The sequence below is a fragment of the Coleofasciculus sp. H7-1 genome, assembly GCF_057473865.1.
In genome coordinates this window covers 227342-285012 of sequence record NZ_JBYCCT010000072.1, presented here as the reverse complement: position 1 = coordinate 285012, position 57671 = coordinate 227342, and the positions used below count along the sequence as shown (strand labels likewise).

39 protein-coding genes (1 of these 39 cut by a window edge) are annotated in these 57671 nt (G+C 46.0%); 14 read left to right on the top strand and 25 right to left on the bottom strand.

Annotated elements, in window-relative coordinates:
- The 3 genes from AC2VDX_RS21435 to pgsA all read left to right on the top strand — a co-directional run.
- A protein-coding gene (locus AC2VDX_RS21435) for a hypothetical protein (protein ID WP_378184621.1) crosses the window boundary here: on the top strand, positions 1-1604 show its 3' portion. 313 nt of this gene lie to the left of the window's left edge; the window shows 1604 of its 1917 coding nt (coding positions 314-1917); its start codon lies beyond the left edge, outside the window; the stop codon is at positions 1602-1604.
- A gap of 229 nt (positions 1605-1833) precedes the next feature.
- Entirely contained in the window at positions 1834-2535 is a 702-nt protein-coding gene (locus tag AC2VDX_RS21430) for a sugar transferase (protein ID WP_378184620.1), read from the top strand.
- 114 nt (positions 2536-2649) lie between these two features.
- Positions 2650-3177, top strand: coding sequence for a CDP-diacylglycerol--glycerol-3-phosphate 3-phosphatidyltransferase (gene pgsA / locus AC2VDX_RS21425; RefSeq protein ID WP_378184619.1), 528 nt, complete (start codon positions 2650-2652; stop codon positions 3175-3177).
- Between the two features lie 70 nt (positions 3178-3247).
- Here pgsA and AC2VDX_RS21420 read toward each other — a convergent pair whose 3' ends face one another.
- The 3 genes from AC2VDX_RS21420 to surE all read right to left on the bottom strand — a co-directional run bounded on the left by AC2VDX_RS21420 (position 3248) and on the right by surE (position 5398).
- A complete protein-coding gene (locus AC2VDX_RS21420; RefSeq protein ID WP_378184618.1) occupies positions 3248-4183 on the bottom strand; it encodes an NAD-dependent epimerase/dehydratase family protein in 936 nt (311 codons plus the stop codon).
- A gap of 34 nt (positions 4184-4217) precedes the next feature.
- Positions 4218-4505, bottom strand: a complete 288-nt coding sequence (locus tag AC2VDX_RS21415; protein WP_378184617.1) for a hypothetical protein — start codon at positions 4503-4505, stop codon at positions 4218-4220.
- 215 nt (positions 4506-4720) lie between these two features.
- Positions 4721-5398: a 5'/3'-nucleotidase SurE gene (surE, locus tag AC2VDX_RS21410; protein WP_378184616.1), complete on the bottom strand. Its 678-nt coding sequence runs from the start codon at positions 5396-5398 to the stop codon at positions 4721-4723.
- 77 nt (positions 5399-5475) lie between these two features.
- Between surE and AC2VDX_RS21405 the strand changes: the two genes are divergently transcribed.
- Entirely contained in the window at positions 5476-7629 is a 2154-nt protein-coding gene (locus tag AC2VDX_RS21405; RefSeq protein ID WP_378184615.1) for a HEAT repeat domain-containing protein, read from the top strand.
- Positions 7630-7679: 50 nt separating this feature from the next.
- Here the strand turns inward: AC2VDX_RS21405 and AC2VDX_RS21400 are convergent, their stop codons facing one another.
- A complete protein-coding gene (locus AC2VDX_RS21400; protein WP_378184614.1) occupies positions 7680-8084 on the bottom strand; it encodes an NIL domain-containing protein in 405 nt (134 codons plus the stop codon).
- A 150-nt stretch (positions 8085-8234) separates the two neighbouring features.
- Here AC2VDX_RS21400 and AC2VDX_RS21395 point away from each other — a divergent pair, with 150 nt between their 5' ends.
- From AC2VDX_RS21395 to AC2VDX_RS21385, 3 genes are all read left to right on the top strand, one after another.
- The gene (locus AC2VDX_RS21395; RefSeq protein WP_378184613.1) at positions 8235-8381 is read left to right on the top strand and encodes a hypothetical protein; all 147 of its coding nucleotides are present in this window, start codon (positions 8235-8237) and stop codon (positions 8379-8381) included.
- A gap of 238 nt (positions 8382-8619) precedes the next feature.
- Positions 8620-9225, top strand: a complete 606-nt coding sequence (locus AC2VDX_RS21390; protein WP_378184612.1) for a thioredoxin family protein — start codon at positions 8620-8622, stop codon at positions 9223-9225.
- Positions 9226-9265: 40 nt separating this feature from the next.
- The gene (locus tag AC2VDX_RS21385; RefSeq protein WP_378184611.1) at positions 9266-9493 is read left to right on the top strand and encodes a LysR substrate-binding domain-containing protein; all 228 of its coding nucleotides are present in this window, start codon (positions 9266-9268) and stop codon (positions 9491-9493) included.
- A 123-nt stretch (positions 9494-9616) separates the two neighbouring features.
- On the opposite strand, the gene AC2VDX_RS21380 is transcribed toward AC2VDX_RS21385, so the two are convergent.
- The 5 genes from AC2VDX_RS21380 to topA all read right to left on the bottom strand — a co-directional run bounded on the left by AC2VDX_RS21380 (position 9617) and on the right by topA (position 28876).
- On the bottom strand, positions 9617-11272 hold the full coding sequence (locus AC2VDX_RS21380) for a PfaD family polyunsaturated fatty acid/polyketide biosynthesis protein (protein WP_378184610.1): 1656 nt from the start codon (positions 11270-11272) through the stop codon (positions 9617-9619).
- A gap of 265 nt (positions 11273-11537) precedes the next feature.
- The gene (locus AC2VDX_RS21375) at positions 11538-18434 is read right to left on the bottom strand and encodes a PfaB family protein (RefSeq protein ID WP_378184609.1); all 6897 of its coding nucleotides are present in this window, start codon (positions 18432-18434) and stop codon (positions 11538-11540) included.
- A 535-nt stretch (positions 18435-18969) separates the two neighbouring features.
- Positions 18970-21384, bottom strand: a complete 2415-nt coding sequence (locus AC2VDX_RS21370; protein ID WP_378184608.1) for an SDR family NAD(P)-dependent oxidoreductase — start codon at positions 21382-21384, stop codon at positions 18970-18972.
- 80 nt (positions 21385-21464) lie between these two features.
- Entirely contained in the window at positions 21465-25679 is a 4215-nt protein-coding gene (locus AC2VDX_RS21365) for a beta-ketoacyl synthase N-terminal-like domain-containing protein (protein ID WP_378184607.1), read from the bottom strand.
- Between the two features lie 1010 nt (positions 25680-26689).
- Positions 26690-28876, bottom strand: a complete 2187-nt coding sequence (gene topA, locus AC2VDX_RS21360; RefSeq protein ID WP_378184606.1) for a type I DNA topoisomerase — start codon at positions 28874-28876, stop codon at positions 26690-26692.
- Positions 28877-28972: 96 nt separating this feature from the next.
- Between topA and AC2VDX_RS21355 the strand changes: the two genes are divergently transcribed.
- Positions 28973-29968: an S-layer homology domain-containing protein gene (locus AC2VDX_RS21355; RefSeq protein WP_378184605.1), complete on the top strand. Its 996-nt coding sequence runs from the start codon at positions 28973-28975 to the stop codon at positions 29966-29968.
- A gap of 160 nt (positions 29969-30128) precedes the next feature.
- On the opposite strand, the gene AC2VDX_RS21350 is transcribed toward AC2VDX_RS21355, so the two are convergent.
- Both AC2VDX_RS21350 and AC2VDX_RS21345 read right to left on the bottom strand, forming a co-directional pair.
- Positions 30129-30575: a thioredoxin domain-containing protein gene (locus AC2VDX_RS21350; protein WP_378184604.1), complete on the bottom strand. Its 447-nt coding sequence runs from the start codon at positions 30573-30575 to the stop codon at positions 30129-30131.
- Positions 30576-30978: 403 nt separating this feature from the next.
- Entirely contained in the window at positions 30979-32052 is a 1074-nt protein-coding gene (locus AC2VDX_RS21345; protein ID WP_378184603.1) for a peptidoglycan-binding domain-containing protein, read from the bottom strand.
- Positions 32053-32626: 574 nt separating this feature from the next.
- Here AC2VDX_RS21345 and AC2VDX_RS21340 point away from each other — a divergent pair.
- Complete coding sequence (locus AC2VDX_RS21340) at positions 32627-34264, top strand: hypothetical protein (RefSeq protein WP_378184602.1); 1638 nt, start codon at positions 32627-32629, stop codon at positions 34262-34264.
- 90 nt (positions 34265-34354) lie between these two features.
- Entirely contained in the window at positions 34355-38146 is a 3792-nt protein-coding gene (bchH, locus tag AC2VDX_RS21335) for a magnesium chelatase subunit H (RefSeq protein ID WP_378184601.1), read from the top strand.
- A 44-nt stretch (positions 38147-38190) separates the two neighbouring features.
- Here bchH and AC2VDX_RS21330 read toward each other — a convergent pair whose 3' ends face one another.
- Both AC2VDX_RS21330 and AC2VDX_RS21325 read right to left on the bottom strand, forming a co-directional pair.
- Positions 38191-38760, bottom strand: a complete 570-nt coding sequence (locus tag AC2VDX_RS21330; protein WP_378184600.1) for a PIN domain-containing protein — start codon at positions 38758-38760, stop codon at positions 38191-38193.
- A gap of 3 nt (positions 38761-38763) precedes the next feature.
- Positions 38764-39231 (bottom strand): excisionase family DNA-binding protein, encoded by a 468-nt coding sequence (locus tag AC2VDX_RS21325; protein WP_378184599.1) that lies wholly within the window; start codon positions 39229-39231, stop codon positions 38764-38766.
- 397 nt (positions 39232-39628) lie between these two features.
- Here AC2VDX_RS21325 and AC2VDX_RS21320 point away from each other — a divergent pair, with 397 nt between their 5' ends.
- From AC2VDX_RS21320 to AC2VDX_RS21305, 4 genes are all read left to right on the top strand, one after another.
- Positions 39629-39961, top strand: coding sequence for a DUF433 domain-containing protein (locus tag AC2VDX_RS21320; RefSeq protein WP_378184598.1), 333 nt, complete (start codon positions 39629-39631; stop codon positions 39959-39961).
- Positions 39961-40089: a hypothetical protein gene (locus AC2VDX_RS21315; RefSeq protein ID WP_378184597.1), complete on the top strand. Its 129-nt coding sequence runs from the start codon at positions 39961-39963 to the stop codon at positions 40087-40089. Before AC2VDX_RS21320 ends, AC2VDX_RS21315 begins: the two co-directional genes overlap by 1 nt.
- A 28-nt stretch (positions 40090-40117) precedes the next feature.
- Positions 40118-41181 (top strand): ISKra4 family transposase gene (locus AC2VDX_RS21310; RefSeq protein ID WP_378184596.1). Its coding sequence is split into 2 segments (ribosomal slippage): positions 40118-40274 and positions 40274-41181, totalling 1065 coding nucleotides; the frame shifts between segments, so codons are not numbered across the junction.
- Positions 41148-41483, top strand: coding sequence for a DUF5615 family PIN-like protein (locus AC2VDX_RS21305; RefSeq protein WP_378184595.1), 336 nt, complete (start codon positions 41148-41150; stop codon positions 41481-41483). Before AC2VDX_RS21310 ends, AC2VDX_RS21305 begins: the two co-directional genes overlap by 34 nt.
- Before the next feature lie 12 nt (positions 41484-41495).
- Here the strand turns inward: AC2VDX_RS21305 and AC2VDX_RS21300 are convergent, their stop codons facing one another.
- The 12 genes from AC2VDX_RS21300 to AC2VDX_RS21245 form a co-directional block, all read right to left on the bottom strand.
- Complete coding sequence (locus tag AC2VDX_RS21300) at positions 41496-41975, bottom strand: hypothetical protein (protein WP_378184594.1); 480 nt, start codon at positions 41973-41975, stop codon at positions 41496-41498.
- A gap of 250 nt (positions 41976-42225) precedes the next feature.
- On the bottom strand, positions 42226-42819 hold the full coding sequence (locus AC2VDX_RS21295; RefSeq protein WP_378184593.1) for a hypothetical protein: 594 nt from the start codon (positions 42817-42819) through the stop codon (positions 42226-42228).
- Positions 42820-42882: 63 nt separating this feature from the next.
- Positions 42883-43917 (bottom strand): zinc-dependent alcohol dehydrogenase, encoded by a 1035-nt coding sequence (locus tag AC2VDX_RS21290; protein WP_378184592.1) that lies wholly within the window; start codon positions 43915-43917, stop codon positions 42883-42885.
- 162 nt (positions 43918-44079) lie between these two features.
- The gene (locus tag AC2VDX_RS21285) at positions 44080-44259 is read right to left on the bottom strand and encodes a hypothetical protein (RefSeq protein ID WP_378184591.1); all 180 of its coding nucleotides are present in this window, start codon (positions 44257-44259) and stop codon (positions 44080-44082) included.
- Between the two features lie 979 nt (positions 44260-45238).
- Positions 45239-47221, bottom strand: coding sequence for a sulfite reductase, ferredoxin dependent (sir, locus tag AC2VDX_RS21280; protein ID WP_378184590.1), 1983 nt, complete (start codon positions 47219-47221; stop codon positions 45239-45241).
- 451 nt (positions 47222-47672) lie between these two features.
- On the bottom strand, positions 47673-48203 hold the full coding sequence (locus AC2VDX_RS21275; RefSeq protein WP_378184589.1) for a hypothetical protein: 531 nt from the start codon (positions 48201-48203) through the stop codon (positions 47673-47675).
- Between the two features lie 544 nt (positions 48204-48747).
- Positions 48748-50961, bottom strand: coding sequence for a diguanylate cyclase domain-containing protein (locus AC2VDX_RS21270; RefSeq protein WP_378184587.1), 2214 nt, complete (start codon positions 50959-50961; stop codon positions 48748-48750).
- A gap of 20 nt (positions 50962-50981) precedes the next feature.
- Entirely contained in the window at positions 50982-53642 is a 2661-nt protein-coding gene (locus AC2VDX_RS21265) for a PAS domain S-box protein (RefSeq protein WP_486928238.1), read from the bottom strand.
- Between the two features lie 595 nt (positions 53643-54237).
- Positions 54238-56073 (bottom strand): diguanylate cyclase domain-containing protein, encoded by a 1836-nt coding sequence (locus AC2VDX_RS21260; protein WP_378184586.1) that lies wholly within the window; start codon positions 56071-56073, stop codon positions 54238-54240.
- Complete coding sequence (locus tag AC2VDX_RS21255; RefSeq protein ID WP_378184585.1) at positions 56070-56582, bottom strand: hypothetical protein; 513 nt, start codon at positions 56580-56582, stop codon at positions 56070-56072. Before AC2VDX_RS21255 ends, AC2VDX_RS21260 begins: the two co-directional genes overlap by 4 nt.
- Positions 56583-56797: 215 nt before the next feature.
- On the bottom strand, positions 56798-57079 hold the full coding sequence (locus AC2VDX_RS21250) for a FecR family protein (RefSeq protein ID WP_378184584.1): 282 nt from the start codon (positions 57077-57079) through the stop codon (positions 56798-56800).
- Positions 57080-57154: 75 nt separating this feature from the next.
- On the bottom strand, positions 57155-57610 hold the full coding sequence (locus AC2VDX_RS21245) for a FecR domain-containing protein (protein ID WP_378184583.1): 456 nt from the start codon (positions 57608-57610) through the stop codon (positions 57155-57157).
- Positions 57611-57671: the final 61 nt, after the last annotated feature.

Below are 57671 nucleotides of genomic sequence, written 5' to 3'. Positions count from 1 at the left end.
ACGCGCATACACCAGCAGCGATCGCTGTGGGTGTCCTGGCGTCTTCTCTTGCCAATCGGAAAGAAGGAATCTTTATCCAAGACTTTAAACCGTACTTAAAGGTAGGAATTCCTTACTATTCATCTGCCAAAAAATGGGAGCCGGTATTGCAGTGGTCTCTCGACCAGCCAATTTCGCTTTACTGGCTGGGGCGATCCTTGCAAGCATTATTTGCCACTCTCAGACCCCTAGGAGGTCAGGGAAACCCGCGATCGCCAGCAGAACATGGAAGAAGTGATTTGGTGGGTGCTGCTGGTTTAAAGCCCTCTACGCTGAATGCAGCGATGGGTTGCTTGAGTGGTGTGATTGTGGGTTGTCCTGCCCAATGGGGAGATACCTACCGCTTTAACATCCGCGAAGCCGTACTCGGTGCCCATCTAGTGGAAAATCCGGAGGAAATATTCTTTCTTGAGGATGCGATCGCTACTTTGTTAGCAGGGATTGAAGGTGCAACCCTACCGGGAGTAACCTGGCAAGGCGGGACTCTGGCGATCAACGCGGGTGCCACTACCATCGAACTGGCTTTGGTGAATTTGCCCGAAAATCTTAAAGACTTAACTTATTCTCAGTTTGCTTGTCGGAGTCTTGCCTATGCAGGCAACGCGATCGATCAAGATATCATCGGTCAATTACTGTTGAACGATGAAGAAGGCAAGATGAAAAATGAATTCGAGTCATCCTTCATCCTGCATTCTTCATCCTTGATCCTTCCCAAAGCCGGGGAACCCGATTTACCCACGCGCGATCGCTTGGCATCGTTATTGCAAAGTTCTCCCCTAGGACAAGCGCTTCTAGAAGCTGCCAATTCTCTCAAACGAATTTTGCAACAGCAAGACAGCTATACCGTGGAATTGGGCGGAAAGTCCTGTTTGGTGACACGCCGAGACTTAGAAAACCGCGTGTTCAAACCGTTTATTGAAAAACTGAATCAAGAATTGAATGCACTGCTAACCCAAGCCGGGATACCCGCATCGGGAATTAATCAAATTATCTGTACTGGCGGAACCGCAGCCATCGGGGAAATAACTCAATGGCTGCGACAAAAACTCCCAAAAGCAGTCCTGATTCGGGACACTGGCTCAAACGACTCAACCCTAAACTGTAGTCCAGTTGCTTACGGTTTGGCTACGTTACCGTTGTATCCTCAATTGTTGGAGCAACAAACACAGCAGTACAGCGATTATTTTCTGCTTTTGGAACTTTTACGGGCTTTACCGGAAGCACCGCTGCCGCTTCATGAAATTATGCAGTTATTAGAGTATCGCGGCATTAATACGCGAGTTTGTTATTCTCGCGTCATGGCGCTTTTGGAAGGAAAACTGCCTGCTGGTATCGTGCCGTCGGAAGTCGAGTTTGGACTGCTGAGTTCCGCCTCCGAGCAAAATCCTGACTATCAAGCGATCGCAGAGGCTCCACTTTTCGACAAAGAAGCGACGCAGATGTATCGACTGAATGCTCAGCAGGGCGATCGCTATCTTCGCTATTTAAACACCATCCTGACGAGTACTTACCAAAAACTAGAGGAACCATTAGTTTTTAACTTGTTAGTACCGGCAACGGTTTAGCGATTAGATACCAGACTGCTGGGATTAAGTCACATTCTCAATCACCCCACAGGCAGAGGATTAAATCCTTAAAATCTGTTGTTTGTCAACCGTACTTCTAACAAAACTTAAAAAACTACCGATTCCCTTAAAGATTCGGTAAAGTAAGGGCTTTCAACGATTCATCTGTACGGAGTGTTGCCTATATTGACAGAAGAGCAGCCTGATTATAGTAGCTAACTTAAAAACTGTGATTACTACTTCCCACCTCCCCGAATCCCGCGACGTTGCTTCGTCGGCGTTTGATAAACTCTATCGGGTTGATGTTGCAAAACACCCAGCCTGTCATCCATCTGTCACCAGCAAACAGAAGCGCCTAATTGATATTTTGGGAGCCGTCGTGGGGTTAGCGATCGCAGCAACAATTACAATTCCAGTAGCGATCGCTATGCAACTGGATAACCCAGGACCTGTCTTTTACCGCCAGATTCGCTGCGGTTTGAATGGACGCAAGTTCCGCATCTGGAAATTCCGCTCAATGGTGGTTGGTGCAGACAAGCTCAAGCATCTGGTCAACAACCAAGCGAAAGGGCATATTTTTAAAAACGAAAATGACCCCCGGATCACCCGCGTCGGTAAGTTCTTACGTCGCACCAGCTTGGATGAATTCCCGCAGTTCTGGAACGTTCTGATGGGGGATATGAGCTTAGTGGGAACCCGTCCCCCCACCGTTGATGAAGTCATGCGCTACGACGATCGTCACTGGGAACGATTGAATGTTAAGCCTGGAATTACTGGCGAGTGGCAAGCCAATGGTCGTTCCAGCGTCCAAGACTTTGAAGATATCGTCCGCATGGATATCAACTACCAGCACAAGTGGTCTGTTACTTACGACCTCAGCTTGATTCTCAAGACTGTGATGGCAGTTGTGAATAAGAAAGGCGCTTGTTAAAAAGCGAATGGCGAATCGCTAATCGTAAACTTAGAATTTCTGACTGTAGACTCTGGACGCGAAACCGTTCGGAGTCTACAGTCTTTTTAACTCATAAGATCGAGATTGCTTGCTATGACGCTGCCCAATTGGATTACTTTATCTCGTTTACTGGCGTTGCCAGTTCTGCTTTATTGTCTGGACAACCCAACGACTGAAACTCGCACTGTGGGTTTGGTAATTTTTCTGGTTGCAGCTGCTACGGATTGGTTGGATGGCTACTTGGCTCGTAAATTGAATCAAGTTACAGATTTGGGTAAATTTCTTGACCCGCTAGTTGATAAATTACTGGTGTTGGCTCCGCTACTGCCGCTCATTCAACTCGGTCAAGTACCAGCATGGGGCGTATTTCTAATTTTGGCAAGAGAGTTAGCGATCGCTGGTTGGCGCGTTAACAAAACTACAATTACTGGTGCTAATATTTGGGGCAAGTTAAAGACAGTCAGTCAAATCATCGCTCTAGCGCTTTTAATCGCACCCCTGCCTGTCTCATGGCAAATTCCCGCCATTGTTGCTTTCTGGATTTCCGTTGCCTTCACCTTGATTTCTGGGGTTATTTACCTTCTACCCCAAAAAAGCGAGCAACCCTCAGCGGTTAGCTAGTAGAGACACGATTCATCGTATCTCTACATTACTGATAGCTCTTTTGTGTCTTCGTGTCTTTGTGGCTGATTTAGCCTGCTTCTAGAATTTCGTTATCAACTGAGAAATCTATCTCGGCTTTGTTACGACCAGAGGCAAGATAATCTTTCTGGAACGAGTTTTTTAGTCCAGAAATTAAGTCATATTCTGGATGCCATCCTAGTTCAGTCTTAGCTTTATTCACTGAAGCGAAGAAGTGCTGAGTTCTCATCGGAAAAGCCTTGCGTTTGCCAAAGTCAAACTTTTTGGGGTCGTAGTGGAGAATTTGCAGATTCTCAGCGGACTTCCCGACAGCAACAGCACAAGCACGCGCTAGACCATCAAAAGTAACATAGCGATCGCCCGATACATTATAAATCTGTCCCACTGCCTGAGAATTGCTCAAAACTGCTGCCATTGCCACCGCTAAGTCTTTTACATGACCGAGTTGGGTGATATGCAAGCCATGTCCGGGCATGAGAATTGGGCGATCGCGCACAATCCGGTCGAAAAACCAAGCTTCCAGATCGTTATAATTTTGAGGGCCGTAAATATACGTAGGACGAATCGCTGTAAAAGGCACTTTTTGCTGTGCCAGGTAAGCTTCCGTTTCATGCTTGCCCTTATGACGACTTTTGGGATCGACGGCATCCCCTTCTACATGAGGCATCTGATCTGACTTTTGATACACACCAGCAGAACTCATGTAAATAAAATGCTGCACCCGATCTTTAAAAATTTCTACTAAAGGTTGGGTGTCGCTCAATTCCCGACCATTATTATCGAAAATGGCATCAAATTTTTCTGGAGATAACTTTTCTTTTAGTTGCGAAGCATCCGTGCGATCGCCCTGAATTTGTTTGATACCTTCAACGGGCGCTGGTTTATTTCCCCGATTGAATAGCACCACTTCATGTCCTTGTTCCGCCAAAATTTTTGTTAGATAAACCCCGATAAAACGGGTTCCGCCCATGATTAAAATTCGCATTTTTATCTTCTATTCACAACAGTTAATTTGACAATTAGACTTCAGATTTAGCTTGATTCTTAAGGAAAGGTGAGGTTTCCGGTAATTTCCACGAGCGACCTTGACAGTGGACATAATCATCAATGATTTTAACGCCACTAAGTTCTGCCCCTAAATCGCATAATTCTCTCCGTTCCTCATCTGTCAAGTAGTCATTACCGTGAAAACTACCTGATGAATGCCGAGAATCACCCCCTGAATCTAAGTATCGCTGTCTCGATAAAGCAAAAAGTTCTTTAAATCTTTGATACTTTTGTTTCCTCAGTTCAGTAGGCTCTGTCATAATTCTGACTCCGGTTCAATAGGGACAATATCGCCACTTTGCAAAAGGCGAGAAATCGGCAAGATAGGGCTAGGTGTCTCAATGTACCAAATTATTCTGTATTCATCATCGAGATTCTCCTCAGCAGGTCTAACGTTTCCAGAGCGTTGAGAATTAGGTATTGTTCTTCAGATGGTTCCACAAATTGTTAGTCTGCATAATCGCCAAAGCTGATCTTACAGCCTCAGTTGAGTTACGGCGATTTTGCCGGAAAAGCAGACATCAACATCGCTACCAGGAGTGCGATCGCGTTTGGCATATTCTCCAACATAATAAAAATTATCGCCTTCAACGCGATAGTTAACTGGCAAGGGTTGCCGACAAGGTTCGCAAAACACCACTTCAGGATCGGGATCTCCTGGTAACAAATGCGGCAAATTCACGTTCCAAAACGTTCCCGGTTCGATGGTACGGTTGAGTAGATCGGCTAAGATTCCAGCCGTCCACCCCGCCGCCACATCCCAATCAACATTTTGTTTGCCTTTACGATAGTGAGAAACGGCAATCCCCGGAACCCCATGAAAGGCTGCTTCGCGCACGGCGGCGACAGTGCCTGAAATGTAAACATCGGCTCCCAAGTTGCCACCGGCGTTGATGCCAGAAAGGACGAATTTGACAGTAGAGCAAATATGTGTTAGTGCAATGCGAACGCAATCAGCGGGAGTGCCAGCGATCGCATATTCAAAATCCGAGCGACGCCGGACATGAATCGCTTGAGTCGTCGTCACCTGATGACCGCATCCCGATAAATGGTCTTTAGGAGCCACAATCACCCCCTTGCCATTCATCGCCTTTTGCAGCGCTCGGATTCCAGGAGCGTCTATTCCGTCGTCGTTCGTTAAAATCAAAGTCATATATTTTTTGCTGAGTCGGACGTAGCCTAGACGATTTGCTCAAGCACCCATTGATTCAAATGTGAGAAGGCAACTAGATGGAATTGCATCACCAACCGATTCAGGAATCTTACACCGCCGAAAACCTCCTCCAACAGCTACTCCCGCTGAGTGATGACCAGCTCAAACAGGAGTATTTAAATTATCTGAAATGGACAGACTCCATAGTGCAGATGTTACAGCGCTTGGAGGAAAAAGCTCAGGTAGTGCGAGTAGTGAAATTAGCCTTAGAAGTGGATTTGAGGTTAGGCGCACAGCTAGCAGGAGCCGTTAAACCGGAGTTTCAAGCCGCAACCGTCGATTTAGTTGCTTCTTTAGAAGTTCCTCAAGAGTTGAAGTTTCAACTTTTAGGTATCACTGGCTCTAATAGTGCAATTCCCAGCCTACTCCCAGCGCTTCACCACTCAGACGCTAAGGTGCGTGAAAGTGCAGCTTATGGGTTAGGTTCCATCGGCACCGATGCAGTAGTGACAGCGCTGCTGGAAGTATTGAACGATGAGGACTCTGGTGTTCGCTTGAGTGCAGCCTATGGATTAGGTTCTATCGGCACCAATGCGGCAGTGCTGGGACTGCGACAAGCCTTGAACGATGAAGACTTTCAGGTGCGCGAGAGTGCAGCTTATGCCCTTGGTACTATTGGCACCCAGGCAGCCGTAGGGGTGCTGCGGCAAGCCTTGAACGATGAGGACTTTGATGTGCGTGGGAGAGCTGCCTATGCTTTAGGTCAAATCCCCACCGAGCAAGCAGTGTCGGCGCTGCTGGAAGCTTTGAACGATGCAGATTTTCGGGTGCGTTACAATGCTGCCGATGCCTTAGGTCAAATTCCCACCGAGCAAGCAGTATCGGCGCTACTGCAAGCGTTAAATGATGAAAGCTATCGGGTGCGTCAAAAAGCAGCCGAAGCGTTAGGTTCTATTGGCACCCAAGAGACGGTGATGGCGCTACGGCAAGCGTTGAACGATGACGACTTTGATGTTCGCCGAAGAGCTGCTTATGCTTTAGGGAAAATTGGCAGCGAGGAGGCGGTGGCGACACTGCTGGAAGTTTTGCAGGATCGAGACTATCGGGTGCGCGAGAGGGCTGCATTCGGCTTAGGCGTTACCGGCAGCCCGTTGGCAGTGTCGGGGCTGCTGGAGGCTTTGAAAGATGAAGATTATGAGGTTCGCAGTTGTGCTGCCTTTGGGTTAGGTTTAATCGGCAGCGCATCGGGAATGTCGGGGCTGCTGGAAGCTTTGAAGGATCAAGACTTTTATGTTCGTAGGGGTGCTGCCTATGCTTTAAGGAAAATCGGCAGAAGAGGCATCGCTCCTGCACCTGCCCAAGCGGCGGTAGCTGGGCTGTTGGAAGCTTTGGAAGATGACGATTCGTGGGTTGGTTGGATGGCTGCCTATGCCCTGGGTTGTATGGGCAAAGAGGAAGGTGTAGCGGCGCTGCTGCAAGCTTTAAACCATCCAAACTTTGATGTTCGAGAGAAAGCTGCTGAGGCTTTAGGGAAAATCGGCAGTGAAGTGAGCGTCGTGGGGCTGCGACAAGCGTTAAATGATGAAGACTTTGGGGTTCGTCAAAGTGCTGCCGCTGCGTTAGAAAAAATTGGCTCCCCGGCTGCTGTGGCGGGACTTCTGGAGGCTTTGCACGATCGAGACTATCGGGTGCGCGAAAATGCTGCCTCTGCTTTAGGCAGAATTAGCTGCCCGATTGCCGTGACAGGGCTGCTGGAGGCTTTGGACGATGCAGACTATCGAGTGCGCGAGAAGGCTGCGGAGGCTTTAGGCGAAATCGGCTCTCCGGCTGCGGTGGTGGGGCTGTTGGAGGCGTTGAACGATGAAGACGCGACTGTGGGTGGAAGCGCTGCTTGGGCGTTAGGTCAAATCGGCACTCCAGCGGCGGTAGCGGCATTGCGACAAGCTCTCAACCACCCAGACGCTAGCGTTCGGGGGAGTGTTGCCTGGGCATTAGGTCAAATCAGTAGCCCGTCGGCAGTAGGGGCGCTCAGGCAAGCTGTCAACCACGAAGACGTTAGCGTTCGTGAGAAGGCTGCCTACAGTCTGGGGAAAATCGGCAGCGCTGGAGCATTGCCTCATCTGCGCCAGATGCTATTCAAACCGGAGAATAGCGTTGCTCTTAGCACGATACTTGATGCGATCGCTGCCATTCAAGAGCGCTGCGGTTACTACAACTACGCGATCGCCTAGTCTGTACTAAATTAGCGATCGCGCTATGTAAAAAAACAGGCATTTTCAATTCAAAAATTGGTGGAAATTGCCTCCACGGGACAGGTGGGAATGCACTGTTCGCAGACAATACAGCGCGATCGCGTAAAATTTAGGCGAAATGTCTGCGGTTCTAGAGTCAAAGCTTCTGTGGGGCAAACGCCAGTGCATAACCCGCAGTGAACGCAACTGTCTTCATCAATCACTATCTCTCGGCTGGCAAAAGAAACGCTGATGTCTTGCGATCGCATCCACTCTATTGCCGCATCCAGCGCATCAATATCGCCCAAAAGTTCCACCACTAGCTTCCCAATTTGATTGGGTGCCACTTGGGCGCGGATAATATTTGCCGCCACATTAAAATCCTTCGCCAGCCGGTAAGTCACCGGCATTTGAATGGCTCGTTTGGGAAAAGTCAGCGTTACTCGTTTTTTCACAGCTTTAAGTTTTAATCCCCTGATATCTGTTTTAACTTAAAAATTCCCTCAAAAATTTCTTGAGTCGGGCTTGACTCTCCATTTAAATGGAGAGTTTATAATGAGTTAGTTCAAGAACAAACTAACCACTAGAACAGTGAAGGATTAAAAATGAACAAAACTAAGCCCAATAAAGCGGTAATCGGGGGAGTTGTGGCTGCCCTAGCTCTGCTAGCGCTGACAGTCGCTCCAGCCCTCGCCGGTAGTTGTGGCGACTGCGGGATGCCTGATTGCACAACCCCCTGTTCAAACTGTTGAAAATTGGCTTTGGTTATTTAATTGGGCGCTAGTGTACTTAGTGCCATTTTCTTCCCGGCGTCAGCGTTCTGACGCCGGGTTTTTTGTTTCTAAAACTGTTTGCTAGCCGTTCTCCTCGATCCAGAGCTTGATAAGCATAAATACTTAGAATTAACTGACTGCTGTAGGCGATAAGGATTTAAAAAATTAACTAGAGTTAAACTCAAAGTAGGAATTGATAACTTGTAATAAATCGGTTATGGCTGCGAATTTACCTAACTCGCCAGTGGCATCCCCAGAGAAATCTGAATCGACAATGGGGAGACGCATCAGAAATTTCTTGATTGCCCTAGTAGCGATCATCCTCAGCGTTGCCCTATTCTTGGGACTGCAAACTGAGACAAGTTCAGTTTCCCTGGACACCCAAGCTGAGCAATCTACACCCTTAGAAGCGGCTTTGAGTAATGGCAAGCCGACGCTGATGGAATTTTATGCGAACTGGTGTACCAGCTGTCAGGCGATGGCAAAGGATCTGGGCGAATTGAAAGAGCAGTATGCTGATTCGATGAATTTTGTGATGCTGAATGTGGATAACAACAAGTGGTTGCCAGAAATGCTGCGCTACCGCATCGATGGGATTCCCCATTTTGTATATTTCGGCAACAACGGAGAAGCGATCGCTCAAACTATTGGTGAGGTTCCTCGTCCCGTTATGCAGGCAAACATTGACGCCCTCGTTGCCTCTGTACCTCTGCCTTACGCCCAAGCTGGGGGACAGGTTTCTGCCTTCCAATCACCCGTTACACCAGCCAAAGCCAGTCAGGATGACCCTCGCAGTCACGGTAGCCAAGTAAAAAGCGATTAAAAATTACTTTTCACTTGGCTGTTAGAAGATTTTTGGGCTGATGCTGACGATACTCGGCTTAGTCGCTGGCGGGGTTGGAGTTGCCTTGCTACCAGCTAATGTCCAAAATCTTCAACGCAAGGATGTCTTCTACAAAAACATCGCTGAATACACACCAACTGTCGCAATGGCGGCTGTATGGCGACGAGACGATGCCTCAGCTACTTGGCGCGAGTTCTGGGAAGTGACAAAAGCGATCGCGCAAACTCACTCAAAAGCCTCTTCATAATAAACGCTCATACGCGATCGCTTGCCTCCATTTGAGCGACACCAATAGAGATAGCCCAGAGGCTTTTTTCGGCAAAGTTCTTTACAATGCAAGCCCCTGGTAGCAAGGATGTTTATACTATCTCTAAAAAAGAGGTTTTGGACAGTAATTCCAGTATTGTGCAGGCATCCATAACCCCTGTAGTTTCAAATTTTGCAGCCGGTACAAAAAGGCAGCACCAATCGTTATGTGATCTGCAACATCAACTACGCGACGATTATTCGCTTGAGCCAGATAAGAACCCTTCACCCATTCATTGAACGATCCCATCGCGGGACCACACCAGATTTGATAATCCATTTCACGACCTTTCTCACCAGCATTAGACCAGCGGGAGGATAACCCCAAATACGAGCGAAAAATCAGAGCCATTTTACGTTTGGGATTGTTATCTGCTCTGGTTATTTGATCCGGGTCGCGTTGAGAAAAATAAGCAACGGTATCTTCCCAAACTGACTCTAGACTCTTCCTGAATATTTCTTTTTCTAATTTCTCTCTTTCCACAAGAGGAATTTCTTCAATTGAGTCATAGTTCTTGTAGAAATCAAAGAGTTTTTGCGCCCGCATTGCGAAGAGAGTGCCACGTTTAAGGACTTGTAATTTCACCCCCATTTCAAACATATCCGCCGCTGGTGCCATACTGACATCAGCCATCCCCGCTTGAGCTAGCAAGTTTTTGGTATGAGTAGAAGCTCCAGCTTCAAGACAAGATTGGTTAATGGAGCCAGTCACCACATAAGCGGCTCCCATCATAAATGCCCCTAATGCTGACTGCGGTGTACCAATTCCTCCAGCAGCTCCAACTCTAACAGGTTGTTCATAACCATATTTTTCTTGAATTTCATCCCTGAGAGCCAGAATCGAAGGCAGGAGACAAACCAGCGGACGATTATCTGTATGACCGCCAGAATCGGCTTCTACAGTGATATCGTCAGCCATAGGAACTTTTTCAGCTAAAGTAGCTTGCAACTCAGTAATTAAGCCTTGAGCGACCAATTGCTTGAGCATTTTGGTTGGTGCTGGTTGCAAAAATTTAGTGGCAACTTCTGTCCTAGAAATTTTGGCAATTATTTTGTTTTTGATCTCGATTTGATTCGCTGAATTGACACTGAGTCCGGCTGCCCGATAATAGACAATGTTGGGCGTCAAATCCAGAAATGCGGAAGCTTCTACCGTAGTTACGCCATGTTGGAGATATAGAGCGATCGCACCTCGCTCAATTGCAGCTTCACTAGGACTGTGGATCAAATTAAATGCGTAAGGTCCTTGGGGCAGTGCTTGCTGAATGCGGTGAATAGCAGTTTCAATTCTGGAAGGAACTAAGCCAGCGGCACCAAAGGCACTGAGAATTTTCTCTTTGCCAAGGGCAATCACCATTTCTTCTGAGGCAATGCCATTAGCCATTGACCCAGTACTATAGGCATATTTTACGCCATGAAAAGTGAGAAAATTTGGATCTCCCAACTGTTGTGTAAGCAGCGGCGGTACAGCCGTCAAAGTTTCTACTGATTCAGTTTTGCCGTTATTAGCATCGCCTAAATAACCTTCGTTAGTGATGCCAATTTGACCTTGCTTGCTAACGATGTAACAGGGTTTATCTAAATTCAGCAGTTTAGCCTTGATACCTTCTTCATCAAAAGCTACAGAACTTAAAGAACCCTGCCATACTGGATTTTGATTGTTCGGATTTCCTGAGAATCGAAGACCATTTTTGTTTTGCGTCAAAGGTATTGCCAACATAGTTTCTTTTTCCAATTCAAGTCAACAACAGATTTTAGATTGTAGATTGTAGGTTGGGTTGAGGTACGAAACCCAACAAATGCTTACTCTTGTTGGGTTTCGTACCTCAACCCAACCTACACAGGGAGAGGATTTTCTAACCCTAACTGAACCGTAATGTGACATTGCTATAGCAGATTGTAGTTGGGTTTCGTACCTCAACCCAACCTACACAGGGAGAGGATTTTCTAACCCTAACTGAACCGTAGTGTGAGTTTGGTAGATTTTAATCAGACTCAACTAAACAAAGAGCGATGTCTTTGACTTCATATATTCTCAGATTGGGTTTCCACAAACTGGCATCACCGATTAGGGTGACTTTGTTTGGGGTAATATCAACTTTGGAAATATGAACCTCTAAATACATCTCGGTATGACCATGAGGAATCTGTCCGCGATATTTCCAAATTATTTGATGGTCGATGAGTTGAACGAAACGGGGAGATTTGAATTGTTTTCCTAAATCAAATTGCAAAGCATAAACTTGCATCGCTTGCAAAATTGCCTCGATTCCTAATGAACCTGGCATGACAGGGTCAAGGTAAAAATGACATTTGAAATACCAGTCATTCGGCTTTACCTCTTTTCTGGCATAGATGTAGCCTTGCTGATAGTTTCCACCTCCCTCAATAATTCGTACTTCATTGAGGAGGTCTAACTGATAGTGAGCGAGACGATAATGTGGTCGAGCCTGATTAATACGATAAAACTTGGCTCTACTTTCTTGACTCCTTAAGTCTATTTTTGCTTTAGGTAGTCCAGTGGTATTTTCAGTTTCGTACCAGGGTGGAACATCCTTACCGCGATCCAGTCCTACCTGATTTGCCAAAGATTGGGGACTGAAATGACCAAATGCGGCATTTCCTTCATAAAAGGGTTCGCCATCGCAAACCATTTGAAAATCAAAACTTTGAATGATTACTCCTTGAATATTCGATGAAGAAAGCAATCGCGCTGTATTAGTAATCGTCTTTCCTCGGATATCTATATCCTTGAGAATGCGACCCTGTCCATCAAGATTGCGGAAGTACAAGTCTTGATTCGGATACAGCAAAGTGGTTCCTAAATAAGCAGAAAGAAAACCACATGGTTGTAGAGCTATCTCCATTAAAATTGAGTACGGTATCGTCGGAGATGAGTTTTGGCGATAATACCAAGGCTCCGGGGGAACGTCATATTCGGTGACGATACTGGAATTTTTTGTTAGTTGATGGCGTTTACCATTCACTTCCAAAACGCGATGCACTAAATTGAGATGAGTATTAGGCATCCGCGAAGCTTTGACGCTACCGTTGTCATAAATCTCGAATTCTGGCCCAAAACACTTAGCAACAGAACCTAGACAAAATTCGGTGACTTGCTCTTCATTTAATAAGGCTGGTTTCCGGGGCAATTCAGTCTGCTGTAGAGATTGTTTTATCGCTTGTTCAACAGGAATTGATTGATTGGGATTCTTTTCAGATAACTGCAAGCCCAGGTCTTTGAAGTGAACAACAATTTTGCCGTTCAGGATGATTTCAACGTTACATTTTGCATAAGGTTTTGGTGTAATGCCAATTTCAGTGATTTCCATCCGATAAATTAATTTTGCAGAAATCGGAGTAACTTGTCCCCGACAACGTACCACCTGTGGCAAACCTGGAATCGGTTGAAATCTGGCATCGACAGTGTAGGTTTGCAATCCTAAATAGAGGAGATAGAATTGCAACAATTGACCGCAACCTTCTGCCATCAGGGAACCAGCCATCACCTGATCGTCTTTGAAGTGGCAGGGGAAATACCAATGATCCGGGTCGAGAGTTTTTTCACCGATAATTAGACCTAAACCCCAAGCCCCTCCTGTGGGTTCTACTGATGTAACGAGATCGATCATGAGCATTGCCTTTGGGGGCAAGCGCAGGGAGGGATTTAAGCCGTTTTGCCAATAATGGTCTCCTAAGCAGGCAGCAATATTACCCTCGGTGAGGTGTAACATATCTGACTCATCAAGGCTTGATTTTTGACAGATTAGCAGAGGCTCAAACTTTTGCTTTCGAATCCTGCTGCGCTCTTCAAGTTCTTTATCGGAAACAATAATTCCCTTTCCATTTTCGAGTTGTTCGTCGGAGAAGAATCCAGCACAGCCTCCGTCCATTTTGAGGATCATTTTCTCCCCGACGAAACACTCGTAGCTAAAGAAAAATAGTAGGTTATCTCCGCTTCGTACAAAAGAATTTATGCGGATGTCATAACGCAGGGTTTGTCCTTCTTTAGGTAAATCATCTAGAAACGTCAGGGTGCAATCAAGCAAGCGATAAACCAGATCGCCTTTATTTTCAAAATCGATTCCTAGATAGCTGATTAATAATAAATCGCATTGACCTGATTCTACGCTGATTGCCCAAGGAACTTGACCATCAACCGCGTACCAAGCATTCTGAGGAATATCGTATTCGGTTGTGATTGAAGAGGGTTTGAAGCTATTTTTTTCCCCATCAAGTTTAGTAACCCTGCTCACCAAGAGATAGGGAGGAACTGGCAGCCGCACTCGCCGCGAATAGGAATCGATAATTTCATAGTCTTGACCGAAGACACGGGAAATTTTCCCTTCAGCAAATTCCAGCAAATCTGCTTCATCCCAAACAATATTAGAAGGCTTTGTGTAATGATTCGGCTGAGAATTTGAAGTTGCAGGGGCTAGCTGACCATTGTTCTTAACGGATATATTTTGATTCAATAATTGTTCGGCTACAGCTATTTGTAGCTGAAATATTTTCATCATTTGTTTTTGATTGTTATTTGTCTGTTGTTGGTCTTTGGCTATTGTCATGACTTTTGACTTATCACTCCTGTTTGCTATCTCTTTTTGGAAAATTTCACAATTTTCAGCGGTCAATATTTTAGAATAAATTCGGCTTCCACCCAAAGTGACTTTTTTAACAATTGATTGACGTTGGATGGATTTTTCTGGTGCTAGGGAATAAAGTGGGGACAAATCCACAGAGACACCGTGACTCAGAAGTTTTGCTAAAACCCTGACTACGCCAATCTGGTCATCAACGCCTTTGGTATTTATGGACATGGCGATATGCTCTTTTTGTTTGAGAGTTTCACCTATCCATCGGGAACAGTTGTTACCAGCACCTAGTTCGACGAAGATTCTGGCACCATCTTTGTAGACACTGTTAATAAGTGTAGGGAAATCGACCGTTTGACAGCAAATTTTGGCGGCGTTATGGGCAAGATAATTAGTATCCAGCTTAAGAGGAGCGTAATCTACTCCAGAATAGAACTGAATATTGGGTACATTTTGAATGGGAATTGAGTGCAGTTCAACCAGTCCATCATACTCAGCATTTGTTGGTTCGCAGTGCAATACGCTATCAAAATTGATGGGAAAATATCTGCATTTGAGAGTTTCAATAACTCTTAAACAAGCTTTCGGATCTCCACCAATTACTACTTCTTCTGGAGTATTGATAAACGACAGATAGACACGTTCTTCACGCGCTAGAACTGACTTTACTGCCGATACTGGTGCTTTGAGAACATAGGAAATCCAGAATTTCTCCGAGCGATCGCTTTCTGATAACCCCCAAAACCTACGTGCTGCTAAACAGGGACCACATACGTGGGTTTTAAATAGAGGAGAGGAAGTGAATACTTCACTTAAATTCCCATAATTATCACTCCATACTCCCAAGGCAAACAGCATACCGCTAGCTTCACCCAAACTATATCCAAATGCGACTTGGGGTTGGACTTGGAAATACTCTCTGAGAATCAGAGTATATAGCACTGCCAAACTGATTCCGGTTTGACACATGGTGACTCCATCACCGAAAAATTCTGCCTGTTTCTCTGCTTGTGCTTGAGTTGAAAGTTTCTCTAAACTCCTGGGATAATGTATTTTTTCGTGCATTACCTGACCTGGAACGGGAGTCAGGGTTGAGAAGATATCGTAAACTTTAGGAAACATCTGGAAGATGTTCCGTCCCAGTCCAAGATCGGAACTCCCCATACCGGGGTAAACAAAGGCAATTTTACCCTGTTTTCCTAAAGGTTTCGCTGTAAAATAGCTGCCAAGCGGTGTTTTCCATTCTCCGCCTGTTTCAAAAGTTTTGTTGATACCTGCGATCGCTAAGCGAATTTCCCGCAGGATTTCCTGTTTATTAGAACCGACAATCGCTAGCGTATAAGTCGCCTGGGGAGATTGTCCAAAAGCAGTAAAGGTCTGTGTGGCTGCAACTGATAGATCGTTACCAGTTTCAATAATATTCTGTAGCGAATTAAGCTGTTCAAGTAAAGCAGATTGATGATTAGCTGTGAGGGGAAATAGATAGAACGGCGTTTGTTCCAGATACTTACTGTGGCGCTCTGTTTGACTCAAATCTTCCGATAGAATTAAGTGAGAATAGGTGCCATCTATTCCTAAACCGTTGATTGCAGCGACTCTCTTAGATGCTTCGGGTTCTAAAAACCAAGTTCTCGATTCCGTAGCAACATAAAAAGGACTGCCTTGCCAAAGCTGCGGCATTTTCGGACTAGACCATTGGGGAGTAGCGGGAATGTATCGATGATATAGGCAGAGGGCAGTTTTAATTAAACTTGCCATCCCGGAAGCGGCATAGGTATGACCAATGTTAGCTTTGACACTACCTAAGCAACAACTTAAGTTGGGTTGGGAAGTCTGATAGGTAGAGAGCAAACCTGTGATTTCGGCTTCATCTTCCGGCGCTACGCCACTGCCAAAAACTTCCAGATACCCGATGTCTGTTGGTTTAATTCCTGCTAAATTGAAAGCTTGCTCTACAGCTTGTGCGACTACGCGATCGCTCGTCGATTTATTATTAGCATTATCCTGAATTAAGCTGATAGCATCAATAACGGCATAAATTCTATCTTGCTCTTTTTTGGCTGTTTCGTGCCGCTTTAAAACTACAGCACCTGCGCCTTCACCCACCATCCAACCATTAGCGTTTTCATCATAACTGAGGGTATTAATTCCTGTATTGATGGGGGCTAATTGATGGCGGAATAATACGTTTTCCAATCCACCGGATAAATCGACAGCACCGACGACTACAGCATCTACTTCCTCATTAGAAAGAAGTAATTGGGCGACTTCTAAAGCTTTAAAAACTGAATTTTCTTCGGCAGAAATGGTGAATGAAGGGCCAGAAAAATCCCATTGTGCGGAAATCCGGCTAGCCATCACATTGCCGATGAAACTGGTGTATCTGTTGACTTGCGCTGGAGGATGCAAGCTATCTTTGGCAAGAGTTTCCAGTTCGGCAATCCTTTCAGGAGGCAAAGAAATATTCGCTTGTTCGAGGCTTTCTTTGATTTGCCAAGATAAATCACAGCGACCGCGATATTGATGTAAGGTAAGTTCTGTACCCATTGCCACAATTACGGCGACATTTCCCCCAGGAGCAAGTTTTGCATCTTTGATGGCGTTGTCAGCCACTTTTAGCATTAATAGCTGTTGAGGAATCAGTTGATCTTCGTCGCGGGGCGGTATTTTGAAATTGAGAAAATCGAGTTCAAAATCTTGGATATATGCTCCCAAAGGTGCTTCGCCGTTTGCTAAGCCGTATTCTTGAAGTAATTGGGGATGCTCTTCGATGCCTTGCCAACGCTGAGGCGGAACGGGGATGAAATGCTGCGTTCCGTCATAAATAGTGCGCTCGAAGGCATCTAAGCCGTTACAGGAGCCAAAGAAGGCATCCATGCCGACGATCGCTAATGAGTTTTGGATTGGGGATTGGGAATACTCCGTCTCTGCTACCGTTGCCTCTGAAGATTCTAAAATTAAATGGGCATTGGTACCACCAAAGCCAAAAGCACTAACGGCGGCGCGTTTTGTAGGTAGTTGGTGAGGCCAAGGTGTAGCGGAAGTGACCATCTGCTTAGCAGCGATCGCGCCTTTATCCGAACTGAGAGGATCGGTTACGTCGATTGTCGCCGGGATTACCTCTTCGGTCATGCTCAAAATTACTTTGATTAAACCAGCAACACCCGCAGCAGTCAGCAAGTGACCAAAATTGGACTTAACAGAACCAATCAGAGGTGCAGTTTGATACTGACCGAAGAAGGCTTCCATCGAGTTGAGTTCGGTGATATCTCCAACAGGAGTACCAGTGGCATGACACTCAACATAATCGATACTGTTGGGAGTAATTCCAGCTTCGGTATATGCCCGTTCAAATGCTAAGATTTGTCCTTTAGGATTGGGACTGAGGACGAATTTGCCTTTTCCGTCATTGGATAAGCCAATACCGCAGATTGTGGCGTATATGCGATCGCCATCTCGCACCGCATCGCTATATCGTTTCAGGACAACTATTCCTGCGCCTTCTCCAGCAACCAGTCCTCCTGATGACTTATCAAAAGGATGCGATATCCCATCTTCTGGATAAGCTTGGAAGATGGAAAATCCCATATTAATGAAAAACGGATCGGCGCAACTCACAGCACCCGCTAACATTAAATCGGCTTTGCCGGATAATAGATAATTACAAGCTAGTTTGATCGCATAAAGCGATGACGCACAAGCTGCATCCAGGGATAAATTTATACCGGATAGAGACAAAGCTTGGGCAATAACTGCTGCTGGATATCCGGACATCATGCCATTCAAGGCTGATGTATCGCCTGATGATTTCTCTAACCGGAAAGATTCTTTTTGTAAAAGTTGCTGAAGTGCTGAATCGAGAACTTTATGATAAATCGGTGCGAATAAACGGTGAGAAAAGCGGGTAGGAAAGGACAGGTTGCCCAGAATTACACCGCATTTTTGCAATACTGATATATTGTTTAAATAACCGCTATCTTGTAAAGCTTGTTTTGAAACATAGAGAGGCCATTGATAAAGCTTGTCTAAGTTTTTTAGTAATTCCGGCTCAATCTGATACCCGCTGGCATCAAACTGAAAGTCTCGGATATAACCTCCTTTCATACAATAGTATTTATCTAGTTTTCCTTTGGCAGGATCGTAAAAACATTGGGCATTTACCCCCATCTGCTCTTCAGTCGCTAAAGTTTTTAAATCTTTTTTAGCTATTAGATTTTGCCAATATTCCTCTGGGTTTTCTGCACCTGGAAATAGACAAGATAAACCAATAATTGCAATTTTTTGCATTCTATATCCCTGAAATATAGCAATCCCGAAATGATTTGGGCAATTTACCTATAAATTGTTATTGAACCACAAAGACAGCAAGAACACAAAGGAAGAGTGAAAAAGAGACTGGCTACCAACCTAAAACGGGACAGTAGCCAGGGAGACAGCTTCTTGTGTGTGTCATGCTTTAAACTGGTAGCCCAGGAACCGATGATTTCACGTAGGATTGCTATATCTGCGGTATCTGCTCTCTAAAAGCCTGCATTGCAGCCGGAAAACGGGCGATGCTTTTTTGATGGGCGAGTCAGCCTCACTCCAAGCTCTTGAAATTCGATCTGAGCGGAACTGCCGAGCATACCCCAGTAAATCCCACTCAGGATAAAAGTTACCTCCATCTGCTTTAACTCGCATTCTGGGGGCGGCAGGACTTGCTCAAGGGAGGCGGCAACATCGGGGTGGGGGATTGATAGAGCTTCATTATCAATCCCGTTCGTAGATATAACTGATGCGCGATCGCTTCTACAGCACCCGGAACTTGTCTTTGGGCTTTACTTCACTTAACTCCTATCTTTTCTGAGTTAGCAAACAGGCGATTTAATTGTTTGCTAATCGTAACTTCCGCCCCAAATACTCGCGAGTAGACTTTGCCTTGAATATCGTGGGAAGTAATATTTGCTACCAACTTAGCCTCGTTGCTGGAAACGACTTCCATAGAAACGTAAAATTTCTCGCCTGCTGGGATAAATTGGAAATGCTCACCATGCTGACACCGTAAAGGCAAACTAGCTGCTTGATAGAAATGCCTTACCCAAATCAACATACATTGAAATTGCACGTCAGCGGCTACAAAATCGAATGTTTCTGCGGGAAACTGTCCCCGCTGCTTTTCATCAAGTTTGGGTAGAACGCATTCCATCGTCAGTGTTTCTGGGGTGATATTTAAGACTTGTTTTACCCCTTTAAAACTTGGCCCATGAAACAAGGTGCCATCCTGATAAGGTGACAGCAACAAAAACTCTTGATTTTGAGTTTGGTCAAATTCATAAGTTGGAGCTTCTGGAATTTTCTTCAGAAGCTTAATTTGACCGCTGTAATGATAGCGGGGTTTTCCTGCTACTTCACTGCGTATAATAGCCAACAATTCAATTCCGTTTTCTTGGCTTTTCTCTATTTCTTTCAATTCCAAAACGTACTCGCTTGCCAAGGTTTCATCGAAGACAATTCCCTTTAAGACTTTGTAGTTTTCACAGCTAAAAAACTTGTGACCAGGATATAGCTGGGCGCTAACATTAGCAAGCCATACAGAAGCACAAACGGTTGGCAATACTGCTTGATTGCCAATTACGTGATCTTGTAAAAAGGGATTCGCTTTCAGGTTTAATTTTCGACGGATTTGGTAAGTACGCAGTTCTGAATCTAACTCTCCAGACGCCGCGACCAAAGGACTACCCACCAAGACTTGTACCGTTTTCCGTTCGCCAAAATCTAGTTCGTCAACTAGCATCTGAGTTCCCACTTCAACGGGAATCACCTCAACGTTGCGTTCGGCAAAAATCTGTTTCAACTCAGGCGTAACCATCCCGCCATCCCACGGTCCCCAATTGAAGGAAACTACATGACAAGAGGGATGTTGGCGCTGGAAGTGATGGGCAAATTTATTGAGAATCTCGTTAGCGATCGCATAATCTGCTTGACCAGTATTCCCGTAAAATCCTGCGGCTGAAGAGAATAACACCAAATGCTCAAGTTGATTCGCATCGACACAACTTAGGAGATTTTCCAAGCCTTTAATTTTGGCAGAGTAAACGGCTTCAAAATCTTGTTCCGTTTTATTCTCAATCAATTTATCTGCCAAATTACCAGCGCCATGAATGATTCCTGTAATGGTTCCGAAACGCTGGACTGCATGGGTTAGTTTTTCCTGTAAAGCGATCGCGTCGGTAATGTCTGCGCTGAGGTATTCTGCTTGACCACCAGCGATCGCGATCGCTTGCAGCGTTCCGGCGATGTCTCGTTGCGCTGAAATCGCCTTAAGTACCTTTTGGACTTTGACTGGGGTGGGTTTCTCTCCTCGTGCAGCAATATCTGTCATGATGCGCTTTTTCAGCTCAAATTCATCAACACAATCTTTTGCCCATGATGGTTCCGGGTTGATGGCTGAGCGACCGAGGAGGATAAACTTACAACGGTAGCGTTGCGCTAGTTTTATAACACATTGTGCTGTGATTCCGCGTCCGCCACCGCTGACGAGAAACACTGAAGATGGAGTTATTTTATTTGCACCGTTAACTTTCCGAGAAACGGCACACATATCGCCGACAATGGTGTTTCGACCAAGCGAACTATACCCAACTTCTACTAGCAATCGATTGGGGTCGTGAAGTTCGGCGATAATCGTTTGGGCGACAGATTCTGCATCCAGTTCTGGACTTAAATCTATAGCACGACAAAACACCCGTTCCCATTCCAGGTTTAGGGTTTTAGTTAAGCCAAACAAACCTCCACTAATAACGCTATCGGTTTTTTGTCCCACACCAAATTCCCCATCCAGGTGGGTTACGGTAAGGAAACAACTGCGTCCCTTGCGTGCTGCTTCATTCAGGGATTTTTTCAGGTGTTTGGCAATCAGAAAAATCTGCTTGAGGATGGCTTTTTCTGATTGGATGTTAAGCAAATTATCTGAAAAATGCCCAATTGCCGGATGCAGATGGATGAACGCGCCGATGGGACCATAACTGGTAGCGATCGCCATCAGCTGTTGTTTCAAATGCTCCTCGCTCAAATCTGCCAGCACCACCCGGCTAATTCCTCCAGGTAACGGTAGCCGTTGGGCAATAACAGATTCGGGAAAGCTTAATACAACCACTTTCCACCCTCGGTCTGAAAGAGACTTGACCAATCTGATACTGGCAGGGCTACCGTCATCAGTCAGCAAACAAATGTGATGATCGGGCAAGGTAAAATCCAAATAATCTGCCTCACTCAGAGGTTGGAGCCTCGCCCGACCGCGTTGAATCTTGTGATTTTCAGCTTGCTGCCATTCTGGGGTTAAGTTTTTTTTTCAGCCACCCGCGATTCCTGGCTCATATATTCAACAATTTGAGCGAGGGTGCGAAGTTCAGCTAACTGTTCTGGATTCACTGGCGGCAAATCTGGGAATAACTCCTGCATTGCTCCCAAAATTTCCACCCGCTTGATCGAGTCAATCCCCAAATCCGCTTCCATGTCCATTGAAAGCTCTAGCATTTCCGTGGGGTAGCCAGTCTTCTCACTGACCACTTCTAACAGGGATTGGATCAGAGCATTCGCCTTCTCCTGGGAGACAAATCCGTTTTCTGCCTTCGCTGATGCCGACGTTGGATAGGAAACCTCCACCTCTATTGATGGAGCTTTGTTGCCCATATATTCAACAATTTGAGCGAGGGTGCGGAGTTCGGCTAACTGTTCTGGATTCACCGGCGGCAAATCTGGGAATAACTCCTGCATTGCTCCCAAAATTTCCACCCGCTTGATCGAGTCAATCCCCAAATCCGCTTCCATGTCCATCGAAAGCTCTAGCATTTCCGTGGGGTAGCCAGTCTTCTCACTGACCACTTCTAACAAGGATTGGATCAGGGGGGTCAAATCCACCGGCGCTGTTACGGACGCACTAGGGTTCTTTTCGATGAAAGATGGCGCAACTTCTGCCTGCTCTACTTGAGCGATTTGATTTTGCAGGCTGTTTGTCTCTACTTGGCGAACCTGGGCTGGCTGCGAACCGTTGCTGGAAACGGGTTGGGAAATTACTGGCACCGATGTAGGGACGGTCTCTGGGGCGGCTAGCCCAGAAACCACCAGATTATCCGGCGTCGGCACGACAGTCGTAGCAGTGGGGGCAACAACCGAATACTGTGGTTTATCAGTCCCTTGTCCGTTCTGCCCTTGTTCAAAGTTCCGAACCGGCGCTATTGACGCCTGACCATTCACAACTGACCCATTCGCAGCATTGCTAGCGCCCAAAAGGGAATAATGTTGCTGCATGAGCTGGAAAAATCTTTGGGAATATTCCAGCTGATTTTTCAGGTATTGTTCGTGGACTTGCTGGCTTGCAGCTTGATGCTCGTGAAAACGCATCATGTTGCGCTCTAAACTTTCTAGAAGACCCTGGTTATTTAGAGAAGATTGTGGCATTGGTTGCGCCTCTGATTTGGTTGCGGGTGGAACTGGTATCGGCTTTGGCATTTTGACTAAGGGAATTACGGGTTGAGGACTAGGGGCTGGGACTATGTGTGGTGTTTGTTTCGGGACTGAAGATTTCTTCGGCTCCGGTGTCGATTTCCCATTCCTGTTTTCCCTTTCTGGATTTCCCTTGATTTGGTGTCCGTTTTGCAAAGCTTGTTCAAAAGCAGCTTTGGTTTTTTCACTGACATAGTTAGCGCCGTTTAAAGGCACATTCAATCTCTTCTTTTGCTGAGAATTGGATGTTTTTGGTTTAACTAGGTAAGGATCGAGGTGATGTAAAGGCAAGCCAGCCACGCGCAACTGAACAAAGGCTTCGCACAACTGGCGCTGGCTATCTCCTTTGCTACTGGCATTCAAAGCGATCGCCAAATGGGGTCGATCTTCAAGGATATTCTTCACCAGATTGGTCAGGATATTCCTGGGTCCAAATTCAACAAAGAAATATCCCCCAGCTGCGTAAATATTTTCAACCTCCTGCTTAAAATGGACAGGATTGAGAATATGTGCAGCTAAGGTTTGCCTGATGGTATGGGAATTGTCTGGATAAAGATTTCCGGTTGTATTGGAGTATACCGGGATTTTAGGTTGATTGAAAGTGACTCGATCCAGCACCTCAGCAAACCGTTTTTGAGCGTGAGCGACAAACGGTGAATGAAAAGCTGCCGAAACGGGTAGTAAAACCACCGAATACCCAAGATGCTCCAATTTCTGCTGGGCTTTGGCGATTTCCCACTTTGCTCCCGCTAACACCACCTGATTGTTAGAGTTCCAGTTAGCAATGGTGATTTTGGGGAAATTCTCGACAACTTCTTTGACTTTATGGATATCCCCTTTCACCGCCAGCATCATGCCTGTATCGACTTTGGGATCGTCGTGGAATGCCATCGCTTGACCTCTGGCTTTGACGAGGAAAAAGTAATCCTCGTCATTCAGAACGCCCGCCGCCCAAAGCGCTGTCAGTTCCCCGAAGCTGTGCCCTGCCACAAAATCAGGCTTGAACCCTGCCTGTTCTAGAATCTTGTAGAGACCAAAACTAAAGACACCAATTGCTGGTTGGGCATTTTCGGTTTTTTGCAATGCCGCAATTTGGGCATCCTTTTGGGCGTTGTCAAAAACAGGACAAGGGAAAACGACTTGGGAAATAGCTGGCAACCCATTTTTGCCCAGGTATTTGTCCATATCGCTGTAGGCTTGGCGAAGTTGAGGGAAGTTAAGGACGAGTTCCTTACCCATCTCCAAATACTGCGAACCTTGCCCCGAAAACAGCGCCACTACCTTCCCTTGGGGGTTCAGGCTAGTTTTGCGGTAATAGATTCCTTTGGGATGCTCCCACGATTGGGCTGTTGCCTTGTTTTTCAGTAAGTCAATCGTAATCTGCAATAATTCACGCGCCTCTGTGGCTGAGGCGGCGACAAATCCCACTCTGGCTGAGGCAACGGGAATTTTTAAAGTAGCAGCGGTGACAAGTTCTGTGTAATGTTGTGTGCCGCCATCGCCTGCCAATTGCGACTCTATGGTTTCACACTTAGCTAATAATTCTCCTACTGTTGGAGCGCACAGCAGAATTGTCGCTGGCGTACTGTGGAAACGATAAGCCTGCTGATGTTCGCTTTGATATTCTTCCAGGACGACATGATAATTCGTGCCTCCAAAGCCAAAAGCACTGACTCCTGCTCTTCTTGGCGTTTCATCATCAATGCCAATCCAGGGTCGGGTTTCGGTATTCAAATAAAAGGGTGAGTCTTCTATTTTAAGTTTAGGGTTGGGTTGGGTGATATTAATCGTGGGGGGTAATATCTTGTGGTGCAAAGCCAAAGCCGTTTTGATGAGGCTCGCTGCACCTGCTGTTGCTTTTGTATGTCCAATCTGAGACTTAACGCTCCCCAGGGCAATATATTGTTTTTGGGGGTTGTTTTGGCTAAAAACTTCATTTAAGCCTGCAAACTCTGTCGGATCGCCAGCGATGGTTCCTGTACCATGAGCTTCAATCAGACCGACTGTTGAGGGTGCAAATCCAGCATCTTCATAAGCTCGACGCAACGCTACAGCTTGCCCTTCCGAACGGGGGGCATAAATGCTTTTAGATTTGCCATCGCTGGAGGTGCCCATTCCCTTGATGACGGCATAGATGCGATCGCCATCTCGTTCGGCATCTTCAAGACGCTTGAGTACGATCATCCCCATGCCTTCACCCAACAGCATCCCGTCGGAATTTATATCGAAGGGACTAGAATTCTCTTGTTTAGAAAAGGCAGGCGTTTTACTAAAGCACATATACATGAAGATCGAATTGTCGGCATCCACACCGCCCGCAATCATCATGTCGCTACGATACTCGGTCAATTCACTCAGCGCCATCCGCAGGGCGCTTAACGAACCGGCACAGGCTGCATCTACAACACAGTTAATTCCTCCTAAATCCAGCCGGTTGGCAATTCGTCCGGCAATCACGTTACCCAGCATGCCTGGAAAAGAATTTTCTTCCCAGCCAATATAGGCGAGTTTGATTTTCTCGATAATCTTTTGGGTGTCTTCGTCAGATACACCACTGCTTTTGAGAACCTTCTCCCAAATGGGATATTGCAAACGGGTGGTTAGGGGTGTAATCAGTTTTTGCCCTCCACCCACACCCAGAATGACCCCCGTGCGTCCCCGATTAAAATCCCTGGACTCACCGTAACCAGCGTCTTCCATTGCCTGTTTGGCAACCACCAACGAGAGCATTTGGGCGACATCTGTCACCTCCAGAATATTGGGAGGTAGCCCAAATTCCATCGGATCAAAATCAATATCCGGGATGAATCCGCCTCGTTTGCAATAGGTCTTATCTGGTGCCTTGGGATCTGGGTCATAGTAGTCATCAATCCGCCAGCGCGAGGGAGGAACATCAGAGATACAATCGATTTTAGTAACGATATTTTCCCAATACTCTTCTAAAGTCCTGGCTTGCGGAAAAATGCAACCCATTCCGATAATCGCCACAGGTGTTTGTTGCAGCTGCCGTTTAATTTTGTTGTTTATCAATGATTTATCAGACTTCATTCCTCAACCTGACTTCTTGTGACGTTCCTGGTTCAAAGGGTTATGATACCAAGTTATTCCGCTTTAGTGTAGTTGTATATCCACTCAAGTTAAACCTGTGGAAGTTTGTTGTTTATTTTTACATGGGTGGGTACACCCAGCTCCATATTCTCAGCATGGGCAAAAGCTTTGTAGGCTGCACAGAGATGGGTAAAACAGGAATTTAAATAATAGCAATTTCAGTACCTTGAAGCAAGTTAATTATTCTAACAATTTTTGTTACAATACCTTTTTTATGCTAAAATAGCCTTATTTTTTCAAAAATCCTTACCAAGCCTTGGTTACAGGGTATAAAGCTAAGGGATCGAGTTAAAAAAATTTTTAGGGGTTAAAACCGAGGTACAGCAAAAGTTAGAGTATTTAAAATTGCTAATTTAGAATCGTAAGTACGCTAGAGCTACAGGTTTCAGTTTTTTATAATTTAAATTTGAAAACGTAAAAAAGTGTGTTTTTTAGATTTTCTGATTGCAAAAGTTACAAAATCTAGGTAAATTGCTTTTCGATTTTCGTTTTTATAAATAAACGGGAAAAGCCAGAAAATGCAGTTTTTGACTTAGTAAGTGTTACAGCAAAAATAAGGTTGATTTTCGTTTTAATAGCTGTATTTATTGTCATATATGAGTAGAAACTTGAAAAAAAATGTGGTGTTATTAACTCTTACGCCAATCAAAGTGTGCTTACACCTAGCTATTTCATCTCCAGCTATGTGTAAGGGCAATTACAAAAGTGTTGCAATGCCCCCGTTTCTTGTGAATATTTGTGCTGTAGTTTATAATGTCTCTCCAGCAGAAATGCGATTCGCGCTGAGGAATTGGCGGACTGGCTTGGCGTTTATTTTTTAGTGAAAACTTGAGTTTAATGATTGCGTACAATCAAGACTCTTAAACCATCAAGCAAACAACGTCCTTCAATCAGGACGGTCTGTGAATCAAGCAATCAAACAATAGTTACGCCTACACATTATTACTGGATTACTCCGCTCCAATCTCGCCAAATTTTGGCGACCACCAATTACCTTTCTTACTCTCAAAAAATGCTACTTCTTTACATTTATTTTGTCTGGTTTTAGAGTTAGAGCAGCGCAACATCACCTTATCTTGACCATTTTTGTTGTACTTGTAACGCTCTAAGGGAGAGCCACAAATCGGACAAGAATGCTGAGAAGGCGTATTAGGACGCGGCGGATTTTTGCGCTTAGAGTCAGGCAATTCATACTCTAGCGTGGACACGTTAAAAAACATCACAGCACCACAGCCATGATTACGCTCATCACAGCTCAAGAAATGGTCTGTTTGGAGTTTTTTAGACTTCGAGTAAACCCTCGTCATCGGATGTTTGCATTTCGGACACCGAATATTAGTGAGTTCAGACCGAGTATCAGTGGGTTCATTAACAGGTTGAGTGACGTTAACTCGACTTTGATTCGTTACAGTCGGCATAGAAGAGGGAATTTTTGCCCCGGCTTTCTTTAGCGCTGGGGCAAAATAGTCGCGGTTCCAGCTAGTCAAATACTTTTGCCAGTCCAGCTTACCGTGAGCGATCGCATCCAATTCCCGCTCCATCTTTGCCGTAAAATCTGCACTAATCAGCTCAGGTAACACCCGACCCAAAAACTCATCAACTTCCATCCCTAGCTGGGTAGGAACGAGCAACCCCTTGTTCAGAACCACATACTCCCGCTCTTTCAAAGTCTTTACAGTCGGGGCATAGGTGCTAGGACGCCCTATCCCCTGTTTCTCCATCACCTGAACCAACTTAGACTCAGAATAGCGGGATGGTGGCATCGTCTGCTTCCGATCGGCACCCGCATGGGTACAGGTAAGCGGTTGTCCCTCTTTCAGAGTCGGCAACACTTGGTCTGAACCAATATCCCGCCAGTAGCGCAGATAGCCTTCAAACTGTAGCACCTGACCCAAAGCTTGCCAAGTGACGCTACCAGATTTCGTGACAATTCTCGTCTTCAGGAGTCGTGCTGCTTGGCATAGAGAAGCGATCGCTCGTCGCCAGATCAAGTCATACAACCCAGCTTCTTCTGGTGTTAACTCTGCTTTAATTACGGATGGTAGCCTGGTAATCTCTGTCGGTCGAATTGCCTCGTGTGCTTCCTGGGAAAGTGCTGCACTTTTGCGAACAGTCGCCGTTTCAGGGACATTCTCTGGGTCATTTTGCTCCAGATACTTCCGCACCGAAGCGCAAAACTCCTCAGATAAAGTTGGGCTATCTGTACGCATATAGGTGATGTATCCTTGCTCGTACAGCTTTTGCGCCACTTGCATTGTCTTCTCTGGATTCAGCTTTAGACGCGCTCCTGCTGCTTGCTGAAGGGAACTGGTGGTAAATGCGGCGGGTGGTTTTTTGAAACTCACTTTACCTTGTGTGCTGACTACCTGATGAGGATGACTCTTAGCTGTCGCCACCAGTTGATCCGCCTGAGTTTGTGTGGTCACTCTGGTTCCTTCAGCGGCTTTTTTGCGGTCAGGAGACTCAGAATCATCGGTTTCCTCTACTTCAGGCTCATCGGAGCGATTGACTTGTCCTGCATAAAAGGCTCGGAAACCCTCGGCGTAGTCAACGTAAACAGACCAGTAATCTTCAGGGACGAAGGCTGTAATCGCTCTCTCGCGATCGCATAGCAGGTGCAAGGTAGCGCTTTGAACCCGACCGACTGACTTGGCTCCGTTTTTGAGCGACCAAACTAGAGGGGAGCCTCTGAAGCCAACGAGCTTGTCGAGACACGTCCTCAAAAGAGCTGCATCTACTAGATTCTGGTCAAGGGGACGGGGTTTGTTAATAGCTTTTTTAATCGCAGTTTCTGTAATCTCGCTCGTCACCACTCGCCGGGGATTCTTAACTTTGAGTTCTCGTGCTAGATGCCAAGAAATTACCTCGCCTTCCCGGTCTGGGTCTGTTGCAAATATCACTTCGGTTGCTGATTTGACGGCTTGTTTCAGTTCTGTGAGAACCTTTTTGCCTCGGTCGCCACGAGGGACAAATCGACAAGTAACGCGATCGCCTGATAGGTCAAATCCCAGTGCATCTTCCCCGTCTTTAGCCAGCTCAACAACATGACCCACGCTTGCCATTACTCGGTAGCCAGAACCAAGGCTTTTCTGCCATTTCTGCCGTTTGCCAGGACTTTCTATCAAAACAAGTTTCATACTCTGTCCTCCAAAAATTTTTAATTCTTGCTTTAAGAAGGATGACTTAGCAAGGCATTTTAGGGTATAAGCTACTTGCTGCATGAACTCAGGTAAATGACAAATTCACCTCCCCCCGATCCACGTTCCTCTCGGCTTGGCTTTGATGATTTGATTGGCATTGTTGTTGCCTTCAGCGTGATTGGCACGATTTTCTTCTGGTCGATAGGTAGAAGGGAGCCAGGGTTGAATTTGACCGGATTTCCGACTCCTGACGCCACAGCGAGTCCAACGCCAGCAGCGCCGCTACCAACGGTGATACCAGGAGAATCGCCCACCCAACAAACGGTTCCGACACCTGCTTCAACGAACGACCCAAACCGAACGCTACTCATACCGGACGAGCCAAACACGGTATCGAGAGGCATCCCGATTATTCCCGTACCAGTACCCGCGCCTTCCGCCCCAGCGCCGTCAGTCGCCCCCGCCACAGTAGCCGCGCCTTCTGCGCCAGCTAAAGCGATCAACTTTTCCGATATTCCCGATAATTACTGGGCGCGTCCTTACATTCAAGCGCTGGTTGAGCGCAACATCCTCGCGGGTTTCACCGATGGCACTTTTCGCCCCGATCAACCGATCACGAGGGCGGAATTTACGGCTCCGTTGCGGAAAGCTTTTGGTCAAAAACCGGCTCAGAATGCTTTGAACTTTAAAGATGTCCCCTCTGGGTACTGGGCTGAACCAGGAATCAAGCAAGCTGTGGCAACGGGTTTTTTAAAAGGATATCCGGGAAATCAGTTTCTACCAAACCAAGAAATTCCTAGAGCGCAAGTTTTGGTTGCCCTTGCCAGCGGCTTAGGGCTTAAACCGCCGTCCGATCCTGCTAAAGTTTTACAGACTTATCAAGATACCAATCAGATTCCTCAGTATGCGACAAAAGGTGTAGCAGCGTCTACGGCAGCCGGTCTTGTGATTAACTATCCGAATCAAAACTTGCTCAAACCGAATCAGGCTGCGACTCGTGCTGAGGTAGCTGCTGCAATTTATCAAGCTCTAGTACAAGCCGGACAAGCAGAACCGATTCCCTCTCCAGCCGTTGTGCAGCCACAATGAAGAAACCATTGTAGGGGTATGGCATTGTTCATTTGAGCGAAGCGTTTGGTGCGTGTCATCAAATCAGGACTTACGCAAAGCTTATAAATATAGTGTTTTGTAGGGGCAATCCCCCTGTGGTTGCCCCCAAATGTGGTGATGTTGCGTAAGTCCTGCAAATTCAGTTTTGGAAGTTGCGATCGCCTTTATACTCGGATAGCTCGGCGAGTTCTTCTAAAGAAAGCAGACCTGAGTAACGCCGACCCTTAATTTCCCAGGTGGGAAAGCCTTTGACTTTTGCCTTGCTGCACAGGTCTGGACGCGGATTTTTACCATTAGCATCGCACTCAATGTAGTTTATATAGCTAAGTGCCTCTTTTGGAAACATTTCTTTCTGTTTTGTGCAGTAAGGGCACCAATATGCGCCGTAAAATTTGGCTTTGATGCGTTTCAAGTGGCGTGCTAAACCCACTTCTGCCGTAGTAGCGATCGCGCGATTGGAGGATTGGGTTGGCTGGAGTGCTGATTCTGCAAGCGGATCGGATGAACAGCCAGCCATTAATGTCAGTAGAGCGATCGCTGTAGTGCGGATAATGACCGCGCTGAGGTCAAATCTTTGAAGTTGCATAGCTATCAGTTGGGTAGATGTTTGGCAATCAGCAAAGTTTACCTTTTGTTTTCATACCATTTTGCTTTACCATTGCCCGATTTAAATTTCTGCAACTACCTATAAATAGAGACACAATAAATCGCGTCTCTACAATCTAAACTCAAAAATGATATAGCAATCCTATTTGAGTTGTGCGCGAGTATTCGCCTTAGTGTAGAGACGCGATTAATCGCGTCTCTACGATTAATCGCGTCTCTACGATTAATCGCGTCTCTACGATTAATCGCGTCTCTACAGGGGTTCGCAAATCAAATAGGTATAGCAATCCTATTTGATTTGCGAGATACCAGCGGTTCAGATCCCCGACTTCGTAAAAGTTGCCTTAGGATCTCGCCTTCATTGAGGATTGCTATAGTAAGCCTTAGCGACCATCAACTGACCAGTGAGGCGGGTCATTTGCTAGCTTAAATACACCATAAGATGCACCCACACTATAGAGAGCCGTATTGTTGGCACCATTCGTGGGAGCGCCAATATTAACAATAGTGCCATCTCTCTTTTTAATTTTCATAATTCCTTCCCAGGTAATGTTCCAATCGATGGCTAGCCTTTCAGTATGGCGAGATTTTAGAGCAACCGGATTACCACCAATCCCGAATTCATCCACCATCAGTTGTGCGGCTTGCACGGATACAGCGTTCGTATAATGTACCCATTCAATGTCAACTCCCGCCATGTTTGGCACATTTTCTGCTCTAATTTCTCCTCGACTAATTCTAGCCGAATAGTGCATCATGTAGGCTCGTTGCGGAGGTCGATAGGTAGCGGCGATAACGGTTTGGGCCCCCGCATCAATTAAAGCTTTTTGAAAAGCTGTGACTTTTTCTCGGAAAGGTGAAGCTAAATCAGAAATCGAGCGGCTAGTCGGAAAGCTTTCATACCAATGCGGGCCACTCAGGCGAAATCTAATTCTTTTGGCATAGGCGTTCAGGATATCTATTGCTGGAATAAAATCTGCGCCTAATTTCTGCTTAGTAGTTGCAGAAAGTAGATCCTCCAATTCACCACGCAAGCGCACATCCCTTTGCAAATAAGCTTGGGCTAACCCTTGGTTACTTCTAGCTCCAAAGTCTCCATCTACTGTTAAGTCTGGAACCAATATTGTATTCAAGCTCTTTTGTAAATCTTTAACCTCTGCCTCACCAAAGCGCAGATAAGCGAGCAAAAGTGCCGCCGTAAGATTCGGAACTTTATAAATAAAACCGTCGCTCAAAGCTTTGGTGTAGGTGGTATTATCCACAACTCCATTGACCGGCAAGTTATTTCTTTGCTGATAACTGCGGGTAGCTATATCGCTGATCTTGCCAAAGTCTCCATCAACAGTTCCTATCGGATAATCAGCTTCTTTTAAAAAGCGTTGCCAAGCACTAACTGCCGCTCCATTAGAGCCGATTTTGAGTGTGGGCAATTTCAGCGCAGTGATATTAAAAGCCATAGATTTCACCTAAATTGAATATTGCTAAGTTTCTTCGTTAATTAGCCTAGAGAAAGCCATTGATCAAGTCTAGCTTTTGGGCTGTTTTAACGCTAACAGAAAACGCAGTTACTGAGAGTTACACTACTGGCGCGATACAGCTTACATTCTATAACTTGATGCCCAAGAGATTTCAATGATATAACTTTAGTTCTTACTTCCATCTTCCTGTGTAATCCTTTGGCTCCAGTATCAGGAGGCACATTATGTCCGATATCAATTCCATACTTCATGATAATTAGTGGTTAGTTCAGGAGCTGGCTTTTCTGTCAAAGTAAATTTTCTCAAATTTGAGGCAGCTTTTCTAGTAAAACCTCTACCTAATCTACTGTCCAGTTTTCAAATAAAATATTGTTACAAATTGCTACAATATTTAATTGAATCTTATCATCTTAGAGATTCTACCGGCTAATTTGAAACCGTTGCTGATTTATCAGGAAAAAATCGAAAGAGAACTAATATGAATTCCGGATTTTATCTCATCGGTTGTGGATCATCCGGTAACTGATGTTCGCTTTTTTAATCAGGAGACTTTATGGCAGACTCTGGAAAATCTCGGATGCGCGATCGCACGCCAGACGATGTAATAATTCAGGCACAGGCGCGAGAACCCATTACAGACCCCAGCCTGGGCATTTCCGTTGAAGTGAATAGACAAGGCACTCCCCAGCATCGGCTGGTCACGATTGGGGACTCTCTCTCACACGGCTTTCAAAGTGGGGCAATCTTTAATACTAGCCTCTCCTATCCCATGATGATTGCCAAGGAAATGGGCTGGTCTCACCAGATGCGTTATCCCACCTACGAAGGGCCAAGAGATGGGTTTCCGCTCAACCTAGAAAATCTGGCTCGACAACTCGATCGGGAGTTTGGCGACATCAACTGGTTGGATTTCGCCCCGGCGCTGTTGTTTATCCGCCGCTACATGGACGATGTAGAAGATTATTGGGAACGTGACGCAGGCTCCCGCTTCCCAATTCAACGAGGGATTAATCACAACCTGGCAGTCTATGGGTGGGATTTGCGGAATACCCTGTCGCGCACTGCGGACATTTGCCTAGACATCATTCGGAAAAATCCGCCTAAAGACGATTATCTCCGGCAGGTTGTCGAGTATCATAACGAACGCGCTGCCATCCGAGTTTTGAATTCGGCACGAGATGCACAAGGCAACGCGCTGACACCACTGCAAGCGGCAGCAGCACTGGGTGCTGAGGGGATGCAAGAAACTGGCGATGGAGACGGCATTGAAACGCTGGTTGTTGTCATCGGTGGCAATAATGCGCTGGGTAGTATTCTGACATTCAAGGCGGCTTGGAGCGCTGAAGGTTATGACGATATGGCGGTCAACGATCGCTATACTGTCTGGCGTCCAATTCACTTTAAGGCTGAACTGGACAAGTTAGTTGAGGAAGTTAAGCAAATCCGCGCTCGCCATGTAATTATGGCAACGATTCCTCACGTCACCATCGTTCCTTTTGCCCGTGGTATCAATAAAAATAAAGAGGGGGAAAAAGCGAAGCCAGGATCTCGATACTTCCCTTACTACTCGTTGCCTTGGCTTACCGAAGAAGAATTCGATCCCAATAAGCACCCGTACCTGACAGAGGATGAGGCACGAGCCATCGATAGTGCCATTGACCAGTACAACGACTCTATAACCGATGCGGTGCGCGAGGCTCGACAAGAAGGCAGAGATTGGTATCTGTTTGAAATGGCTGGATTACTGGATCGCTTGGCATCCAGGCGCTATATTCAAGACCCCGACGCCAGACCGACTTGGTGGGATGAAGTGGGTGGTCAGTACGAGTTGCCACCTGAGCTTCAAGCGCTTTCACCCGTACCAGACTCCCGCTTTTTTAAATCTGATGCAACGGGTCGCACCCAAGGCGGCTTATTCTCTCTGGATGGCATTCATCCCACCACTATTGGCTATGGCATCATGGCGCAGGAGTTGATCGAGATTATGCACAAGAATGTGGGTGTCAAGTTTTATGAAAGCGATGGGAAAACTGAGCGGACTGGTGACATCAAAGTTGATTTTAATCGCTTGATTGCCCTGGATACGCTGATTTCTAACCCACCGCGATCGCTCTCCAATGCTCAGAGTTTAATCGGTTTGATTGATAAGAACTTTAATATCTTCAGCCGGATGCTCACAGGTAGTTACTAAAAGCAATCGGAGGGTTGGGGTGGGATTGGGCGTCCCATCGCTAAGGTTCCTGCTTAAGATCGAAAGTAGGAACCTTTAGGATCTCTGGGCATGAAACGCATTGTTCTAATTGCTGGATTTGAATCTTTCAACGCTGACCTGTATCGTAAGGCAGCGCATTTGGCTCAGGCTAGCTGTCCAGAGTTGGATATTCGGGTGTTTAGCGATCGCGCCCTCACAACAGAACCCGCAGCCGTAGAAGCCGCACTCCAAGGGGCAGATGTCTTTTTCGGCAGTCTGCTATTTGATTACGACCAAGTGATGTGGTTGCGCCAAAGGGTGCAAAATATCCCCATTCGCCTCGTCTTTGAGTCAGCCTTGGAATTGATGAGTCTTACTCAGATAGGCGCGTTCAAAATTGGCGATAAGCCCAAGGGAATGCCCAAACCTGTTAAATTCATTCTCGACAAATTTAGCAACGGGCGAGAAGAAGACAAACTTGCTGGTTATATTAGCTTTTTGAAAGTTGGGCCAAAGTTATTAAAATTTGTGCCAGTGCAAAAAGTGCAAGACTTACGCAACTGGCTGATTATTTATGGTTATTGGAACGCTGGTGGAACCGAAAATGTCGCGTCAATGTTCTGGACGCTGGCAGAGAAATATTTGGGATTAAAAGTGGGAGAAATTCCGCCGCCAGTTGAAACTCCAAATATGGGATTACTGCATCCCGATTATCAAGGCTTTTTTGAATCACCAAGGGCATATTTAGATTGGTATCAAAGTAGGGATACAGCAGTGCCGTCTCCCTACTCAACTGTGGGAATTCTGCTTTATCGCAAGCACGTTATCACTAAACAGCCTTACATTCCCCAACTAATTCGCCACTTTGAGAAAGCTGGGTTGATACCTTTGCCAATTTTTATCAATGGCGTCGAAGGTCATGTGGCGGTGCGAGATTGGATGACCACAAACTACGAAATGCAACAGCGACAGCAGGGTAATATTGAAACTTCCTCGCTGTCTGAAGATGCGGTGCCAGTGGATGCAATTGTCTCTACGATTGGCTTTCCCCTCGTCGGTGGCCCTGCGGGGTCGATGGAAGCAGGGCGACAGGTGGAAGTAGCCAAACGCATTCTAACTGCCAAGAATGTACCCTATATCGTCGCTGCACCGCTGCTAATTCAGGATATCCATTCTTGGACGCGGCAGGGTATTGGCGGGTTACAAAGTGTCGTTTTATATGCTTTGCCAGAACTGGATGGGGCAATCGATGCAGTTCCCCTCGGTGGTTTGGTGGGAGAAGATATCTATTTGATTCCAGAACGAGTTCAGCGTTTAACAGGAAGGTTGAAAAAATGGATTTCCCTGCGACAAAAGCCAACTGCTGAACGCAAAATCGCTGTAATTCTGTATGGATTTCCGCCTGGATATGGGGCGACGGGGACAGCGGCTTTATTGAATGTACCGCGAAGTCTAATTAAATTCCTCCACGCCCTCAAAGACCAAGGCTACAATGTTGGGAATATACCGGAAGATGGGGAAGAATTAATCCGCTGGGTGAAAGAAGCGGATGAGAACCCCACCCCAACCCTCCCCGTCAACGGAGGGGCAAGAAGAGATTTAGAAGGGGTAAACACCGTCAATGTCAAAACCCTAGAAAAATGGCTGGGATACCTCCTCACCACCCGCATCGAAAAACAGTGGAAATCCCTCACCGGAACTGGCATCAAAACTTATGGAGATGAATTTCAAATTGGTGGGATACAACTAGGAAATATTTGGATAGGCGTACAGCCACCATTGGGCATTTCCGGCGACCCGATGCGGCTAATGTTTGAGCGCGATTTGACACCTCATCCTCAGTACGCCGCTTTCTACAAGTGGTTGCAAAACGATTTTCAAACTGATGCTGTCGTTCACTTTGGAATGCACGGAACGGTTGAATGGTTGCCGGGATCTCCGCTGGGTAATACGGGCTATTCTTGGTCGGATATTCTGCTAGGAAATATACCCAATCTATATATCTATGCGGCGAACAATCCCTCTGAATCAATGTTGGCAAAGCGGCGCGGCTACGGGGTGCTAATTTCCCATAATGTGCCGCCTTATGGTCGGGCTGGATTGTACAAAGAACTGGTGTCGCTGCGCGATTTAATCTCGGAGTATCGGGAAGACCAAGAGAAGAATTATGCACTCAAGGAAGCGATTTGCAAAAAGATTGTAGATACGGGAATCGATGCAGATTGTCCATTGGAGGATGCCAAACGCTTAGGGATTGACTTCACTGCTGAGAATGCCAGAATGTTTAGTGCAGATGCTTTTAACCGTTATTTGGTGAAGTTGTACGAATATCTGCAAGTTCTGGAAAATCGCTTGTTTTCATCTGGTTTGCACACGCTGGGAGAACCTCCAACTCCAGAAGGATTAATTAGCTATTTGGATGCTTGTTTTGAATTGTCGAAAGAAATTGTTGAGGCAGTTGCTAAGGGTGCAGACAAACCGGCAGCATTGTCAGCATACTGGGAATACCTACACGAAACATATCCGAATGTCATATTTCGCATCAATCCTAACCTTCCAGAGTTGATAGATGAAGCTATAAAAATCCGTGATTTATTGCTACAAAACAGTGATGAACTCACTAATCTGTTGCGGGGACTTAATGGTGAATATATTCCGCCTGCACCGGGTGGCGATTTGTTGCGGGATGGTGCTGGTGTGTTGCCAACGGGTAGGAATATTCATGCTTTAGATCCCTATCGGATGCCTTCACCAGCAGCTTATGAAAGGGGTCGAGAAATTGCTAGAAAAATTATCGCCCAGCATCTGAAGGAAAATGGTTCTTATCCTGAAACTGTGGCGGTAATGTTGTGGGGATTAGATGCGATTAAAACGAAGGGCGAATCTCTGGGAATTTTGCTGGAATTAGTGGGTGCTGAACCTATTAAGGAAGGTACTGGTAGAATTGTTCGTTATGAGTTGAAACCTTTAGCAGAAGTCGGTCATCCGCGTATTGATGTGCTGGCGAATCTTTCTGGCATTTTCCGCGATACCTTTATCAACATTATTGAATTGTTGGATGACTTATTCCAACGCGCCGCTGATGCTGATGAACCGGAAGACCAAAACTTTATCCGCAAACACGCTTTAGCTTTGAAATCTCAAGGTGTAGAAAATCCCTCAGCGCGATTATTTTCTAACCCCGCTGGTGATTTTGGTTCGCTGGTAAACGATCGCGTAACCGATGGTAACTGGGAATCTGGCGATGAATTGGGCGATACTTGGCGCGATCGCAATGTCTTCAGCTACGGTAGAAAAGACAAAGGACAAGCTAGACCAGAAATTCTGACGCAGTTGTTGCAAACAAGCGATCGCATTGTCCAAGAAATCGACTCTGTAGAATACGGTCTCACCGATATTCAAGAATATTACGCCAACACTGGCGGCTTGAAAAAAGCCGCAGAAAAACAACGCGGGAAAAAAGTTAGCGCCAGCTTCGTCGAAAGCTTCTCTAAAGACACCACCCCCCGCAACTTAGACGACTTGCTGAGGATGGAGTATCGCACCAAGTTGCTTAACCCGAAATGGGCGGAAGCAATGGCGAATCAAGGTTCAGGTGGTGCTTATGAAATCTCCCAACGCATGACAGCATTAATTGGTTGGGGAGGTACTGTTGATTTTACCGATGATTGGGTATACGACCAAGCAGCAGATACCTATGCTTTAGATGCAGAAATGGCAAATAAATTGCGCGAGGCAAATCCCGAAGCTTTCCGCAATATTGTCGCCAGAATGATAGAAGCAAATGGTCGTGGTTTCTGGCAACCCGATGAGGAGAAGTTGCAGAAACTACGCGAATTGTACGAGTTATCGGAGGCAGAAATCGAAGGTGTAACTGTTTAAAAAATCTAGAAGACTTCGCTTATGCACCTGCACCGCCAACAACGCTATATCTCATAACACAACTCCCTCAGCGTCGCAGTTGACTGCGGAAGTCCTTGTTTTAGAAGTGTGTCCAGGTATTCATCAAGTGTTTTAGGTGGATTTTTCAGCCTGCTTCTTTGCCTTTCTGCGGCTTGACAAACTACTGCCCGGTTAAGGTTAATTAAGCTTAGGATAAAATCGTCAGGATGCTGAGACTGAATGCTATAAGGTGCAAGAGCCTCAGTAGGAAAATCTCTGAGGTTGAAAGTGATAATTAAACTAGCATTACACTGGATTGCTGCTGCGAGGACATGGCGATCGTTTTGATCGGGAAGTTGCAACTGCGGGATCATTGCCTCGTAGCGCGTAACCAGACAATTTTTAATACTGATATTCATCAGATTTTTGGTTCTGGTAAGCTGTTCAAGTTTTATATCAGGACGGTTTTGAAGAACATTTCGCATCCACTCGTTATGAATTTCTTCTGTCCAACGTGCATTAAATAGGTCAGTAAGTGCCAACTCCACTAATAGATCGCGTAGTGCGGCTGGATATAATACACAAGCATCATAAACGACTGTAAAACTTGTCACCACTCATGATCCCATCTTGAGTTCTTGTGCTTGTGCTGCAAGTTCATCAAGGGCTTTCATACTTTCTTCGTAAGCTCTATTTTTGTAATCCATGACATCTTGAAAGCGCATCTGACGGGTGTTTCCTACTATTGTGTATGGAATTTTTCCAGAATCGAGTAAACCCCACAAATACTCGCGTGAGACACCCAGTATTTCAGCTGCCTGATAGACTTCGAGTTCCTTGGTAATTGGAGTAAGCTTTACAGTATTACCTTGAGCCATCTGTGCCAAAATTTCAACGAGTAAATCAAATACTGCCTCTGGTATGGTAACAGTCTCACCCTTGGTTTCATCTTGCATAACTTTGATAGTGCGATATGGCTGATTGTTTTGCAAAGATGCCAAAATTTGGCTACTAGCTTGAGCCTGAGTAGCGTCTTCTTCTGTAGGCAGAATTGGTCGGAAGTTTTGAGAGGCAGGGATTGTCATATCAATTTTAGATTAGGGATCCCATAGTCTTTGATATATTTTATGGTAATAATTCGATAAAACGACCAAAGTAAATCTTGCGTTCTGCATTGTTATCAGTGCTAAGCACTATCCTTAGTGTCAGTCTTATTTACGCCAACGGCAAGAAGTAGAGGTGTATTTGCAGCGGCAAAAACGCGCAAGTGAAATACGCAAGCAAAATGAAGCTAAATTCGACCCTCTAGGCGTGTGTGTTAGCGAAGCGGCGCGTTAGCGCGATCGCTTGCTGTCTCGTCGGACGCAATAGCAAATCATAAGGAAGATTTGGAGAGATGAGATCGCTCCTCCTATAAATATAACTTTTGCAAAAGTTATAAAATATACCTACAATCAAAACAATAAAGAAGGTGAATGCGCTATGGCACTTTCAATTACATCTGAACCCATTCCCTTGGAAGTAAACGCTGAGGGTTTGGTGCGTGTGGGCGGAACACGGGTAACATTAGATACAGTTGTAGCTGCTTTCAATTCTGGGGCGACTGCTGAGGAGATTGTGTTTCAATACCCATCATTGCAGCTAGCTGATGTATATGCTGTAATCAGCTACTATTTACGGCATCGGCAAGAAGTTGAAGTGTATTTGCAGCAACGGCAAAAACGCGCAAGTGAGATACGCAAGCAAAATGAAGCTAAGTTTGACCCCAATGGGGTGCGCGATCGCCTGCTGTCTCGCCGGACGAATAATCAATAATGCTGCGATTTGTAGCTGACGAGAACTTTAACAATAATATTGTGCGGGGTTTGTTACGTCGCCAACCAGATTTAGATATTGTGGGAGCATCCCACTTTGGCAAATATACCTGTGCTGAGAGAATGTAAGAAAAAACTAAAGCTCCCTGCCTAAATAATGAATCCTGAGAAACAAGAGCGTCTACAAGCCTGTTTGCAAGAACTAGCAGGACTACTGTATGAAGAGACACAAGAGAGTGAACTGACGGACTTAGAAAGCATTGAAAAAACAGTGCGGCAGCAGATGTTAAAACACGTCAGCCCCGAAATCGCCCTTTTTTTATTGAAGCAGCAACGGGAATCAATACAGGTAAAACCCGAAAAGTGAAAAGCTGTGTGGGGGTAATCAAGCTGAAAGCGAGGCAGGCAGAAAAATTAGGGTTGAAACCAAGGAGTCAGCTCAGTCCTTTACTTGAGAAGTGTTGCCTGCGAGTGTCTTCCAATGAGTCTTATCAAAGTGCAGAAGTTGAAATCGAGGCATTGACGGGAGTAAAAGTAGGTCATACAACACAGCAACGACTGGTGCAGCGACAAGACTTGCTCCTGCCAGAAGCACTGCAAGCTGTGTCAGAAGTGAGTGTTGATGGAGGCAAAGTGCGCCGGCGAGGCCAACCAAAACAAGGATGCCACTGGCGAGATTATAAAGCTGTGCGACTACAAGGCATATACTACGGAGCTTTTTTTGACAACAACCAATGCTTAATTGATTATGTCAACTCCCAGCCCTTGACTGCTCCATTGGTCTGTTTAGGTGATGGTCATGATGGCGTTTGGAATTTGGTCAAGGAATTGGCTACACCTGAGACAAGGCGCGAAATTCTGGACTGGTATCACCTGAAAGAAAATCTTTATAAAGTTGGTGGGTCATGGAAGCGACTCAAACAGGCTGAGGCTTTCCTCTGGCAAGGGCAGGTGGAAGCCGCCGTCGCTTTGTTTGCTGATTGCCGAAAAAAGCAGGCAAGAAACTTCTGCGCTTATCTCCAGCAACATCATCACCGGATTGTCAACTACAGCTATTATCAAGCTGAGCAACTGTGTTCCATTGGCTCAGGAGCTGTAGAGTCGGCAATCAAGCAGATTGGTTTAAGGGTAAAAATTTCTGGGGCACAATGGAAAACCGAGAATGTTAATCAGGTACTTTCGGTGCGTTGTGCTTATCTCAATGGCACACTCGCTATCTAATATATTTGCCAGAGTGGGATGCTCCCGATATTGTCAGAGTTCAAGATGTTGGTCTATCTGGAGTAGATGACCCAACTGTGCTAGAGTGGGCAGCACAAGAAGGACGCATATTGCTTACACATGACGTAGCAACTATCACACAGTTTGCCTACGAACGAGTTGCGGCAGGGCTGTCTATGCCTGGAGTCTTTGAAGTTAGCCTTGACGTTTCAATTGGTCGTGTCATTGAAGATATTTTGTTATTAGCAGAATGCACTCTTGAAGGCGAATGGGAAGGGCAAATACGTTACCTGCCGTTGTGAAAAATTCTACACTTAAGAATCATTATTGAGCAAATAACTGAGATAACGTGTAGACTCAATTGCATCAATCTTAGCCTTGACCAGAGCGATCGCTTCCTGTAAATCTGCCTGTCGTTTCAGTAAAATCTCGGTTTTCCCGATGACTGGATTAATCGCATAAAGATTCCAGTTGTTATCAGAATCTTCATAGGATTTAACGTGCCACTCTTTATAGATCAAGTCGTCGCATTCGACGCCAACTAGCTGTTGCATCATTCGGTCAAAGCTAATACTGTCCTCGTTGTAAAAAACCCAATTGCTTTCGTTATTACTCAAGGCAATCAGGGATTCGGCAAATGTTATAGCATCCTCGTATTGCACAAAAGCTTTTAGGCTGCGATATGGGTTGCCTTGGGGGTTCCAAATCTCCAGATGATGCCCATAACGTCCCGGTACGATCTGATAAATCCACCCGTCAAGTATTTGTGCAGTGTAGTCTTGTTTGCCGATCATGAATACACCTTCTATCAGAACCCAAAAATATGAGGTTTTCTCGTTGGTTAGTGATTTCTAGCCTTGTCGCTTTATCCTTGCCAACAGTTATCGGCTCCCGCAGACGCTGGCAATACAGCATCTGCGGAAACAGAAAAAGGAAAGAACAAGAATAAGGGTAAGGGTTGGAATAAGTAGTTACCACTCAATAGATTGCTAATCGCTAATCGCTAAGTAAATTAAACAATTAGCAATTAGCCATTTCTATTATTTAGCGATCGCGCAGTTCCGTTTCCAACTTGTCTAAATCCTCTCTCAAGAAAACGACCATGTGACCGTTATACGCCTTCCCTGTCTTGGTTTGGACAATTTCCATCCAGTAAGCAAATCGCTCTCCTAAGCGCAGTTCTCCCTGTTGTGCTGCCAAAAGCGGAAGCCGCTGCCGACGAGCTAAGTCTACAGTTTGTGCCGTGGGATATTCGTAGACAATTCGGGATCGATCGTAGTCTTGATAGATATCTGGGCCATAAATTACCCGCAGCGATTCCTTTAGACGTTGTGGAGTAACGCCATTAATCATGTCAAAAAAAGAAAAGCGTTCGCTGCGAATCGTGCCTCGATCTTTAGTAAAAGTGACTCTGCCGGGAGGAAGGACAGTTGCGAGAAAAGTAAATCGCTGGGCGGCTGTATTGGTCTTTTGCACTAATAGCCCATCGCCTGTAGAAGGTCGAAGGGTAGGATTAGAATTAATCCAGGCAGTAACTTCTTCTGTTTTCTGTCCGGGTAGGGCGTCGGCGCTTTTAGCGGTCGAGAGTGCTAGTAAAATTCCCAGTGACAGAATTGACCAAAATTTAACGCTTTTCATTTAAACCTTAAACCTGCAAACATACTTCACCAATCAGCACCCTGTTCTCAGCTATCGCTATTCTTAAGATGCCATGCTGGGGTCGATAGCAACCTTAATTACCTTACGATTCTTCATATCTTGGAACACTTGCTCTAAATGCTTTAAAGGCTGATGTTCGCTGATGAGCAATTCTAAGGGGATGGCGCGACTCGCCAACACAGATAAGGCATCTCGTACATATTTTGGGGTGTTGTGAAAAACGCCTTTCAGGGTGAGTTCGCTGTAGTGGAGTTGTTCGGTATTGACGGTAATGGTGGTATCTCGCGGACAACCCCCGAATAAGTTGACGGTAGCACCAGGACGGGCACAAGCGATCGCACTCTCCCAAACTGCGGGTACACCCGTAGCTTCTATGACCACATCTGCACCCCAGGGGTTGGTTCGTTTCACCACACTCGGTATATCCGTCAGATGATGATAATTAAACGTTTCCACTGCGCCTAGCTGTTTCCCAATTTCCAGCCGTTGGTCATTTCCCCCAAATAGCAACACCGATGCCGATTGATGCGCCAGTACCGCCACAAACATCAGCCCAATTGCCCCATCTCCCAGCACCACTACGACATCGCCCGACTTCACATTAGAACGTGCTACCCCATGCAGCACACAGGCTAACGGTTCGGTCATCGCCGCCAAGGCATCGGGCAAGTCATCTGCGATGGGCAACAGGTTGTGTTGCACAATCGGGGCGGGAATTTTTAGATACTCGGCAAACGTGCCGTTATTCCATGTCAAGTTAGGGCAAAGAGAATATTCTTGACGTTGACAAAAAAAACAATTCATGCATGGAGCAGAATTATTGGCAACTACGCGATCGCCCAATTGCCAACCTTGGACTCCGCTTCCCACCGCCACAATCCGCCCCGCTGCCTCGTGACCAAACAAAGTGGGAGGCTTGAGCATCTTTGCATGACCGCCACGCCGCCAAACCTTCAGGTCGGTGCCGCAAGTCGTTGCCGCTGCCACTTGAATCACCACCTCACCAGCAGAGGGAGTAGGGTCAGCGACCTGTTCCAGGCGTAGATCCGTTTGTCCGTAAAGTACCGCTGCCAGCATGATACACTGCCCCTAACCGTGTCCAAGCTGATTTTATCAGGGCAGATGAATTCTTACTCCTGACATGACAGGGAATATGTTCCCAGTTTGAGCCTGGGAACGGCAGCACCAGGCAAAAAGATTATGTAATTTTTCCTTCCCAAAGAGGCACTGGGAACTTTTTTAAGGTTTCACCAGCTTCATAGAGAGCGATCGCCCTCCCAGAACCTCCTGGCGAGGTGTTTGATCCAGCGCTAGGGGCAGCATCTCTTGTCGGCATGAAGTACAAAACCAATAAACCCCATTCTGCCGCGCATGACGCAGAAGAGGACTGCCGCAACAATGACAAGTATTCATTCGCATTTTATTAAACTCCTTATTCACCAAATGTACACCCCTGAGTCATTGCTAACTCGATCGAATGTATATGCGGACACAATCTGAAGAAATAAATTAACCTTTAGCTTCCCGAACCTTAAACAAAGATGTAGTTAACGAAACCCTTTGGTTGCGAGATCCTGATGCCCTAAGACCGAATATAAGCGAGTTGACCGCTCTGATAAATAAAGATAAAACTGAACATAGGTTTTGTTCATCTATCCTGGGGATCATCTCCTGGTGGGGTATCCGGACTTCGGGGATCGTAGAATTTCAGCCGGTGTTCGACCTGGGAAAACTAGATTAAGCTCGTGGCAAGAGGTTTCTAAGACACCTACGATCGCCAGCCGACAAAAGAGGCTTTAAAGAGTCCGAACCAGCGCCTAAATCAAAACAGAAATCGAAAAAGATTTGGCTCTTTCTCCCCCTTCTTTGAACCAGCACTTGATACACCAGCGTTACTAGAAAACCTGTGGCAACAAACCTTATCGGCATATATAGCGGTTCTCAGTTGGGTGGAATATATTGCGGTTCTAACGTTCAGTAGGCGCTTTTTGATTGCCATGCCCCTACTGATGTATTGCACCCAACCCTGGAATTGCTATATCCTCTGGTCCGCTGCCACCCCTGTTCAAAGAAAAGAAAATCTCGCTTCGGTTCTCACGCTTAGTGCCATAGATGTAACTCAGAGGGCGAGGAGGGTGCGGGTGTTTTGTTAGGGCTGAGTTGAATAATTGCAGACTCACAGGACTTACGCAAAGCCCATCCAGACAGCGTTTTTTCGGGTTCAATCCCCCTGTGGTTGCCCTTACTATGTGGTGATGTGCGGCGAGTCCTGACTCATATCAAATCCATCTAATTGCCCATAATAAAAGCACCCCTCCCCGCAAGCGGGGAGGGGTTGGGGGTTCTGGGAAATTAGGGGTAATCAACCAGACTTGATATTACTGGGTAGCTAGCCGCATCACTCGCTCTTGCTTTGATTCGCCTGCAAGAAAGCTTCTATTACTTCAGTTGCCAATTGAGTCATTGGCTTACCCTGACGGGCTGCTTCTGCTTTCAAGCGGCTGTAAACATCATCGCGGACATTGATCCGACGGCGGATTTTAGCCGCCATTTCAATTTCCGATGCTTCTGGCAGCACCACCTCATTAATTAACCCGGTATCTGACTGAGGAGATACCGCTTCCGACTCATAGTCAACTGTAAATTGACGAATCGCATCAAAACCGACGCGATCGCAGAAATCCCCAAAACTTTCTTGGGGTTGCCGCGACTGCTTGAAGTAAACGAAAATCGGCTCTAATTCGGCTTCTAGCTCGTTGATGTGCAGCCGATCCATATAAGCTCTGGAGAGTCGCGTTTGGTCGGGTGAAGCCCCCAGCCAAACCTGATAAGATTCAGTAGCACTCCCGACAAATCCTAATTCTGCCAGATAGGGACGAGCGCAGCCATTCGGGCAACCCGTCATCCGCACGATAAAGTGTTCGTTTTCTAATCCCACTTTTTTCAGCAGCGCCCGAACCCGATCTAAGAGATCCGGCATGATCCGTTCCGATTCGGTAATTGCCAAACCGCAAGTCGGCATTGCGGGGCAAGCCATTGAATAGCGCACCAACGGGTCAATTTGATTGGGGTCTACCTGAACGCCACAGCGGTCAAGAATCTGCTGAATTTCGGTTTTTTGCGCTGTGTCAATTTCGTAAAACAGCAAGTTTTGGTTGGGTGTCAGGCGAATCGGTAGCGAGAACTTCTGCACAATTTCCCGCAGTGCAGTTCTTAGCTTAAAGTTACCTTCGTCCTTCACTCGACCATTTTCAATGGGAATACCCAGAAACAGCTTGCCGTCGCCTTGTTCGTTCCATCCCAAGAAATCTTTGTATTTAAACGGCGGTAACTCTTTAAAAGCTGTCAGTGGTTTGCCAAAGTATTCTTCGACTTTGGCGCGGAACTTCTCGACGCCCCAATCTTCGATTAGGTATTTCATCCGCGCATGACGGCGGTTGGCGCGATCGCCATAATCTCTTTGAGTGGCGACAATCGCTTTGATGAGATCGTAGATATCTTGCGCGTCTACATATCCGATGGGATCTGCCATCCGGGGAAACGTCTCTTCTTTGTTGTGAGTGCGTCCCAAACCACCACCCGCAAAGACATTAAATCCCTGTAGTTCTCCCTTGGCGTTGGTAATCACCACCAAGCTGACATCTTGGGAATAGAGGTCAACCGAATTATCCCCCGGTACCGTTACGGCACACTTAAACTTTCGGGGCATATAGCGATCGCCATATAGCGGTTCTTCTTTCCCGTGGACGAGGGTGCCGTTGCCGTTGCTTTGCCGCGCCGCCTTTACCTCTCTTGTTTCTTCCCCGCTGATGAACTTTTCGCCATCCAGCCAAATCTCATAATATGCACCTGTTTGCGGCGTCAGCAGGTCAGCAATATTGTTGGCATACTCCCAGGTATATTCGTATTCCCGGCGATTTTTGTAAGGTGCCGGGGGCGTCATCACATTGCGGTTGAGGTCGCCGCAGGCTCCCAGGGTTGACCCCATGCTTTTAATGATGGCAGCGATCGCCGCTTTGAGATTTTTCTTTAAAATTCCATGCAGCTGAAAACCCTGGCGAGTCGTAGCGCGTAGCGTTCCATTGCCATATTCCTCAGCCAGCCGGTCTAAGGTAAGATACAGTTGCGGTGGAATGAAGCCCCCCGGATTCCGGGTACGCAGCATGAACTGGTAATCTTTCTCCTGACCCTTAACCCGGTTATCCCGGTTATCCTGCTGGTACGATCCGTGAAACTTGAGAATCTGGGTGGCATCTTCTGTGAAGCAGTTGGTGTCTTCCAGTAGCTCAGTTGCCACAGGTTCGCGTAAAAAGTTGCTGCGTTCTTTGAGTCCTTCTACTTTAGAAAGCTTTTGGACTGGGGAAATCGGAGATTTAACCATCGGAAACTAAGGGGCTGAACGGTTTAACTGGATCACCGGAAAATCTATCGGGATTACGGCGTATACATTCATGGTACTATCACCCTTCTTATCTTTAGCGATAGGCAAGAATTTCCCAATATTTTAACAATTCTTGCAGAAAGCGATATCCCAAGAGTCCGACCTTCGGTTCGCCACACCATTGACGCAGTGATGCCAGTAAGGGCTGTCATGCTTTGTGCCCCTACACCAATTTTCTGAGCGTAGCAGTCTATAGCCGCTTTCAATTGAATGAGATCCATCGGTAGGTAGCACAGCTACCCCCTACTGTGCAGTGTATTGAACCCAAGTCAGAACCGCTATAAAAACAGAAAGGACAGGCTTTATCAGCCTGTCCCACTTTGTTAGAAGCCAGTTAATTCAAAATATCTCGAACCAAACACCACCAAGAACGATATAAAGAGCGTTAATCCTAGAAGCCGTAGCCGATTCCCACATTGACGCTAACAGAAGAAGCAGGGCTGTTTTGGTAAGGCTTGATTCCCAGTTTGGCATCGCTGAAGACCACAACGTTCTTGGCAACTTCTGCTTCGACGCCAGCCGTCACTACAGGCGCATTGCGGTTGCCGAAGGTAGATGGCTTGCCTTCCGATTCATGCAAACCGTAGCCACCACCAACGTAGAAGTTAGCTTTATTGGTAACAGGCACATCATAAGTAATCATCGGAATGATAGTGCTGGTTTCGTTGGTGAACTGCACGGAACCTCTAATAGAAACTGGCGTCTTGGGAACCGCATAGCGACCTTGAATCACACCGCCGACTGCGGCAGCATCGCCATCTTGTCCGCCATTTGTAACGCTAGCAGAACCACCAACTCCGACATAATTTGCTCGTGTTCCAGTGGGTTTTGCAGAGGCATCCAAACTAGACATTAAAACAGGAGCGATCGCTAGTGCAGATAGTACGGAAATCTTAGCTACAGATTTGAGAGCGCGATTCATAATTGATTCCTTCAATTCTCTGGTTTTCAGTTGCTTTGTTACATTCAAAGTCGTTAGCCAAAGCAAAAGGTTCCAGAAACTTGCCAAAAAAATTTCGGCTCGGTTAAATCAAGGATTGCTTAAATTTTTAAATCTCGACAACCCTCTACACGTAATAGCTTTAACGTACTCAACTCCGAAAAATACCACCAAATATTTTGGTTGATGAGTAATTTTGCTACATCTAGCGATGGGTTGAAGTAGCATTTCCTCAAATAGAGGCTATTTGATAGTGGACTGTTTGGGAAGTGGCACAATTTTATGAATGATTCAAGGAACAATTTTGTCGGTACGGAAGTCTGAATACAAGGAGAGTTTGTCTTCAAAAAAATAATTGTAAAGTCTCCTGAATCTATAAATTTGCCCTGTGAAACTAAAAATCGAAAAGCTAGCTTAATTGGAAAAAAAGCTTTAAAAAGTTATAATATTAACGATAATTTTGGAAAGATACTGAACTTCAAGCGTCACAGGTCATAGGGAAAGTTCACGATGGTTATAGCCGCGTCTAGCCGCGGCAAAGAACGCGATCGCGTCCCTCTGCTTTTGCCTGATAAAGCGCTTGGTCAGCAGCAGCAATTAGCGTTTCTGAAGAGCCGTCCTGCCAAGGCTGAGCGGTAGCAATGCCCAAACTGAGAGTGACATACTCACTGATGGGAGAATTAATGTGGCGAATCTTCAACGCTTTGACCTCTAAACGGATTGTTTCAGCGACTTGAAACGCCCCCTCAGCAGTAGTGTTTGGCAGAATGATGGCAAACTCTTCTCCTCCATAACGAGCCACGAGATCGGCAGGACGCTTCAAGACACGATTAATCGCGCTGGCAACCTGCCGCAGACACTCGTCCCCTGCTTGATGACCATAGGTATCGTTATAGTTTTTAAAAAAGTCAATGTCAGACATAATTAACGATAACGGGATTTCCTCCCGTGCCATCCGCCGCCACTCTTTGTCGAAGGACTCATCAAAACAGCGACGATTCGCTATTTGAGTTAAGCCATCTACAGAAGCCAAGCGCTGCAACTGTTGGTTAGCTGCCTCCAGCTGTTGATAGAGTTCTGATTGCTGAATTGCGATCGCGACTTGGGTTGCCAGTTGCTGTAGTAAATCAACGTTAAACTGCTGCCACTGTCGTGGTCCACTACAATGATGGGCAATCAGCAGTCCCCACAACTGTTCCCCTTGCAAGATGGGTACTACCAAGTTAGCTCTGACCTGAAACTGGGCCAGTAAATCAATGTGACATGGAGTTAAACCGGCTGCATAAATATCGTCGGTGGTTTGGATGCGACCATGCTGGTAAAGCGAAACAAAGGTGGTTGCAAAGTCCGGATCGAGAAGTCTTCTACCTAACATAGAGATCCATCGGTCGTCTACAGATTCTACGACCACAACCCCACTCCAGTCTGGCTCGAAGCGGTAGATTAACACCCGATCGGTTTGGAGAAATTCTCGCACTTGAGCCACTGTCGTATTGAGAATTTCCTCTAGATGCAGAGACTGACGGATGCGTTGCGCGATCGCTCCCATTAACCGCTCCCTCAGAACTTGCATCCGCAGTGTTTCCTCCACCTGCTTGCGTTCGGTAATATCCATCGCTACACCCACCAGACGCACGGAACAGCCAGTTTCGTCACGGTAGACCTGACCTTTGTTTCCTACCCAGTGCAGGGTGCCATCGGGCCAGATAACTCGAAATTCAATCCCATAATCCGCACCTTCTCCAATCGTCCTCGCCACGGCTTGAGCAACATACTCGCGATCTTCCGGATGGACAGCATCAAGAAAAGCCTCATAGGTTGGATGATAGCTTCCTGGGGGAAGACCGAATACTGGCCCCAGTTGGTCAGAATACATGATGCTGTTGGTCAGGATGTCCCAGTGCCACGTACCCATGTGAGCAGCTTCTAAAGCTAACCTGAGTCGCGCTTCACTTTCTTGTAGTGCTAATTCAGCAGCTTTGCGATCGCTGATGTCTTGAAAGACTGCCACAACACCCATAATATTTCCTTCCTCATCTCGAATCGGTGCCGCACTGTCACCGATAAATTTTTCTGTTCCGTTTTTAGTACGGAGTAACCAACGATCGGCTAACCTGACGATCGCACCGTTTTCAATCGCATTGGTTATTGGGTGTTCGATAACTTCACGACTTTCTGTATGTACAAGCTGGAGAACTTGATTCACATCTTTGCCAAAAGCATCTTCCTTTTTCCAGCCTGTTAAAGCTTCAGCAAGAGGATTCATAAATGTCACCAATCCTCGATTATTTGTGACAATTACTGAATCCCCTATACTTTCGAGTATTGTGGCAAACCACTGTTTTTCTTTTTTTAAACTATTTTGTTGTTTGTATTTAGAAAGAGCTATTTCAATGGTGGCATTTAATTCTTTTTCTTGAAACGGTTTGATAAGATAACCAAATGGCTCGGTTGTTTTAGCTCTCTTTAATGTGGTTTCATCTGCATGAGCAGTAAGATAGACGACAGGAATGTTGAAGCGAGTATGAATTTCTTCAGATGCTTCTACACCGTCCATCTCGCCCTGCAACCTAATATCCATCAACACGAGATCCGGATTGGTTGCCGCTACTTGTTGAATGGCTTCTGCTCCCGAAGAAGCGATCGCCGTAACTGTATATCCCAACCCTTCTAAAATATTTTGTATATCCCAGGCAACAATATTCTCATTTTCAACAATTAGAATTTTAACTGGATTCATAGCGGTCGTCGAACTCCAGTTTAATTTAACTCTTTAAAGGTAATTTTAAATATTGTCCCATTACTTGTATCAACTTCGAGATTTCCCTTGAGCTGATTAACCAAAGTACTAACTAAACGAAGTCCTAGAGATTTTGGATTTTCCATATCTATTTCTTCAGGTAAACCAATACCATTATCACCAACCAAAAGTGTAAAGATATTATCTTTATTTGAGGAAAGCTCAATATATATTATTCCCTGCACATCTTCTTGAAAAGCATACTTCAAGGCGTTGGAAACAAGTTCATTAGTAATTAATCCACAAGGGATTGCCGTATTAATGCTAAGAGAAACATGATTAACGTTGATGTTTAAACTAATCAAATCTGAGCTAACATTGTAACAATGGAATAAGTTCATTGCTAAATTACGAATATATTGAGCAAAATCAACTTTGATCAAATCCTTGGATTGATATAATTTTTCATGAATAAGCGCCATTGATTGAATTCGGTTTTGGCTTTCTTTAAAAATACTGATAGTTTGCTTATCTTCTATATATCTCGACTGAATGTTCAGCAAACTAGAAATTACCTGCAAATTGTTTTTAACCCGATGGTGAACCTCCTTTAGAAGTACCTCTTTTTCTTTGAGCGATGCCTTGAGTTGCTGTTCTGCTAGCTTGCGCTCGGTGATATCAGTATGAACACCAATCAGAGCTACAAGCTGGTTTTTATCATCCTTGATAGCATCAGCACGCAGCAAAACCAACATGGTGTTACCTTTACGCGATCGCATCTCTACTTCACCGCTCCAAGAATTGCCGCTACCAATCGTTTCAAACACTTCCCGTGCCACATTTGAATCTGTATAGAGAACTCGTGGTCCCCCCGCTGCATTCAGTTCATCTGTCGTATATTCAAATAGATCGAGAAAAGCCTGATTGTGATAAATAGAAAAGCAAACTAAATCTGCCATACCAATTGCATCGCTGGCACTTTCAACCGCTTTGCCGATGCGGATAAGTTTTTCTTCTACTTGCTTGCGCTCGGTGATATCTTTACCCGTAGAGACAAAGTGCGTGATGTTTCCTTGGGCATCTCTAATAGGTGTAATCGTTTTTTCCTCATAAAACAGCTCCTTATTTTTCTTCGAGTTAATAAACACAGAACGAAAAACTTTGCCGGAAAGAATTATTTCCCATAGTTGTTGATAAAATATTTGGTCATGATTACCCGACTTGAGTATTCGGGGAGTTTTGCCAATTACTTCTTTCCTTGTGTAGCCTGTCAGTTGCTCAAAAGCTGAATTGACATATTCAATAATGCCATCTTTATTGGTAATAATTACATTATCCGCTGTTTGCTCAACGGCGCTTGAAAGCTTTCTGAGCGTTGCCTCAACAGCTTTGCGTTCGGTAATGTCGCGTTGAATAGTAGCAAAACACATAGATTCGCCGCTTTGCGGGTGTTTCACAACAGAACAGCTTGTCTGCACATCAATCAGTTTGCCGGTCTTAAAATGTCGAAGTTGACTCTCTTTTTCGCACCAACCCTCCGCAATCATCTTTGGCAGAACGATTTCATAGAACTGTAACCAGCCTTGCTCTGAAAGATAGTCGGAAATATCTTTAGAAAGTGCTTCTTCGAGGCTGTCTAAACCAACGAGTTTTCGCCCTGCTTCATTGACGAAAATTACTTTCCCTTCCAGCGAAGAAATGGCAACAAAGTCATTGCTATTCTCAACAAGCGAAACAAACTTTTGCTTTTCTTCCTCCGCTTGCTTGCGACTGGTAATATCCAGCCAAGAACCGATAATCTCTATTGCCTGTCCGCGAGCGTCTTTGATTAGCTTCAGCTCATCGTGCATCCAGCGATAGGTGCCATCTTTGTGTAGGAAACGGTATTCGTGAGTATGCCGTCCCTCCTCAAACAGGCGTGACACTCCAGCCAAGATGTGCGGCGCATCATCCGGGTGAATATGGTTAGCCCAGAAGCTAGAATCCTCGATAAAATCCTTTACTTCGTAGCCAAGTTGGGAGGTGATGTTCTCGCTGATGAAGGTGATATGAAAATCCTCGGAAGGCTTGCAACTATAAATGACAGATGGACTAGAGGTGAGTAAATGTTGCAATCGCTCTCTTGTTGCCATCAGTACCTCTTCTGCTTGGGCAGTCACAAGAGCTTCCCCTACAAACTCGGCGATGTCTTCGCAAACGAGGAGAATAATGGTATTTGTGTTAGATGTTTGTATAAGGCGATCGCTCATCGGTTCTGAAACAGCTTTCGCTCTCGCTTTTATCCAGAAGATGCTGCCATCCTTGCTGAATAAACGAAATTTCCAACTTCTAATCTGAGTAAGATGTTGTCTAAAAGCAGTGAATTCTGCTTGCAAGCTTTCCCGATCTTCAGGATGAACAATGCACAAAAGCGGTCTTTCGATTAATTCATCAACTGTGTAATTTAGATAAGCTACTCCAAACTGATTGATTGAAAGAAACACTCCCGCTAAATCTACCGTTAAGTAGATACACGGAGTATGTTCGTACAGAGTACGATATCGCTCTAGTTCAGCCTTCGTTCTGCATAGTTCTTCTTCGAGTTTGTGACGTTCTACATCAACGAAAGCCTGCCCAACCTGTCGGTTGGGAGTTTCGTCAGGGGAAGCATTGTACCCACTCGATGAGTAATTACAGCCCATTTCTAAACTCCCGCTCCATAAGTACCATTATTGATTATTCAGATTTGGAAAATTAAGCAGACTGGTGAAGAAAAACTGGTATATTTTCGGAGACTGGGGATTACGGGCACGACACAGAAAAACCCTTACGATAGAAGACTTTTCAATACTGGCTCAATCTCCAATACCTAATACCCCAGGCAACAAGTTGTGTATAATTGCGCCTAGTTTCTTAAAGAGAATATAAAGTTGGGACAAGGTAATTTTTCTACAGTTATTAATGCCTTAGTTAATAGTTCTTATTCCTTTAGGATGGCATATTCAACTGGGAAGTAGCGAATTGTTAAGAATAATGTAATTTAAACTACAGATTTTTTACTTATTTAAAGAGTAGGATTAGCGTTTAGCCATTAGATAAGTGGAAACGCAGCTTGTCAAAGCTGTGAAGGCATTTTTTCAGAATCGCGCGACTGGTCGCATTTAGAGCATTGGTATAGGAAACTGGGAAGCACGCCTCCCCGCTTTTCTGGGAGGGAGCCGAATTTCTCTGCAACGCCGCGCTGACGCGACGGGAGCAAATGCTAGACGCAGCATCGGCTAAGGCGATGAGCTGCGTCTAACAGCATCGGCTAACGCGATCGCGCCCCAGAGCTTTTGCTTGATAAAGCGCCTCATCAGCTGCCTTGAGCAATGTTTCCGGTGAAGTATCGCCGTCGGGAACCGTAGTCGCAACGCCCAAACTCAGCGTCACATACTGACTAACTAAGGAATGGGTATGGACAATCTTTAAGTCTTGCACTGCCACTCGAATTTCTTCTGCCACTTGCAATGCACCCTTTTGTGCAGTATTGGGCAAAATTACGGTAAATTCTTCGCCCCCGTATCGAGCGACTAAATCCGCCGGTCGTTTTACAGCTTGAGCGATCGCGCTGGCGACGGTAATTAAACAAGTATCCCCCGCTTGATGACCATAGGTGTCATTGTAGAGTTTGAAAAAGTCAATATCGCACAAGATCAGAGACAGCGGGACTTGTTCTCGTTTCAGACGCCGCCACTCCTGCTCCAGATACTCGTCAAACCTGCGTCGGTTCGGCAGACCAGTCAAACCATCCAAAGTCGCAAGGCGCTGCAACTTTTGGTTAGCTGCCTCCAATTGTTGATAGAGTTGCCCTTGTTGAATCGCAATTCCCACCTGCATCGCCAAAGAAAAGAGCAGATCGATTTCCCACGGTTGCCACTGCCGTGGTTGCAAACAATGATGAGCAATCAGCAATCCCCACAACTGTTCCCCTTGCAGAATCGGAACGACTAAATTCGCTTTAACCTGAAACCGCTCTAGCAAATCGATGTGGCACTGACCCAGTCCTGATGTGTAAATATCCGCGACTGCTTGAACCCGACCCTGCTGATACAGCTGGGCGTACTTTTCCTTAAAGCAGGGATCGTAAACGGGAGTTCCCAGCATCGAAGTCCAATTGGGGTCTACAGACTCCACAGCCACAACCCCGCTCCAGCCTGCCTCGAAACGATAAATAATCACCCGGTCGCAGGCGAGAAATTGCCGCACTTCTGCCACCGTAGTGTTGAGAATCTCGCTGAGATTGAGAGACTGACGGATGCGCTCTAGCATCGCCCCCATCAGTCGCTCCCTGAGAACTTGCAGTCGCAGTGCCTCCTCCGCCTGCTTGCGTTCGGTGATATCGGTGAGCGTGCCAATAAAGCCAACAGTCCCACCAGCTATTCCTTTTTCCGCCACCGCCTGACCGAATACCCAGGTAATGACTCCATCGGCACGCCCCAACCGATACTCACAGGCAAATCGCCGGTTTTCCATCATCGCCTGCTGCCATTCGCTGATGACGCGATCGCGGTCATCGGGATGCAGAGCTTTCATCCAGCCTTCTCCTAGTGCTTCCGCCAGGGTCAATCCTGCCAGTTCGCGCCAGCGCTCGTTGACATATAAGCAGTTCCCTTCCATATCCGTATGGAAAATGCCTACCGGGGACATTTTAGCTAAGGTGTAATACCGATACTCGCTTTCCTGAAGGGCTTCCTCAGTTCGCTTGCGCTCGGTGATATCAGTTATTGAGCCTGCCATGCGATAAGGTTTGCCTTGCGCGTCTCGAAATGCCATGCCACGACAGAGAAACCACCGGATATTGCCATTCTTGTGTATCATCCGATGTTCGATTTCATACTGGGGTGTCAACCCTTCCTGATGAATACTTGCAGCGGTCATCACCCATTCCCGCTCATCCGGATGTACGAGATGGAGCCAAGCATCTATGTGGTTGTCAATTTCGCCTTCGCTATAGCCCAGCATGGCTTTCCAGCTAGCGGTGAGATACATTTCACCAGTTTGGAGATCCCAGTCCCAGAGTCCTACCTGACCGGCATTAACGGCTAGGACATAGCGTTCCTCTGCTTGGTGGGCAGGAGTCATGTCCTTCATAAAGTAATCATGCCCGTAAATGGATAGGCAAAAACCTTTAAAAAGTTGTCCCAATGCAGTCTGCAGGCTTTGTTGGCATCAGTGAGGAATGCTTGATTTTTCCTGCCTCCGACTGCTAGTGTGCCTGCATTCCCAACTCGCGGTTGATTTGTACTCACCGGCACGCTTGTGAAGTAGATCGAGGCAGGCTTTTTGGAGAGGGTGCTATAATATCGCTTCCAATCCGGTTCGGTTAAAAATAATTGTAGGTTGGGTTGAGGAACGAAACCCAACAAATGCTTATGTTTTGTTGGGTTGCGTTTCTCAACCCAACCAATGCGAACTACGCGAACTTTGGTGTTTTTCGCTCTAACCGAATCGTATTGATATCGTTTCAATTTCCCGATCTCTTGACGCAGCGCTTTCTCTAGTTGGCGACGTTCTAGATGCGAGTGGGGTTGCTGGAACGTAAGCACGGAGGCTTCATCCTGGAAACTATCCTGCCAGGAAGCTGGGCAATCAAAGCGCATTTGAGTTTGTTTTTTAAGAGGGGTGTTTTAAAGAGTGTCAATCCACAGGGATTTAAATCAAAACGACACTCTACGGTCACAGAAGAAAGTAGATTTAGATGCCCCAAGGTTCTAGATTCTATTATTGTCGAAAGGCTTGAGCGATCGCGCAATTCGCTTTTGCTAAAACAAAAGTGAGGCGATTTTACGGAGATGGGGTTGCAGATAAAATGCGCTTACCGAGTCTCACGAGCAACGATCAACAGATTGAACGGAGCGATTAGACCGCGAATGCGTGCGCGATCGCCCTCAATAGCCGCAAGGACTCGCATCTCTAACTCAGCCTCTTCTTTTAAAGGAATTGGCTGTGAAGGGGGTTCGCCAGGAATGACTAAAGTCCGGAACCCAGCATTGACTGCTACGGCTTGCCCCTGAGCTTCCTCGACCACACTCCCTTCCAGGGTAGCAACGCCCGTCCTACCATTAGGTTTGACGCTGACACCAACAGACTTACGCAAAGCTTATACATATAGCCTTTTGTAGGGGCAATCCCCCTGTGGTTGCCCTTACTATGTGGTGATGTGCGGCGAGTCCTAACCAAATTGCGTCCCGCGAACGCCACTCAAACCCGCAGGTGTTTCAATCTCAAAGCGCGAATTAGGATTTGTAAACGGTCGCACCTCCAGGCGAGCTTGTCCCCCCGTTACTTGAAGCCGCGTAATTCGTCCGCCGTCAGGCGTTGTCTGCAATTGTTGTACTTGCAGGGTGGTATTTTCTGAGACATTAACAAAGCCAACGCCGGTATCGACGGCTAGGACGGCACTAGACTGGTCGCCCGTTTTGAGAGTATCGCCCACGTTCTCAAGGCGCAAGCCGACCCAAACCGACCCGGCGGCTTCTCTCAGTTTATAGGTGACTTTACCCGCATAGGAGACGACTTCCAACCGTCGGTTGAGTCGAACCGGCAAAGGTTTTGCCACTGAGTCTATACTGATGCTCAAGAGAGCCACCAACAGCAGGAGAGACACGAATGCTCTACGACTTTTCACCGCTCACCTCTTGTGGAAATTAAAAATTACTAATTTGATTTTGCCGTTTTAATTTTTCCGG

Excerpts from the sequence above, each read along its gene's own strand:
- pgsA (WP_378184619.1), top strand. The coding sequence starts at position 2,650 with ATGACGCTGCCCAATTGGATTACTTTATCTCGTTTACTGGCGTTGCCA.
- AC2VDX_RS21420 (WP_378184618.1), bottom strand. The coding sequence starts at position 4,183 with ATGCGAATTTTAATCATGGGCGGAACCCGTTTTATCGGGGTTTATCTA.
- AC2VDX_RS21415 (WP_378184617.1), bottom strand. The coding sequence starts at position 4,505 with ATGACAGAGCCTACTGAACTGAGGAAACAAAAGTATCAAAGATTTAAA.
- surE (WP_378184616.1), bottom strand. The coding sequence starts at position 5,398 with ATGACTTTGATTTTAACGAACGACGACGGAATAGACGCTCCTGGAATC.
- AC2VDX_RS21405 (WP_378184615.1), top strand. The coding sequence starts at position 5,476 with ATGGAATTGCATCACCAACCGATTCAGGAATCTTACACCGCCGAAAAC.
- AC2VDX_RS21395 (WP_378184613.1), top strand. The coding sequence starts at position 8,235 with ATGAACAAAACTAAGCCCAATAAAGCGGTAATCGGGGGAGTTGTGGCT.
- AC2VDX_RS21390 (WP_378184612.1), top strand. The coding sequence starts at position 8,620 with ATGGCTGCGAATTTACCTAACTCGCCAGTGGCATCCCCAGAGAAATCT.
- AC2VDX_RS21385 (WP_378184611.1), top strand. The coding sequence starts at position 9,266 with ATGCTGACGATACTCGGCTTAGTCGCTGGCGGGGTTGGAGTTGCCTTG.
- AC2VDX_RS21380 (WP_378184610.1), bottom strand. The coding sequence starts at position 11,272 with ATGTTGGCAATACCTTTGACGCAAAACAAAAATGGTCTTCGATTCTCA.
- AC2VDX_RS21375 (WP_378184609.1), bottom strand. The coding sequence starts at position 18,434 with ATGCAAAAAATTGCAATTATTGGTTTATCTTGTCTATTTCCAGGTGCA.
- AC2VDX_RS21365 (WP_378184607.1), bottom strand. The coding sequence starts at position 25,679 with ATGAAGTCTGATAAATCATTGATAAACAACAAAATTAAACGGCAGCTG.
- topA (WP_378184606.1), bottom strand. The coding sequence starts at position 28,876 with ATGAAACTTGTTTTGATAGAAAGTCCTGGCAAACGGCAGAAATGGCAG.
- AC2VDX_RS21355 (WP_378184605.1), top strand. The coding sequence starts at position 28,973 with ATGACAAATTCACCTCCCCCCGATCCACGTTCCTCTCGGCTTGGCTTT.
- AC2VDX_RS21350 (WP_378184604.1), bottom strand. The coding sequence starts at position 30,575 with ATGCAACTTCAAAGATTTGACCTCAGCGCGGTCATTATCCGCACTACA.
- AC2VDX_RS21345 (WP_378184603.1), bottom strand. The coding sequence starts at position 32,052 with ATGGCTTTTAATATCACTGCGCTGAAATTGCCCACACTCAAAATCGGC.
- AC2VDX_RS21340 (WP_378184602.1), top strand. The coding sequence starts at position 32,627 with ATGGCAGACTCTGGAAAATCTCGGATGCGCGATCGCACGCCAGACGAT.
- bchH (WP_378184601.1), top strand. The coding sequence starts at position 34,355 with ATGAAACGCATTGTTCTAATTGCTGGATTTGAATCTTTCAACGCTGAC.
- AC2VDX_RS21325 (WP_378184599.1), bottom strand. The coding sequence starts at position 39,231 with ATGACAATCCCTGCCTCTCAAAACTTCCGACCAATTCTGCCTACAGAA.
- AC2VDX_RS21320 (WP_378184598.1), top strand. The coding sequence starts at position 39,629 with ATGGCACTTTCAATTACATCTGAACCCATTCCCTTGGAAGTAAACGCT.
- AC2VDX_RS21315 (WP_378184597.1), top strand. The coding sequence starts at position 39,961 with ATGCTGCGATTTGTAGCTGACGAGAACTTTAACAATAATATTGTGCGG.
- AC2VDX_RS21300 (WP_378184594.1), bottom strand. The coding sequence starts at position 41,975 with ATGATCGGCAAACAAGACTACACTGCACAAATACTTGACGGGTGGATT.
- AC2VDX_RS21295 (WP_378184593.1), bottom strand. The coding sequence starts at position 42,819 with ATGAAAAGCGTTAAATTTTGGTCAATTCTGTCACTGGGAATTTTACTA.
- AC2VDX_RS21290 (WP_378184592.1), bottom strand. The coding sequence starts at position 43,917 with ATGCTGGCAGCGGTACTTTACGGACAAACGGATCTACGCCTGGAACAG.
- AC2VDX_RS21285 (WP_378184591.1), bottom strand. The coding sequence starts at position 44,259 with ATGCGAATGAATACTTGTCATTGTTGCGGCAGTCCTCTTCTGCGTCAT.
- sir (WP_378184590.1), bottom strand. The coding sequence starts at position 47,221 with ATGGTTAAATCTCCGATTTCCCCAGTCCAAAAGCTTTCTAAAGTAGAA.
- AC2VDX_RS21275 (WP_378184589.1), bottom strand. The coding sequence starts at position 48,203 with ATGAATCGCGCTCTCAAATCTGTAGCTAAGATTTCCGTACTATCTGCA.
- AC2VDX_RS21270 (WP_378184587.1), bottom strand. The coding sequence starts at position 50,961 with ATGAATCCAGTTAAAATTCTAATTGTTGAAAATGAGAATATTGTTGCC.
- AC2VDX_RS21265 (WP_486928238.1), bottom strand. The coding sequence starts at position 53,642 with ATGGGCTGTAATTACTCATCGAGTGGGTACAATGCTTCCCCTGACGAA.
- AC2VDX_RS21260 (WP_378184586.1), bottom strand. The coding sequence starts at position 56,073 with ATGAAGGACATGACTCCTGCCCACCAAGCAGAGGAACGCTATGTCCTA.
- AC2VDX_RS21255 (WP_378184585.1), bottom strand. The coding sequence starts at position 56,582 with ATGCGCTTTGATTGCCCAGCTTCCTGGCAGGATAGTTTCCAGGATGAA.